General features: G+C 58.2%; 53 protein-coding genes and 1 tRNA gene (2 of these 54 cut by a window edge). 43 read left to right on the top strand and 11 right to left on the bottom strand.

The window, feature by feature from the left end; all coding sequences use genetic code 11:
• The 12 genes from fusA to tsaB form a co-directional block, all read left to right on the top strand.
• A protein-coding gene (fusA, locus tag F8A88_RS08130) for an elongation factor G (RefSeq protein WP_151150621.1) crosses the window boundary here: on the top strand, window positions 1–409 show its 3' portion. The gene continues 1,655 nt to the left of window position 1, outside the view; the window shows 409 of its 2,064 coding nt (coding positions 1,656–2,064); its start codon lies beyond the left edge, outside the window; it ends in the stop codon at window positions 407–409.
• A 197-nt stretch (window positions 410–606) separates the two neighbouring features.
• Window positions 607–1,335: a lysophospholipid acyltransferase family protein gene (locus F8A88_RS08125; protein WP_151150620.1), complete on the top strand. Its 729-nt coding sequence runs from the start codon at window positions 607–609 to the stop codon at window positions 1,333–1,335.
• Window positions 1,328–2,983 (top strand): ribonuclease J, encoded by a 1,656-nt coding sequence (locus tag F8A88_RS08120; RefSeq protein ID WP_151150619.1) that lies wholly within the window; start codon window positions 1,328–1,330, stop codon window positions 2,981–2,983. The genes F8A88_RS08125 and F8A88_RS08120 overlap by 8 nt, the downstream gene beginning before the upstream one ends.
• Window positions 2,984–3,198: 215 nt before the next feature.
• Entirely contained in the window at window positions 3,199–4,020 is an 822-nt protein-coding gene (gene rpsB, locus F8A88_RS08115) for a 30S ribosomal protein S2 (RefSeq protein ID WP_151150618.1), read from the top strand.
• A gap of 31 nt (window positions 4,021–4,051) precedes the next feature.
• Complete coding sequence (tsf, locus tag F8A88_RS08110; protein WP_151150617.1) at window positions 4,052–4,861, top strand: translation elongation factor Ts; 810 nt, start codon at window positions 4,052–4,054, stop codon at window positions 4,859–4,861.
• Between the two features lie 98 nt (window positions 4,862–4,959).
• The gene (pyrH, locus tag F8A88_RS08105; protein WP_151150616.1) at window positions 4,960–5,682 is read left to right on the top strand and encodes a UMP kinase; all 723 of its coding nucleotides are present in this window, start codon (window positions 4,960–4,962) and stop codon (window positions 5,680–5,682) included.
• A 1-nt stretch (window position 5,683) separates the two neighbouring features.
• Window positions 5,684–6,238 (top strand): ribosome recycling factor, encoded by a 555-nt coding sequence (gene frr / locus F8A88_RS08100; protein WP_151150615.1) that lies wholly within the window; start codon window positions 5,684–5,686, stop codon window positions 6,236–6,238.
• Complete coding sequence (locus F8A88_RS08095; protein ID WP_151150614.1) at window positions 6,238–6,966, top strand: isoprenyl transferase; 729 nt, start codon at window positions 6,238–6,240, stop codon at window positions 6,964–6,966. The genes frr and F8A88_RS08095 overlap by 1 nt, the downstream gene beginning before the upstream one ends.
• A gap of 125 nt (window positions 6,967–7,091) precedes the next feature.
• Entirely contained in the window at window positions 7,092–7,871 is a 780-nt protein-coding gene (locus F8A88_RS08090; RefSeq protein ID WP_241667389.1) for a phosphatidate cytidylyltransferase, read from the top strand.
• A 26-nt stretch (window positions 7,872–7,897) separates the two neighbouring features.
• On the top strand, window positions 7,898–9,100 hold the full coding sequence (locus F8A88_RS08085) for a 1-deoxy-D-xylulose-5-phosphate reductoisomerase (protein ID WP_151150612.1): 1,203 nt from the start codon (window positions 7,898–7,900) through the stop codon (window positions 9,098–9,100).
• A gap of 77 nt (window positions 9,101–9,177) precedes the next feature.
• Window positions 9,178–10,239: an RIP metalloprotease RseP gene (gene rseP, locus F8A88_RS08080; RefSeq protein ID WP_151150611.1), complete on the top strand. Its 1,062-nt coding sequence runs from the start codon at window positions 9,178–9,180 to the stop codon at window positions 10,237–10,239.
• Window positions 10,214–10,990 carry a tRNA (adenosine(37)-N6)-threonylcarbamoyltransferase complex dimerization subunit type 1 TsaB gene (tsaB, locus tag F8A88_RS08075; RefSeq protein WP_151150610.1) on the top strand — a complete coding sequence of 259 codons (777 nt, stop codon included), beginning with the start codon at window positions 10,214–10,216 and terminating at the stop codon, window positions 10,988–10,990. The genes rseP and tsaB overlap by 26 nt, the downstream gene beginning before the upstream one ends.
• Before the next feature lie 91 nt (window positions 10,991–11,081).
• Here tsaB and dnaA read toward each other — a convergent pair whose 3' ends face one another.
• From dnaA to F8A88_RS08060, 3 genes are all read right to left on the bottom strand, one after another.
• The gene (gene dnaA / locus F8A88_RS08070) at window positions 11,082–12,437 is read right to left on the bottom strand and encodes a chromosomal replication initiator protein DnaA (RefSeq protein ID WP_151150609.1); all 1,356 of its coding nucleotides are present in this window, start codon (window positions 12,435–12,437) and stop codon (window positions 11,082–11,084) included.
• Window positions 12,438–13,044: 607 nt separating this feature from the next.
• Window positions 13,045–13,776, bottom strand: coding sequence for an FAD-dependent thymidylate synthase (thyX, locus tag F8A88_RS08065; protein WP_151150608.1), 732 nt, complete (start codon window positions 13,774–13,776; stop codon window positions 13,045–13,047).
• A gap of 153 nt (window positions 13,777–13,929) precedes the next feature.
• On the bottom strand, window positions 13,930–14,463 hold the full coding sequence (locus tag F8A88_RS08060) for a shikimate kinase (RefSeq protein ID WP_151150607.1): 534 nt from the start codon (window positions 14,461–14,463) through the stop codon (window positions 13,930–13,932).
• Between the two features lie 188 nt (window positions 14,464–14,651).
• On the opposite strand from F8A88_RS08060, the gene F8A88_RS08055 reads away from it, so the two are divergent.
• The 17 genes from F8A88_RS08055 to F8A88_RS07975 all read left to right on the top strand — a co-directional run bounded on the left by F8A88_RS08055 (window position 14,652) and on the right by F8A88_RS07975 (window position 35,149).
• Window positions 14,652–15,437 carry an AsmA family protein gene (locus F8A88_RS08055; protein WP_151150606.1) on the top strand — a complete coding sequence of 262 codons (786 nt, stop codon included), beginning with the start codon at window positions 14,652–14,654 and terminating at the stop codon, window positions 15,435–15,437.
• A gap of 184 nt (window positions 15,438–15,621) precedes the next feature.
• Window positions 15,622–17,289 (top strand): CgeB family protein, encoded by a 1,668-nt coding sequence (locus tag F8A88_RS08050; RefSeq protein ID WP_151150605.1) that lies wholly within the window; start codon window positions 15,622–15,624, stop codon window positions 17,287–17,289.
• A 373-nt stretch (window positions 17,290–17,662) separates the two neighbouring features.
• Window positions 17,663–18,580 carry a flagellin N-terminal helical domain-containing protein gene (locus F8A88_RS08045; RefSeq protein WP_151150604.1) on the top strand — a complete coding sequence of 306 codons (918 nt, stop codon included), beginning with the start codon at window positions 17,663–17,665 and terminating at the stop codon, window positions 18,578–18,580.
• Between the two features lie 143 nt (window positions 18,581–18,723).
• Window positions 18,724–20,469, top strand: coding sequence for a flagellar filament capping protein FliD (fliD, locus tag F8A88_RS08040; RefSeq protein WP_151150603.1), 1,746 nt, complete (start codon window positions 18,724–18,726; stop codon window positions 20,467–20,469).
• A 24-nt stretch (window positions 20,470–20,493) separates the two neighbouring features.
• Window positions 20,494–21,252 carry a flagellar export chaperone FliS gene (gene fliS / locus F8A88_RS08035; RefSeq protein ID WP_151150602.1) on the top strand — a complete coding sequence of 253 codons (759 nt, stop codon included), beginning with the start codon at window positions 20,494–20,496 and terminating at the stop codon, window positions 21,250–21,252.
• A gap of 179 nt (window positions 21,253–21,431) precedes the next feature.
• A complete protein-coding gene (locus tag F8A88_RS08030) occupies window positions 21,432–22,433 on the top strand; it encodes a glycosyltransferase family 4 protein (RefSeq protein ID WP_338325286.1) in 1,002 nt (333 codons plus the stop codon).
• On the top strand, window positions 22,430–23,599 hold the full coding sequence (locus F8A88_RS08025; protein ID WP_151150600.1) for a glycosyltransferase family protein: 1,170 nt from the start codon (window positions 22,430–22,432) through the stop codon (window positions 23,597–23,599). The genes F8A88_RS08030 and F8A88_RS08025 overlap by 4 nt, the downstream gene beginning before the upstream one ends.
• Window positions 23,600–23,702: 103 nt before the next feature.
• Window positions 23,703–24,725, top strand: a complete 1,023-nt coding sequence (locus F8A88_RS08020; protein WP_151150599.1) for a YIP1 family protein — start codon at window positions 23,703–23,705, stop codon at window positions 24,723–24,725.
• 17 nt (window positions 24,726–24,742) lie between these two features.
• Window positions 24,743–25,078 carry a hypothetical protein gene (locus tag F8A88_RS08015; protein ID WP_151150598.1) on the top strand — a complete coding sequence of 112 codons (336 nt, stop codon included), beginning with the start codon at window positions 24,743–24,745 and terminating at the stop codon, window positions 25,076–25,078.
• A 103-nt stretch (window positions 25,079–25,181) separates the two neighbouring features.
• On the top strand, window positions 25,182–26,342 hold the full coding sequence (locus F8A88_RS16045; protein WP_277752581.1) for an OmpA family protein: 1,161 nt from the start codon (window positions 25,182–25,184) through the stop codon (window positions 26,340–26,342).
• 149 nt (window positions 26,343–26,491) lie between these two features.
• Complete coding sequence (ahbC, locus tag F8A88_RS08005) at window positions 26,492–27,685, top strand: 12,18-didecarboxysiroheme deacetylase (RefSeq protein ID WP_151150597.1); 1,194 nt, start codon at window positions 26,492–26,494, stop codon at window positions 27,683–27,685.
• 23 nt (window positions 27,686–27,708) lie between these two features.
• Window positions 27,709–28,689, top strand: a complete 981-nt coding sequence (gene hemB / locus F8A88_RS08000) for a porphobilinogen synthase (protein WP_151150685.1) — start codon at window positions 27,709–27,711, stop codon at window positions 28,687–28,689.
• A 4-nt stretch (window positions 28,690–28,693) separates the two neighbouring features.
• Window positions 28,694–29,875, top strand: coding sequence for a heme b synthase (ahbD, locus tag F8A88_RS07995; protein WP_151150596.1), 1,182 nt, complete (start codon window positions 28,694–28,696; stop codon window positions 29,873–29,875).
• 10 nt (window positions 29,876–29,885) lie between these two features.
• Window positions 29,886–30,335: a siroheme decarboxylase subunit alpha gene (ahbA, locus tag F8A88_RS07990; RefSeq protein ID WP_151150595.1), complete on the top strand. Its 450-nt coding sequence runs from the start codon at window positions 29,886–29,888 to the stop codon at window positions 30,333–30,335.
• Between the two features lie 16 nt (window positions 30,336–30,351).
• Window positions 30,352–31,008, top strand: coding sequence for a ribulose-phosphate 3-epimerase (gene rpe, locus F8A88_RS07985; RefSeq protein WP_151150594.1), 657 nt, complete (start codon window positions 30,352–30,354; stop codon window positions 31,006–31,008).
• Window positions 31,009–31,133: 125 nt separating this feature from the next.
• Complete coding sequence (locus F8A88_RS15755) at window positions 31,134–33,083, top strand: methyl-accepting chemotaxis protein (RefSeq protein WP_161598358.1); 1,950 nt, start codon at window positions 31,134–31,136, stop codon at window positions 33,081–33,083.
• Window positions 33,084–33,217: 134 nt separating this feature from the next.
• Complete coding sequence (locus F8A88_RS07975; protein WP_151150593.1) at window positions 33,218–35,149, top strand: ATP-binding cassette domain-containing protein; 1,932 nt, start codon at window positions 33,218–33,220, stop codon at window positions 35,147–35,149.
• A gap of 5 nt (window positions 35,150–35,154) precedes the next feature.
• Here F8A88_RS07975 and F8A88_RS07970 read toward each other — a convergent pair whose 3' ends face one another.
• From F8A88_RS07970 to F8A88_RS07955, 4 genes are read right to left on the bottom strand one after another with little or no spacing between them, the layout of a single operon-like run.
• Window positions 35,155–35,769 (bottom strand): ABC-type transport auxiliary lipoprotein family protein, encoded by a 615-nt coding sequence (locus F8A88_RS07970; RefSeq protein ID WP_151150592.1) that lies wholly within the window; start codon window positions 35,767–35,769, stop codon window positions 35,155–35,157.
• 8 nt (window positions 35,770–35,777) lie between these two features.
• Window positions 35,778–36,917 (bottom strand): MlaD family protein, encoded by a 1,140-nt coding sequence (locus tag F8A88_RS07965; protein ID WP_241667388.1) that lies wholly within the window; start codon window positions 36,915–36,917, stop codon window positions 35,778–35,780.
• 2 nt (window positions 36,918–36,919) lie between these two features.
• Window positions 36,920–37,708: an ABC transporter ATP-binding protein gene (locus F8A88_RS07960; RefSeq protein ID WP_151150591.1), complete on the bottom strand. Its 789-nt coding sequence runs from the start codon at window positions 37,706–37,708 to the stop codon at window positions 36,920–36,922.
• A 9-nt stretch (window positions 37,709–37,717) separates the two neighbouring features.
• The gene (locus F8A88_RS07955; RefSeq protein ID WP_151150590.1) at window positions 37,718–38,821 is read right to left on the bottom strand and encodes an ABC transporter permease; all 1,104 of its coding nucleotides are present in this window, start codon (window positions 38,819–38,821) and stop codon (window positions 37,718–37,720) included.
• A 206-nt stretch (window positions 38,822–39,027) separates the two neighbouring features.
• Between F8A88_RS07955 and F8A88_RS07950 the strand changes: the two genes are divergently transcribed.
• From F8A88_RS07950 to F8A88_RS07930, 5 genes are all read left to right on the top strand, one after another.
• Window positions 39,028–39,495: an Lrp/AsnC family transcriptional regulator gene (locus tag F8A88_RS07950; RefSeq protein ID WP_151150589.1), complete on the top strand. Its 468-nt coding sequence runs from the start codon at window positions 39,028–39,030 to the stop codon at window positions 39,493–39,495.
• Between the two features lie 24 nt (window positions 39,496–39,519).
• Window positions 39,520–42,555: a proline dehydrogenase family protein gene (locus tag F8A88_RS07945; RefSeq protein WP_151150588.1), complete on the top strand. Its 3,036-nt coding sequence runs from the start codon at window positions 39,520–39,522 to the stop codon at window positions 42,553–42,555.
• Between the two features lie 455 nt (window positions 42,556–43,010).
• Window positions 43,011–43,718 carry a histidine utilization repressor gene (gene hutC, locus F8A88_RS07940; protein WP_151150587.1) on the top strand — a complete coding sequence of 236 codons (708 nt, stop codon included), beginning with the start codon at window positions 43,011–43,013 and terminating at the stop codon, window positions 43,716–43,718.
• Window positions 43,719–43,733: 15 nt separating this feature from the next.
• Window positions 43,734–45,467, top strand: a complete 1,734-nt coding sequence (locus tag F8A88_RS07935; protein ID WP_151150586.1) for an HAL/PAL/TAL family ammonia-lyase — start codon at window positions 43,734–43,736, stop codon at window positions 45,465–45,467.
• Between the two features lie 82 nt (window positions 45,468–45,549).
• Window positions 45,550–45,636 (top strand) — tRNA-Leu (locus F8A88_RS07930).
• Window positions 45,637–45,752: 116 nt separating this feature from the next.
• On the opposite strand, the gene F8A88_RS07925 is transcribed toward F8A88_RS07930, so the two are convergent.
• Together F8A88_RS07925 and F8A88_RS07920 are read right to left on the bottom strand one after the other, a co-directional pair.
• Window positions 45,753–46,247 (bottom strand): hypothetical protein, encoded by a 495-nt coding sequence (locus tag F8A88_RS07925; RefSeq protein WP_151150585.1) that lies wholly within the window; start codon window positions 46,245–46,247, stop codon window positions 45,753–45,755.
• Window positions 46,244–46,756: a phosphate-starvation-inducible PsiE family protein gene (locus tag F8A88_RS07920; protein WP_241667387.1), complete on the bottom strand. Its 513-nt coding sequence runs from the start codon at window positions 46,754–46,756 to the stop codon at window positions 46,244–46,246. Before F8A88_RS07920 ends, F8A88_RS07925 begins: the two co-directional genes overlap by 4 nt.
• A gap of 219 nt (window positions 46,757–46,975) precedes the next feature.
• On the opposite strand from F8A88_RS07920, the gene F8A88_RS07915 reads away from it, so the two are divergent.
• From F8A88_RS07915 to F8A88_RS07895, 5 genes are all read left to right on the top strand, one after another.
• Complete coding sequence (locus tag F8A88_RS07915; protein ID WP_151150584.1) at window positions 46,976–49,675, top strand: cation-transporting P-type ATPase; 2,700 nt, start codon at window positions 46,976–46,978, stop codon at window positions 49,673–49,675.
• Between the two features lie 119 nt (window positions 49,676–49,794).
• Complete coding sequence (gene yjgA, locus F8A88_RS07910; protein WP_151150583.1) at window positions 49,795–50,325, top strand: ribosome biogenesis factor YjgA; 531 nt, start codon at window positions 49,795–49,797, stop codon at window positions 50,323–50,325.
• 69 nt (window positions 50,326–50,394) lie between these two features.
• Window positions 50,395–50,658 (top strand): hypothetical protein, encoded by a 264-nt coding sequence (locus tag F8A88_RS07905; RefSeq protein WP_151150582.1) that lies wholly within the window; start codon window positions 50,395–50,397, stop codon window positions 50,656–50,658.
• Window positions 50,659–50,799: 141 nt separating this feature from the next.
• The gene (locus F8A88_RS07900; protein ID WP_151150581.1) at window positions 50,800–51,693 is read left to right on the top strand and encodes a DMT family transporter; all 894 of its coding nucleotides are present in this window, start codon (window positions 50,800–50,802) and stop codon (window positions 51,691–51,693) included.
• Between the two features lie 31 nt (window positions 51,694–51,724).
• Entirely contained in the window at window positions 51,725–52,495 is a 771-nt protein-coding gene (locus F8A88_RS07895; protein ID WP_151150580.1) for an FkbM family methyltransferase, read from the top strand.
• A gap of 3 nt (window positions 52,496–52,498) precedes the next feature.
• Here the strand turns inward: F8A88_RS07895 and F8A88_RS07890 are convergent, their stop codons facing one another.
• Window positions 52,499–53,350, bottom strand: coding sequence for a 1,4-dihydroxy-6-naphtoate synthase (locus F8A88_RS07890; RefSeq protein ID WP_151150579.1), 852 nt, complete (start codon window positions 53,348–53,350; stop codon window positions 52,499–52,501).
• Between the two features lie 115 nt (window positions 53,351–53,465).
• On the opposite strand from F8A88_RS07890, the gene F8A88_RS07885 reads away from it, so the two are divergent.
• The 4 genes from F8A88_RS07885 to F8A88_RS07870 are packed head-to-tail and all read left to right on the top strand — an operon-like array spanning window position 53,466 to window position 57,160.
• On the top strand, window positions 53,466–54,125 hold the full coding sequence (locus F8A88_RS07885; protein WP_151150578.1) for a TetR/AcrR family transcriptional regulator: 660 nt from the start codon (window positions 53,466–53,468) through the stop codon (window positions 54,123–54,125).
• Complete coding sequence (gene mqnE, locus F8A88_RS07880) at window positions 54,118–55,221, top strand: aminofutalosine synthase MqnE (RefSeq protein ID WP_151150577.1); 1,104 nt, start codon at window positions 54,118–54,120, stop codon at window positions 55,219–55,221. Before F8A88_RS07885 ends, mqnE begins: the two co-directional genes overlap by 8 nt.
• Before the next feature lie 38 nt (window positions 55,222–55,259).
• Window positions 55,260–56,324, top strand: coding sequence for a cyclic dehypoxanthinyl futalosine synthase (gene mqnC / locus F8A88_RS07875; protein WP_151150576.1), 1,065 nt, complete (start codon window positions 55,260–55,262; stop codon window positions 56,322–56,324).
• Window positions 56,321–57,160 carry a menaquinone biosynthetic enzyme MqnA/MqnD family protein gene (locus tag F8A88_RS07870; protein WP_151150575.1) on the top strand — a complete coding sequence of 280 codons (840 nt, stop codon included), beginning with the start codon at window positions 56,321–56,323 and terminating at the stop codon, window positions 57,158–57,160. Before mqnC ends, F8A88_RS07870 begins: the two co-directional genes overlap by 4 nt.
• Window positions 57,161–57,167: 7 nt before the next feature.
• Here the strand turns inward: F8A88_RS07870 and pyk are convergent, their stop codons facing one another.
• Window positions 57,168–57,671, bottom strand: the 3' end of a protein-coding gene (pyk, locus tag F8A88_RS07865) for a pyruvate kinase (protein WP_151150574.1). It continues 924 nt past the right edge of the window; only the last 504 of its 1,428 coding nucleotides appear in the window; its start codon lies off the right edge, out of view; it ends in the stop codon at window positions 57,168–57,170.

Here is a 57,671-nt window from a genome sequence, read left to right as displayed (position 1 = left end):
CAAGGCCACCTGCTACGACGGCTCCTACCACAACGTGGACTCGTCCGAGATGGCCTTCAAGATCGCCGGTTCGCTGGCATTCAAAAAGGCCGCGGAAAAGGCCCAAATGGCCCTTCTGGAACCGGTCATGCTGGTGGCCGTGGCCGTGCCCGACTCCTTCATGGGTGACATCATCGGCGACCTTTCCTCGCGCAGGGGCAAGGTACTTGGCTCGGATTCACAGGCCGGCGTAACGGAAATCAAGGCCCACGTACCCATGAGCGAAATGCTCAAATATGCACCGGACCTCAACGCCATGACCGGCGGGCAGGGAACCTTCTTCATGGAATTCGCACAATATGAAGAGTGCCCGCCCCAGGTCAGGGACCAGGTCATCGCGGACAACAAAAAAGGCGCGGACGCCGACTAGGCCCCACGCGAACCGCAACCATCAGGGCGGCGAAACCATTCGCCGCCCTTTTTTTTCATGCCGCAATTCTTCAAGTAACATAATCAGGTCGTCAGCAGGAAAGAAAACGGCAGCGCGATGCACCCGTTTCATGGACTTGTTTCACGGCCGAATTTCGGCTAGTCAATGCGAAGTCGATAAATCAACAAGGATAGCCAATGTTTCGCGCCATTCTCTTTTTCTTTTTGCTCATCCCCCTCACAGTCTACTACAGCTGGCTGCAATCCCGGATGGACGAGAATTGCACGTCCGAGGAACAAAACGTCCCGGGCAAAAAATGGGCACGCACCCTGCTCAACATAGCCGGAGTCAAGATAGACGCAGACCTTTCCGGCATTGACCCGCACGGCCACTACGTATTCATCGCCAACCACCAGAGCCTTGTGGACATTCCCGTGCTTTTCAAACTGCTCTGGGACAACAACATCCGCTTTGTGGCCAAAAAAAGCCTGTTCGATGTCCCTGTGTACGGCACGGCGCTGGGCACGGCCGGGCACATCTGCGTTGACCGCAGCAACCGGCGCGCGGCCATGAAAAGTCTCGGTGAAGCCGTGGAACGCATCAAGAATGGCATTTCTCCGCTCATTTTCCCGGAAGGCACACGCAACGAGAACCTCGACAAGCTCATGGAATTCAAGACCGGCGGCATGATCATCGCCCTCAAGAGCGGGCTGCCTGTGGTGCCCATCGTGCTGGCCAACACGGGAAACGTACTGCCCAAGGGCAAGCTCTGGGTCCGCAACAAGAATGTGGTCAGGGTCAAGGCCCTGCCCGCCATCGACCCTTCGGCATATACCCTCAAGGAACGTGACAAGCTCAAGGAAGATTTGTATTCCATGATGAACGAGGAATACCGCAAGATGATGGCCGAGGTGAACAATGGCTGACAAGGCGTCGCTGACCCTTTCCCCGCTGGGGGGACTCGGCGAGATCGGAATGAACTGCATGCTCTACGAGACCGGCAAGGCCCTTGCCATGGTCGACTGCGGCCTCATGTTCCCGGACGATGCCCTGTACGGGGTGGACGTGGTCATCCCCTGCTTTGATTCGGTGTTGGAAAACAAGGAAAAGCTCAAGGGCATTGTGCTCACCCATGGGCACGAGGATCACATCGGCGCGCTGCCATGGCTGCTGCAACATGTGGACGTTCCTGTATACGGCTCGGAATTCACCCTCGGACTGGTTGAAAACAAGCTCAGGGAACACAACCTGGACCGATATGCGGACCTGCGTCCGGTCACGGCCTCGGACGCCGTGGTCATGGACGATCTCAAATTTCATTTTTTCCCGGTCTGCCACTCCATCATCGAAGGATACGGGCTGGGCATCGAAACCCCGGTGGGCCGCGTGGTGCATACCGGCGACTTCAAGATCGATCGCAATCCGCTGGACGGGCACGCAACCGACCTCAAGGCATTTCGCCGCTTTTCCGCTCCGGGCGTAACCCTGATGCTCTCCGACTCCACCAACGTGGAGCGCGACGGGTTCTCCCTGACCGAACGCGAAATCAAATCCAGCCTGCGCGAGGTCTTCAACAAGGCGCGCGGCCGCATTCTGGTCTCCCTGTTTTCCAGCCACATCCAGCGCATTCAGGAGGTCTTCGACATTGCCGAGGCCTGCAACCGCAAGGTGGCTGTCAGCGGCAGAAGCCTGATACGCAACATAGAATTTTCCCGCGAGATGGGTCATTTGCGCGTGCCTGCCAGCACATACATTTCCATCGACGCGGTGGATGACTACCCGGACGAGCGCATCGTCATGCTGGTCACCGGCTCGCAGGGCGAGCCCCTTGCCGCGCTTTCCCGCATGGCCTCGGACGAACACCGCCAACTCAACGTGCACGAAGGCGACCTCGTGCTGCTGTCCTCGCGCTTCATTCCCGGCAACGTCAAGGCCATCACCAAAGTCATCAACAACCTCTACCGCCTCGGCGCGGAAGTGGTCTACGAAAAGGTCAAGGGCATCCACGCCTCGGGCCATGCCCACAGCGAAGAACTGCGCATCATGTTCGAAACGGTCAAACCCAAGTATTTCATCCCGGTGCACGGCGAATACCGGCACTTGGTCAAACACCGGCGGCTCGCATTGGAATGCGGGGTCGCGCCCGAACGTGCGCTGGTGGTGGAAAACGGCCAGCCCGTAACCTTCCTTGAAGACGGCATCCGCATGGAGCATCCCATCGACGCCGAACGTATTCTCGTGGACGGCAAGGGCGTGGGCGACGTGGGCCAGACCGTGCTCAAGGAACGCCAGCTTCTGGCCGGACAGGGCATCATGATCGTTCTGCTGGTGGTGGACGAGGCCAGCGGCGAAATCTCCATCGGCCCGGACATCGTGACCAAAGGCTTCGTATTCGAGCAACAGTACGCCCACTTCATCGAAGACGCCAAATGCATCGTGCTGGACGTGTTCGAAAACATTCCGCCCGGCGAAACAAAACGCCTCAAGGAACGCATCCGTTCTGCCCTGCGCCGCTTTTTCCGCAAGATTCTGGACCGCGATCCCGTGGTCGTGCCGCTGGTCATTACCATATAAGGTGGTGTCTGTTCACAGGACAGCTGAGGCCGCGGCCGAGTCGTGCATGGTGCCATTCAAACAGCGCGTCACACATTTTTTACTTGCCTTGCGCCGGAGCATCCGGTAAAAGACCCCGACTCAAAATTCACACATTCCGTGCGAACTCCGGGTGCCCGAGTTGTTTCGGGTTTGGTTTTCTGGAGACGGAATGGAGGAAAAACCCAGGAGGAATTATGGCTTACGCAACCATGAAGCAGATGCTGGAGACCGGCGTCCACTTTGGTCACCAGACCCGCCGTTGGAACCCCAAAATGCGCCCCTTTATCTTTGGCGCACGCAACGGCATTCACATCATCGACCTGCAGCAGACCGTGAAGATGTTCCGCACGGCGCACGATTTCATCGCCGAAAAGGTCGCTGAAGGCGGCAAGGTGCTGTTCATCGGCACCAAGCGTCAGGCTCAGGAATCCGTTTCCAAGGAAGCCCAACGCTCCGACATGTTCTTCGTCACCCACCGCTGGATGGGCGGCACCCTGACCAACTTCCAGACCATCAAGCGCTCCATCGAACGCCTGAAGAAGCTGGAAGAAATGTTCGAAGACGGCTCCATCAGCAAGTTCCCCAAAAAGGAAATCGTGCACATGAGCCGCGAAGTCAAAAAGCTGAACCTCGCGCTGGGCGGCATCAAGGACATGACCAAGCCCCCGGCGGTCGCCTTTGTGGTTGACCCCAAGCGCGAACACATCGCCATTCAGGAATGCCGCAAGCTGGGCATCCCGGTGGTGGCCGTTACCGATACCAACTGCGACCCCGACGTGATCGACTTCATCATCCCGGGCAATGATGACGCCATCCGCGCCATCAAGCTGTTCGCCACCCATATTGCGGATGCCTGCCTTGAAGGCGCCGCTCGGGCCAAGGACGTTGCCGAAGAAGCCAAGGCCGCCAAAAAGGCCGAGGCCGCTCCCAAGAAGGAAGAAGCCCCCAAGGCTGAAGCTCCGAAGAAAGAGGCTCCCAAGGCCGAAGAAAAGACCGAAGAAGCCGCCAAGGCGTAACACGATTTCAAACGGGTTCTGGAGGAACATAATGGCTATTACCGCTGCTATGGTAAAGGAACTGCGCGAAAAGACCGGCGCAGGAATGATGGACTGCAAGAAAGCCCTGGTGGAAAGCGACGGCGACCATGAAAAGGCCGTTGTCTATCTGCGCGAAAAGGGTCTTGCCAAGGCCGCCAAAAAGGCCGGACGCGCCACGTCCGAAGGCATCGTGGCCAACTTCATCGCCGCGGACGGAAAGTCCGGTGCGCTGGTGGAACTCAAGTGCGAAACCGACTTCGTGGCCAAGAACGAAGACTTCCGCGCCTTTGCCGACAAACTGGCCGAAAAGGTCGCCGGCATGGACGTAACCGCCGGCAATGCCGATGATCTGGGCGACGCCGCAGACGTGACCGACCTCATCGCCAAGCTGGGCGAGAACATGGGCGTCGGCCGTTTTGCCAAGCTGACCACCGACGGCAAGCTGGGCCTGTACATCCACTCCAACAACAAGATCGGTGTGCTCGTGGACATGAAGGGCGGCGACGACGAGTTGAGCAAGGACATCGCCATGCAGGTGGCCGCAGCCAACCCGGTATGCCTCGTCCCCGACGAGCTGCCCCAGGAAAACCTGGAAAAGGAAAAGGCCATCTACCTGAAGCAGGCCATGGACGAAGGCAAGCCCGAAGAGATCGCCCAGAAGATCGTCATGGGCCGCCTGAACAAATACTACAAGGAAGTCTGCCTGACCGAACAGCCGTTCATCAAGGAAGACAAGAAGAGCATCAAACAGTTGCTCAAAGAAAAAGACGCCAGCATCGGCGGCTTCGTCAGGCTGGCGCTTGGCGACGACGCCGAATAAGAATACAACGGGCCGCAAGGCCCGTTTTTTTTGGACTTGAACGATCCGTGGGGCCACCGGCCCAAGCGGTGCAAACCTATTGACAGACAGGTGAAAGTATGGACAAAATGCGGTTTTCGCGGGTATTGATCAAGCTGAGCGGTGAAGCGCTCGCCGGTGAGCAGCAGTTCGGAATCGAACCTCAGGCCATCGGTCAGTTTTGCAAGGAAATCGCCGAGGTGGCGGCATCCGGAGTCCAGATCGCTCTGGTCATCGGCGGCGGCAATATCTTTCGGGGACTTTCTGCAAGCGCCAAGGGCATGGATCGCGCCCAGGCGGACTACATGGGCATGCTCGCCACGGTCATGAACGCACTGGCCGTGCAGGATGCGCTGGAAAACCATGGCTGCCAGACCCGCGTGATGACCGCCTTTGACATGAAGGAAGTCGCAGAGCCGTATATCCGCAGACGGGCCGTCCGCCACCTTGAAAAAGGGCGCGTGGTCATTTGTGCGGCGGGCACGGGCAACCCGTATTTCACCACGGACTCGGCCGCAGCCCTGAGAGCCCTGGAGCTCAAGTGCGAAGCCATTCTCAAGGCCACCAAGGTGGACGGCGTATACGACAAGGACCCCGTGAAGTTCGACGACGCCGTCAAGTACGACAAGGTCACCTTCATCGAGGTTCTGGAAAAACGTCTCGGGGTCATGGACTCCACGGCCATCTCCATGGCCAGGGACAACGACCTGCCGATCATCGTGTTCAACCTGTTCAAGGAAGGCAACATGCTCAAGGTCACCGGCGGCGAGAACATAGGAACGATCGTTCAAGGAGGAGACTAGAATGCAATCTGTTCTGAGTGACGGGAAAAAACGCATGGAAGGCGCGCTGGGCGCACAGGAAAAGGAATTTGCCAAGCTCCGCACCGGCCGGGCCAGCGCCTCGCTCGTGGACGGCATCGAAGTCGATTATTACGGCACGTCGACTCCCCTCAACCAGTTGGCCTCGGTTTCCGTGCCGGACTCCCGCACACTGACCATCCAGCCCTGGGACAAAGGCGCGTTCGGCAGCGTGGAAAAGGCCATTCAGAAATCCGACCTCGGCCTCAACCCGGTCAACGACGGCAAGATCATCCGTATCAGCATCCCGCCCCTGACCGAGGAACGCCGCAAGGAACTGGTCAAGGTGGCCAAAAAGTACACTGAAGACGCCAAGGTCGCGGTACGCAATGTCCGCCGCGACATGAACGAATCCCTCAAGAAAATGGAAAAAGACAAGGACATCACCGAGGACGACCTGCACAAGGGGCAGGACGACGTGCAGAAGCTGACCGACGATTTCGTCAAGCAGGCCGATGCAGCCCTTGAGGCCAAGGAAAAGGAAATCCTCGAAATCTGATGACCGCCACCACCGGAACAATCCCTGCGCACATTGCCGTCATCATGGACGGCAACGGACGCTGGGCCACGAAACGCGGGCTGCCAAGGACCAAAGGCCACAAGGCCGGGACCGAAGCGGCCCGCGCCATTGTCACGCACTGCCGTGAAATCGGCGTGCGCCACCTGACTCTGTACACCTTTTCCAAGGAGAACTGGGCGCGTCCCAAGGAAGAAGTGGGCACGCTCTTCGACCTGCTGACCTCGTTCCTGAAGAACGAACAGAAGCAGCTCCTTGAACAGGATATCCGGCTCAAAGTTCTGGGCGATGTGGACGGCCTGCCGCTTGCCGTGCGCACCGTGCTCAAACGAGTCATGGAAAAAACCGCAGGCTGCGCGGGCATGACCCTGAACCTGGCCCTGAACTACGGCGGACGCGATGAAATAGTCCGTGCCTGCCGACGTCTCGTGCAGCAGGGACTTGCCCCGGAACAGATTGACGAGCAGGCCCTGAGCCGGGAGCTGTTCACCGCAGGCCAGCCCGATCCGGATCTGGTCATCCGCACCAGCGGGGAAATCCGCATTTCCAACTATCTGCTTTTTCAGACCGCATATTCGGAATTTTATTTCACGGACGTGCTCTGGCCGGACTTCACACCGGACCATCTGGACGCGGCCATTGCCGATCTCAACTCTCGCCAGCGCCGATTCGGCAAGACCGGCCAGCAACTGGAACAAGACGATAAATAACCCCGAATGCAGTATGGTTGCCGGGGCCGCCCGAATGTTTTACTAAGAATCAAGTCAAGTAACATGCGGGGTTACCCGGTAAAGCACACAGGAATTATATGGACTTTTCCGCAAATCGGACGCGAGTGACAACCGGATTGCTGCTGGCTGTAGTGCCCCTGCTGGCCATTGCCATGCAGGGATGGACATTGTTCATCATTCTGACCCTGTTCTGTATCCTTGCCCAATGGGAGTTTCACGGTCTGTTCAAAACAGCCGGCCCGGGCCTGTTCCACAAGGTGTTGGCCGCCCTGTGCACGCTGCCCCTGCTGCTTTCCTTCAAGCTGGAAAGCAACACCTGGGTTCTGCTCTGCCTCATGGGCGGATTCTGGGCCGCGGGCATGGCCTTTCTCATCCGCTACAGCAGAAACCCTGAAACCACGGATTTCCGCACACCCATGATTTTCCTGTGCGGGCTGATATACATTCCCTTGAATTTCCATTTCTTCATGAATTTCAATCGGGCCGAACTGTTCCTCGTGCTTCTGGCCGCAGTGTTCACGGACACGGCCGCCTTTTACGTGGGCACAGCGATCGGCAAACGCAAGATATGGCCTTCGGTCAGCCCCAAGAAATCATGGGCAGGCAGTCTTGGCGGGCTCGCGGCCTGCATGCTCGTTACCACCATCATGGGCCTCTCCCTTGGCAACGGACCGGTATGGGCATGGCCTCTGCTGGGCGCGGCCCTGAACATTGCGGCACAAATGGGCGACTTCTTTGAATCCGCGCTCAAGCGCGCCCTTGCCGTCAAGGACTCGGGCAGCATACTGCCCGGCCACGGCGGTCTGCTGGACAGAGTGGACAGCCTGCTGCTGGTGGTGCCCGTTTACGCCCTGCTGCGCACCATCCACCCGTTTTTCGGGTAATCGCCAAAACATACACGGGAACTGTCGTGAAAACATATATTTCCCCCTGGCCCACTCCCGAAAACATGCCTGCGTGGCCCCGCGCGGTAGTCATACTCGGGTCCACCGGTTCCATAGGCACCAACGCGTTGGACGTGATCGGCCAGCATGAGTCCATGTTCCGCGTCACCGCCCTTGCCGGGGCCACCAACGCCACGCTGCTGGCAAAACAGGCCGCTCGTTTCCGTCCGCCCTATCTCGCGGTCATCTCCGACGAGGTGGCCCATGAACTGCAAACCCTGCTGCCTTCGGGCTACGCCCCGGAAATCCTCACCGGACCAACGGCATACGTGACCCTTGCGGAACTGGAACAGGCCGACCTGGTGCTCTCCACCATCGTGGGAGCCGCCGGGTTCCTGCCCACGCTGGCCGCGGCAAAGGCGGGCAAGGCCATAGCACTGGCCAACAAGGAATCTCTTGTGCTTGGCGGCCACCTGATCCGCGAGGCCTGTCAGGCATCCGGTGCCGTGATCCTGCCCGTGGACTCGGAACACAACGCACTCTTTCAGGGGCTCATGGGCCACAACGGCGACAGCGAGCTTAAGAAACTCATCCTCACGGCTTCGGGCGGACCGTTCCGGGGCAGGGACAGAAAATTTCTGGAAACAGTCACCCGTGATCAGGCGCTGGCCCACCCCAACTGGGACATGGGAGCCAAAATCTCCATTGATTCGTCCACGCTCATGAACAAGGGGCTGGAAATCATCGAAGCGTGTCACCTCTATGGTCTGCCCATGCAACAGGTTGACGTGGTGGTCCATCCGCAAAGCATCATCCATTCGCTGGTGGAATACGTGGACGGCTCGCAACTGGCGCATCTTGGCGTGCCGGACATGCGCATCCCCATTGCGCACTGCCTGTGCTTTCCCAGGCGCGTGCCTCTGGACATGCCCGGCCTGAACCTTGCCGACGTGGGCAACCTGACCTTTGAGCAGCCGGACATGCAGGCCTTTCCCTGCCTGCGTCTTGCACGGGAGGCGTTTGAATCCGGCCCTGCACACACCATCGCGCTCAACGCGGCCAACGAAGTGGCCGTGGAACTTTTCCTCAAGGAGCGTATCCGTTACATGGACATTCCGGCCATGATCGAACACGCTCTTGAATCCGTGGGCAACGAAAACGTTGCCTGCGCAGACAGTGTGCTGGCTCTGGACAGGGCCACACGAGAAAAAGCCATGACCCGGGCCTAGCCTTTTTTCGGGCAATGGTTATTATTCCGTAATGCGTGCGCTGCAATGCGCGCCAACGACCAACACGGAGCATACACTTGACGAGTATCATCGCAGTCATCGTCGTCCTTGGCGGCCTCATATTCTTTCATGAACTCGGACATTTCGTGGTTGCCCGGCTTTTGGGCATGGGTGTAAAAGCCTTCTCCCTCGGCTTCGGCCCCAGAATCTTCGGCTTCCGCTCAGGCAACACGGACTACCGTTTGTCGGCCTTTCCGCTGGGCGGATACGTGCAACTGGCCGGGGAATCCGGCGAACCTGAAGAGGATGACCTGTTTCCCGAAAACAAACTCTTCTCAGCACGTCCGCCATGGCAGCGCATGCTGGTGGTGGCGGCCGGTCCGGTATTCAACTTCCTGTTGGCCTTTCTCTGCTTCTGGGGCTTGCTGCTGGCCAACGGCGAAATGGTCATGGCGCCCACTGTGGGCGAAGTTGTTCAGGGTTCCCCGGCACAGACGGCCGGAATCCAGTCCGGCGACACCGTGCTGTCCATCAACGGCCTCAAGGTCACCTACTGGCGCGACATGGTGGAAGAAATCCGCAAGGAAGGCATCCGTCCGCTCCAGCTTGAAGTGGACCGCAACGGCACCACGGAACGATTCACCCTGACCGCGCGGCTGGAAAGCCACAAAAACCTGTTCGGCGAAGATGTGAAAATTCCCATCGTGGGGGTCAAGGCCTCGGGAGAGATGACCTCCATACCTGTGGAGGGTAGCGGGTTCGTTCCGGCCATGGAACAGACGTGGTACTCCATGAAAATGGTGGTCATGGGCTTTGTAAAGCTGGTTGAGCGCATTGTTCCGCTCGATACCATCGGCGGCCCCATCTTCCTGATGCAGGCCGTGCACGAGGGCACCAAGTCCGGCATCAACGAACTCATCTACCTGACCGCCATCATCAGCATCAACCTCGGCATCATCAACCTGCTGCCCATCCCTGTGCTGGACGGCGGGCACATCGTCTATTTCACGCTGGAAATGATCATGCGCCGCCCGGTCAGCGACCGTTGGCGCGCCCTTGCCACGCGCATCGGCATCATGTTCCTGCTCGCACTCATGACACTGGCCATATACAATGACATCCGCAGACTGCTCTCATGACGGCACAGGCCTGACACTGGCCCTCAACGGCTGCGAGGAACGCCTCCAATTCGTTCTCGGCAGCGAGTCCGGAACCCTGCTGGCTTCACGCCAGTGGACCGTACCGGGCCAGTCCGTCAGATTCCTTGTGCCGGGAATTGCCGAGACAATGGAGTCCCTCGGCCTGCCCATGAAGGACATCTCCCGCATTGCAGCGGTACGAGGACCGGGAAGCTTCACAGGGATGCGCCTTGTGCTTGCTGCGGCCATGGGGCTGGCCGCCGGGCACGCCACGCCCGTGGCCGGACTGGACTACCTGCCCCTGCTGGCGGCAGGTCCGGCCCCCCTGCTCGACGGTGTCGTGCACGTGCTGACCTACGCCCGCCGCGGTTTGGTGTACATGCAGAGCTTTGACGCCCCGCAGGCCCTGCCCCAAAGTGCTCCTCGCGCCCTGGGCATTGCCGAGGCCTGCGAAGCCGTGGCCGGCGGCGACCCGCTCGCCTGTTTGCTGGGCAGCGGACTGCGCAAGAACCCCGAACAAATCGCAGCGCTGACCGCCCACATGCCGGGACTGCGCATTCTGGACACACGCTGGGACAACCCCACACCGGAGGCCCTGTTGCGCGCGGCACAGAATGCCGAGGCCGTTCCCGGCGATATCGAGCCTCTCTACCTGCGAGCATCGGATGCCGAGGACAACCTGCCTCAGATAGCCGCCAAACGCGGTATGGACCCGAAACAGGCCCAAAAACGGCTGTACAAGTACTCCTGACCACCGCACGAAAAACGGCGGCCCCGAAAGACCGCCGTTCCAACGCGTTCGCACCCTGCCCGGCGCAACGCGGTTTCATTGTCACTGTTCATCAGGCCGTAAGGCGGTCCACGGTCTGGGATATCTGCCTGCCCAGAGGGGTCTTGCTGGAAATCTCGCGCTCCAGATTGGTGATGCCCTTGAGCACCGTGGAATGTCGGCGTCCCAATTTGTCGCCGATGGCCTTGAGGGAAAGGTCCGTGTGCTTGCGTGCCAGATAGAAGGCGGTATTACGTGCCAGCACAATCTGCCGCTTGCGACTTTTGGATACGAGCTGGTCTTCAGAAAGGTCGTAACTCTTGCAGACAAAATCAATGATATGCCGGAAATCCGGGGAGGCGTTGGCTGCTGCGTAATTCTCCAGCACGTCCCAGGCAAGGTCCATGGTAACAGCCCGATTGAGCAGCCGCGCCTTGAGCACAAGATTGTTCAGGCAGCTTTCCAGCTGGCGGATGTCCGTGGTGATGCGCTCGGCCAGCAGGTCGGAAACCTCCACGGGAACATCAACCTGCAGCTTGCGCGCCTTCTCCTGCACGATGAGCCGGCGGGTCTGCAGATCCGGGCGTTCTATGTTGGCCAGAAAACCGGAACAGAAGCGTGAAACCAACTGGCTGTCAATGCCGTTCAGTTCGCGGGGCAGATACGGGCTGGTCAGCACAACTCGGCAACCGCGTTCGCGAAGGGCGTTGAGCGTGCAAAGCAACTCGTTCTGCATCTTTTCCTTGCCCTGGAAGAAATGAATATCTTCCAGCAGGAGCACATCCACGGTTTCGCGGAACTGGGTCTTGAACTGGTTCATGCTGTTGGCGCGAATGGCCATGACCAGACGGTTGGCAAATTGTTCGGCGGACAGGCAGGCCACATTGATGTTCTTGCGATTGGCTTTTCGGGAAAGATCGCGCCCAATGGATTGCAGCAGATGCGTCTTGCCCAGTCCGGGGGCCGAACTCAGGAAAAGATGGTCTGAATGCATGCAGTCGGCACACAGGCTCTTGCTTGCGGCACACGCCAATTCATTGGAAGGCCCGACCACGAAATCATCAAAGGAAAAACGCCAATTGACCGTGGAGGCCTTGGGAACCTGCACGATGGGAAGCCCAGCCTGCCGGGGAGCGGCAGCCGGGGCGGGTTTTATTTTGGTTTTTCTGCGTACCGCCTGGGCAGGGCGATCACCGAGCACGGCAATATCGATTACGGGCTCCGTGGACAAAACTTGCCTGGCAGCATCGCAGATGGAAGAAAGCAGCCTGTCCCTGACCCAGTTGGCAACGAAATCGTTGGGGGCAGTAATCCGAATGCGGTTCCCGTCGACCACCCCTTTCAGGGGTTTGATCCACACGGTGAACATCGCAGGGTTCAGGCTCTTTTCAAGAGAGTTGAGTATTTGGTTCCAGGCAGTCGTCGTCATGCGTCAGTTTATTATGGAAACAGCATCCGCTCGACAACTTTCAATTTCGAGACCGAGACAAGACAGCCACCAACTTTTATTGACAGCCCAACGCCAATCCAACTACTTGATTTTAATCACTTAAACACGAAACCCTTATCCAGCAAGGCAAAAAAAGGAAAGGCATGAAACAGCCAAGTGACAAGGCTTCCCTGAGTGTCAAGAAAAAAAACAGACAAGATATACACAAACGATGAAATATTTTTCAACAGCCCTTAAATGTCATTATCATGAAATATCTCAAAATTCGGCCATATTTTTTATCACTCAACATCAACTTCTTGACAAAAAAATATTTCCACGAATTGAAAATCAACATCATCGACCGATAAAATACTGAATTTACTACGCTATGCTGAAAAAGACAGAATTCGAGTTCTTTTTTTTGAAAAGCAGCGAATACATATTGACATTCGATACCCCCCTGAATGCAAGGATTTTGCTCCATTGAATTTTGAACATGCTCCAATTCTCGGCATTACCAATGTTTTTGTATCCTTAACAAGAAAAAGGGACCGACTTTTTTCATCGGTCCCTTTTCATCTTTCCAGCAAACAATTCAGATGTGTTAAGCGCCCTGCTCCCTTGTGGGATATTTCCCGCACGCGAATTTCGGAGATTCCGGGCAATACCCCAACTGCTCGCACCGCGCACCGGCTGTTTCGAAAATGGCAGGCAGTTCCTTTTTGGCCAGTTCCAACATCTGCTGAGCCATGGCCCGCACTTCCCATTGAGCGCGCATACAGCAGCGAAGACTGAAAAAATGAAGCAGGCTGCGACAATTCATGGTCACAACGATCTTGGTTTCGGCCGCCTGAGGCAGAACAAAGCGCGCATCCTCATTGGCCTTGGACTTGCGGCCGTTGGCCACGAGAATATCGTGAAGGTCGCCGTAGGCAGCACCAACCTCTTCCATGAACCGTTCAAAACGCTTTTTTGCTTCGGGTATGCGGGCAATGGCCGGCGGAAGCACGTATTCCATGGAATCGGTGACATACCGCTGGCTCTGCTGGGAATAGGAAGCAATGCGATGGCGCACCAGCTGGTGTGAACAGGCCCGGGATATTCCTTCGATGGCATACGTGAAGCTGACGTGTTCGACAGGACTATCGTGTCCGGAATCCAAAACCTTGCGTACAAAATCGGCCTGCACTTCACGTTCGATCTCGCCATTGAGCAGACGCGGCCACATATCGGCCACGAAACCGGCATGGTAACACTGCCGGAACGCGGCATAGATCAGGGAAAGCGCATGTGGGGTCACGCTCAACAGATCCACCCTGAGTTCTTTTTCAGGCATTCCTTGCAACTCCGTATTTTACTGGGAAAACGGCAACCGTAGTCTCCAAAGGGGAGACCGCTGTCGTCGCTTCCGTGGTTACGACAAAAATTCTTGTATACTGTTTCCCGGACAAACCACAATCATGAGCAAACGCTGAGGTCGATCAGCGCCCTACCATGACACCTTTTCCATGACATCTTCAGCCATGTCCTCCACGGAACCCGACGCCTGCACAATGAAATGCAGCGCGGTCATGAATGCGGCCTGCCCGGCCTCGAGCCTTAGGGCACACTCACGCCAGAGCGAATCGGCATCCCCGGAAGGCGACCTGTCCTCCAGGCGTTCTGCCAGTTGGCGGGCATCAGCCATGAGGTAAAAGACTTTGCCCGCACCATGCACGAACGAAACGTTCTCAGGTTGTTCCAGTATGGCCGTGGGGACAACGATCACACGGTTGCCCTCGGCACAATCGCGCTGCAGCGCATCCATGTCCGCCGGCTGACACAGCTGGATGCCCATGCGGGCGGCCAATTCACGCCCAAGGGCGACACGGTTACTCCCGGGAAGTCCAACCAAAAGAATATTTCCGGTGTTGCTCCACATGTCCGCGAAGTCCTCGCGACGTTCTCCCTTGGCAAAGACCTTGGTCTTATCCGCTTCGGAAACTTCCTGTTTTCGTTTGATGAATTGCGTTTTTCCAGCCATTGCAGCCTTCCTTGCAGGTAAACGTGTCAATCGAGTCCCTCTGGTACGATGCCAAGCCGTGTTTCGCAAGCCCTCACAGATTTCGTCATCCGTGGCTGTAAAACAAACATGCGCATGATAATGTTGCAGAAAAACACCACCGTGATATACGTTTTATTAACGAAACAAACAGAACTCAAGGAGTCTTCATGAACAAAAAGTACATTTTCATCGGTGGCGGCGTGCTTGTGGTGGCAATCATCGGTTTCATCATCATGGCCATCCTGAATCTTGGATCGCTCATCAAGCTGGCCGTGGAGGAAGTCGGCCCCAAACTCACGCAGTCCGAAGTAAAACTTGACTCCGCTGACATATCATTCCTTTCCGGCTCCGGCGAACTGGACGGTCTGCTCGTGGGCAACCCCAAAGGTTACTCCGCGCCCAATGCCATCAAGGTGGGCAACATCCGCATGACCGTGGACAAGGGATCCCTGACCACGGACCGCATCATTATTCGTGAAATCGTGATACTCGCCCCGGAAATCACCTATGAAAAGAAAGGCAAGACCGACAACTTCAAGGCACTGATCGCCAACGTAAACAAAGCCATTGCCAGCGAAAAGAAACAGGAAAAAAGCAACGACTCCGGTTCCAAGGAAGAAGCAGGCTCCCAGAAAAAAGTACAGATCGACAACCTGATCATCAAGAACGGCAAGGTCAACCTTGCCGGTGGACTGCTCAAGACCTTCGGCGACAAAGGCATGGGCATCAACCTGCCCGACATCCACCTCAAGGACATCGGCAAGAAAAAGGATACCACCCCGGCTCAGGCGTTCGCTCTGGTGCTCAACGAAATGACCAAGGGCATCGGCTCTTCGGTCGGCAACGTTGCCAAGACCCTGCAGGACACCCTCAAGAAGGGGCTCGAATCCGGCGGCGGCGCAGTGGACAACGTCACCAAGGGCATCAAGAGCCTGTTCGGCGGCGACGAATAACAAACAACCTTCACAGTGCACTCATGAGGACCGTTCCCACCGGAGCGGTCCTCGTTTTTCCTGCAAGCCTTCCCCGACACGGGGCCCCGCTCCAGCCCAAACGGCAGGCTGTGGGAATCGGCTTTTTTGCAGCAGTCTGCCGGGAGCTTGCCCGCAGCGGTCTGATAACGTAACAATCCTCTGCATGAGTACCAGCGGAAAAAGCAGTGATTACCGGGCGGAAAAGGTCCTGTCCGGACCAAACCTCGCGGATATCCGTATTCATATTGACGGCAAAACACGTCACATGTGGGGCAGGCAAGGCATCCAACGCGAGCTGGACCTTGCCGGGACCGTACCGCGGAACGCCTTGCCCGTACTGCTCGGAGCAGGGCTGGGCGTATGCGCCAGACGCCTTGTGGAACAGGGATATGCCGTCATCGTGACCGACCACGATCCCAAAATACGGGAACTGGCCGACCTGCCCCAGACCGTGCAGCTGCTGGACGACCATGTGGACACGGTACGACATCAATTGCACGCGCTGGCGGAAAAGCTGGGAAAGCCTCTGTACCCCGTACGAATTCCCTTTTACCTGCGCCTGAATCCCGACTGGTATGGACGGCTGGCAAAGGAACTCGAATCCTGCGGACACGCCGACTTCTGGCAACGCATGGCCTATCCCCGCTTCCAATCGGCCAAACCGCGCATTCTGTTCATGGATGCGGACTATTTCCTGTCCGGTGAAATACTCACGGCCATGAAGGCCATGGATATCCCCCACGCGGTACTTCCGGTTCCCAGGCAGGGACAACCCGGCCCCAAGTACATGGAAACACTGTTGCATGCGGTCCTCGACTTCAAACCGGACTTCCTGCTCACGGTCAACCATTTCGGGCTGGACCGCCAAGGCAAAATCACGGACCTTCTCCAACGCATGAACCTGCCTCTGGCATCATGGTTCGTGGATAACCCGCACCTCATTCTCTACCGCTATGCGGGGCTGGACTCCCCCAACGTCGTACTCTTTACCTACGATTCCGGAAATATACAGGAGATGAAGAAACGCGGATTCCTTCATGTCCACCATCTTCCGCTTGCCACGGACCCGAAACGGTTCAGACCCGGTGCCGGAAAAGGCAAGGACAGCTGGCAGGCCGATATTTCCTTTGTGGGCAACTCCATGCTCTCGGCCGTGCAAAACGCTCTGTTGCAAACGGGGCTGCATGCAGACCTTGAGCAGCACTATCGAAAACTGGCCGAACAATTCGGACAATCCGACCAGACCTCTGTGGCCGCCTTTCTGGAAAAGACACGCCCGGACATGGCCCGGCAGCTGGAAACCAGCTGCTCCATGGAACAGCACTTGGCTGTGGAAAGCCTGATAACGTGGGAATCCACGCGCCAATACCGCCTTGCATGCGTAGAAAAGACCCTGCCGTTCGCACCGCTCATTGTGGGCGACGCAGGATGGAAAGAACAACTGGGAAACCCCAATGCGTGGCGGCATCTGGAACGGCTGGACTACTACAGGGATCTGCCGCGCTTCTACCCCCGCTCCACTGTCAACTTCAACTGCACCAGCCTGCAAATGAAGGGAGCCGTCAACCAACGCGTGTTTGACGTCCCGGCCTGCGGCGGATTCCTGATTACCGACCACAGGGAACAGCTGGAAGCCTTGTTCGAGCCCGGCACGGAATGCATCACGTACGACGATCAGGCGGCAATCCCGGAACTGATTCGGCAATACCTTTCGGACACGCCTGGACGCACCGCGGTGGTCCAGGCCGCCCGCGCCCGAATACTGGCCCGGCACACCTATGAACACCGCATGCAATCCCTGTGTGCGACCATGCGGCAAACCTTCGCCTGACCGCCCCCCTCCTGCCACGCGTCCACCCATAGCAGACCGCCCCCATATCTATATAATGATATGTCCGGCCCCGGAAGACCGCACACAGGATGATGGCATCAATTTCCGCTCCCCCTGTTCAGCCCGGCCCGCTACTATCGACCCTAACCATCCACAATCTATGGCTATTTTTCAGAAAAGCCGACCCAAAAGGCCCAGTGGTTCGCCAACCCACGTCCGACTTATCCAGCCCAAAAATAAAGATTTATCATTCACCCTAAAGTTTTCTGCACTCGTACCGATAAATTGAGCACAAGTAAGAGGAAAGTCGGTCATTGGATTTGACCGACAAAAGGCAAGGAAGCCGCAGAACACTTTCAAGGAGGAAAACCCCATGTCCATGGTTATTAACCACAACATGATGGCAATGAACGCCTCTCGTAACCTGGCCAACTCGTACAGCGCCCTTGGCGTTTCCACCAGGCGCCTGTCGTCGGGTCTTCGCGTCGGCACCGCTGCTGATGACGCCGCAGGCCTGGCCATTCGCGAACTCATGCGTTCCGACATCACGTCCCTGAACCAGGGTATCCGTAACGCGAACGACGGTATCTCGCTCATCCAGACTGCGGACGGCGCTCTCAGCGTCATCGATGAAAAGCTCATCCGCATGAAGGAACTGGCGACCCAGGCCGCGTCCGGTACCTACAACTCTGACCAGCGCCTGATCATCGACTCCGAATATCAGGCCATGGCTTCGGAAGTCACCCGAATCGCCAACTCCACGGACTTCAACGGCATTTACCTGCTCAACGGTAACCTGTCCGGTGAAAACTCTGCCCACAACGGTCACGGGCTGAACTCCACTGGTCCGCTGAAGGTCCACTTCGGTACCGGCAACGACTGCGCAGAAGACTACTACTACGTGGCCATCGGCACTTCCACCGCTTCCGCACTGGGCCTCGGCCATGACGCTGGCGCCAAGACCGGTTCCGGTGAAGAAGTGAACGCAGGTAAGACGATCTCCACCCAGGCTCTGGCTCAGGCCTCTCTGGATGCGATCAACAACGCCATCATTTCCAAGGACAAGATTCGTGCAAACCTCGGTTCCCTGCAGAACAGGCTCGAGAACACCGTGAGCGTGCTGCAGATTCAGGCCGAAAACATTCAGGCTGCGGAATCGCAGATTTCCGACGTCGACGTGGCAACCGAAATGACCGAATTCGTGCGCCAGCAGATTCTGACTCAGTCCGCAGTGAGCATGCTCTCCCAGGCGAACAGCCTGCCCAGGATGGCCATGTCTCTCATGGGCTAACATTGACGGAATCAAATCGATTCGTCGCAATGGCAGGCCGGGCAGCTATCAGGGCTGCCCGGCCCTTTGCTTAACTGGCATTTGACTTGCAACAAAACTGACGGAGAACAAAGGACGGCAAATATTTCCCAGAAGGATTCATCATGGCGACAGATTTAGTTTCCGGACAAATATCATTCGCAGGCCTCGGCAGCGGCACAGACTTCAACGCCCTCATTGAGGGGTTGATGAGTATTGAGCAGCGCCGCGTAACCTCGCTGGAAACATGGAAGGCCACATGGGAAGAAAAGGTTGAGGAGTTCAAGGACCTGAACAGCAAGATGCTCAGTCTGCGCTCAACCCTGAAAAACTACGATACCGTCAACGAATTTCTCGCAAAAAGCGTGAGCACGACCGACTCAAGCGTGCTCACGGCCTCCGCCGACGGCGATGCCGAGTCCGGCAACTATCAGGTAGAAATCGGCAGCCTGGCCTCAAACGATGTCTTCATCACCAGCTCCGGCGTCAGCGACTTGAACACCTCCGTGGTCACGGGCAACTCGAACTTCACGTTCTCTTATGGTGGCGAAAGCTATACAGTAAGCAACATTGCCGCCGGAACCACCCTTGCCGGGCTGGTCAACACCATCAACACAAATCCGGAATCGAGCAAACACATCAGGGCATCCACGATCTTTGACGGCACCAACTACCACCTGCAGCTCGCGGGGCGGGATCTTGGCGCCGACAACCAACTGGTCATTTCCAACACGGGATCCATACTGTTCGGGCCTTCGGACTTTCAGGAAACCCAGGATGCCAGCAACTCCCAGATGCGCATCAATGGATTTCCCTCCGCCGCGGGAGGGTGGCTGGAACGTGATACCAACACGATTACGGACGTGATTGACGGGTTGACTCTCAATCTCAAGGAAGCCTCGCCGGGTTCCACCGTCAAGGTGACCGTTGCCACGGACACGGAACAAATCAAGGAAAACATCCGCACCATCGTGGATGAAATCAACGAGGTTCGCCAAAAGATATTCGACATAACAGCCGTGGACGATTCCCAGGAAGAAGTCAAAGGCTCAATCCTCACCGGCAACTACGGAATACAGATCATCTCGCAAAAGCTGAACGACATCACCGCGCAAAAAGGCGTGGCTTTCGATTTCTATAACGACGAAACCGGTGAAGGCGATCTTTTCTCGGCTCTTTCGCAAGTTGGCATAACCACGGACGCAGAAAAAGGTTCTCCCACATACGGCCTGCTGATCATCAAGGAGGATTCCGACGATCCGTCCAAGAAGTTCATGACGCTGAACCATGCCCTGGACGAAGACCCGGATGCCGTGGCCCGGCTGTTTTCCGACAACCTGAGGGGCGAAAGCAAAAGTGCAGACCTTTCCTACATCGCGTCTGTGGACGGCATGACCTCGGCGGGTGTGCACGAAGTGGAAATCATCACCAGCGGAGCGGGAATATCCAGCGCCACCATTAATGGTGAAGCCGTGAGCATTTCCGCCGACGGGCTGACAATCACGGGGCAACAGGGCACCGAGGCCGCCGGTTTGCAGGTCCGGCTGACCAACTTCCAGCCCAACACGACCATCACCGGCGACATCAACCTCAAGGACGGCAAGGTCAACGAACTCATCGACGAATTGAGTGTCCTGACCAAGGAATACAATGAATTTACCGACGATGGCGGCCCGCTGAATGTGCTCATTCACAACTATGGCGACATCATGGATAGCATCGACAAAAAAATCCTCTTTGAGGAGAACCGTATCGCCAAGATGGAGTACAACTACAAGTTAAAATTCTCCAGACTTGACGCTACACTCAACAAATACAGCAACATACAAACACAACTGTCGAGCCAGATATCGCAGTTGCCGACATCATAGAGTCCGCAGGGAAGGAGCTGAACCATGTCCAATCCGGCAAAAGCCTATCTCACCACCCAGGTTGAAACCACAACCAAGGGCGAACTGCTGCTCATGCTTTACGAGGCGGCCATCAAATTCCTGAAACGAGCCAAGATCGAAATGGAAAAAAAGGATTACGCCCAAAAAGGCATCTACATTTCCAAAGCCATGGACGTCATCAGCGAACTGGCCAACAGCCTGAACAAGGAAAAAGGCGGCGAGATCACGACCAATCTCCACAGCCTGTACATGTTCTGCAACATTCATCTGGCCAAGGCCAACATAAAGATGAACCCCGACATGCTCGACGAGGTCATCAGGATTCTCGACGGTATTCGCTCGGCCTACGCGCAAGTTGTCCCGGCCATGGAAAAAGGCGTTGTCTCCCCGGGGGTCAAGGGCACCGAACAGCCTGCAACTCCGGCAGCTCAGGCAGCCCCCAAACCGGATATACAACCCAAGGCGTCCCCTCCGGTGCCGGAAATCCCAGACCCCGCACAAACGGCTGCGCCGGAAACAGAGACTGCCCACGAGCAAAAGGTCGAACCGGCAAAGGCCGCACCGACCAAAGGAGAGGCACCGGCAAGTGCCAAAGCTGTTGAGGACTCGGCCCCACAACAGCAGCCTGCGGCCGAACCAGCTTCGGCCCCGAAAGCCAAGCCGGCCGCCAAACCCGCACCGCCAAACCAGCCCATGGCACCCAAGCCCATGGTCAATCCCATGCGCCTGCGCGCAAACAACGCCTACGCCAACAATCGTTAATTCGGACGGCCGCTCTTCGGAGCGGCCGTTTTCCTTCATAGCAAACCGTTATATCAAGCAATTTACGTAGTGCCATTTACTTTGGCAACGGCATGTGTCACGTTTCGTTCATGTCCGCAAAACCAGTGCGCGTTCTGCATGCCGCCAAATCTCTGGGTTTGGGCGGTACGGAAAAGGTGATGCAGCAATTTGTCACCGGGCTGGACACTGCCCGGTTCGAAACCGCGGCGTTCGCCTTTGCCGACGGTCCTCGCGGCCCGCAAATCCGTGAACAGCATATCCAGACCTTCGTGAGTCAGGACTTTCTGGCCGTGCTCCAGCGATTTGAGCCGCACATCGTGCATGTCCACCGTGCAGGTTGGCCGGAAACCGACCTGCTCGGCCCGATCAAACGTGCCCGTATTCCCGTGGTGGTGGAAACCAACGTATTCGGCAGGCACGACCCCTCGCCCCTTGGCAGGATCATCGATCACCATCTTTTCGTTTCCCGTTTCTGCCTGGAACGATTTCACAAGACCACCGGAGTGGAACCGGACCCGACACGCTATTCATATCTGTACAATCCAGTGGATACGGACCTGTTCGCAGCCACGGCAAAACCACACGATTTTTCCGTACCGGCAGCAGGACGTATCTCAAGACCCGATCCCGGAAAATGGTCGCCGCTGGCCCTGGAATTCCTCCCATCGGTAATCAGGGAAATCCCGGATTTTCATTACCACGTCATCGGCGGCATCCCCGAGGCACAGGACTACGTGGAAAAAAACAGGCTGCAAAAGTACGTCACATTCCATGGCCCCGTGCATACGGACCCGGAACTGGCCGAATTTCTGGACAACGTGTCCCTGTTGACCCACGCCAACGACACCGGGGAATCATTCGGACTGGTCATCGCCGAGGCAATGGCCTGCGGCCTGCCCGTTGTCACGCACCCGTGTCAGGGCCTGCGAGACAACGCCCAACTCGAACTGGTGGACCATGGCGCTACCGGTCTGGTGGCGCGCAATGTCGAGGAATACGCCGCAGCCGTGCTCTGGCTGTTGCGACATCCGGAACAGGCCAGAGCCATGGGCAGGGCCGGACAGGAAAAAGCCGTCCGACTGTTCCGCATGCAGGACACGGCAGACAGGCTGGGCACGCTGTACCGGACGTTGCTTGAACGCAAGGGAATGATGCCATGAACCTGCTGAGTACCTACGCCAAGGAAGTGCTTTCCTTTCGCATGGACGGCGAACCCGAGCCTGCAGTTTCGACACCGTTGCCGCCCGAACGCCGGGAACAATGGATCACCCGCTGTCTGCAAACCCTGCAACAACGCCAATTGAACACGGTGCTCCTCTTCGGCATGGGGACGGGAGAGTTGGCCCAGAATCTGGCCCGCAAGGCCCCGCAACCAACCCGGTTGGTGGTCGTGGAACAGGTTCCTGCCACGGCGAGGGCGCTGGCTCCGGTCCTTTCACAGCATTGGGAAATCATGGCGGACTGTTCCATGTGGGCCTGCCTGTGCCTTGCCTCGCTCAGCGGCATAACCGCAGCAACGACCCATCTGTGCCTGAATCCGGAACTGCCGGCAGGCCCGCAGCGCACTGCCAACCAGACCCTGCAGCGGCTCATGACCCGCATCGGCCCTGAAACCATTTCCCGAACAGATATTCAATGTGATCTTTCAGCCGCAGCCATTCTGAGCCCGGATGAGCCGGAACTTGAAATCTTCTTTGGCCAATTCCCGAAATGGATTCGGGAACTCTGCGTGGTCTGGGATGCGCCGGAAGTGCCCGACATATCCATATCCTGCCCGGCCCGGCTCCGACAGGTGGCCCAGCCACTCACCGACTTTTCCTCACAGCGCAACCGCATGCTGTCCATGTGCTCGGGCAGCCATGTACTCTATCTGGACGGCGACGAAATGCTGCATCCCGGCCATTGGGACATGATTCCGGCCCTGTGCGCCCATGACAAGATCAACAGCGTATTCTTCCCGCGCCAGACCCTCTATCCGGACGAGGCCCACACCAAGATCGGCCTGGGCTTGTGGCCGGATCTGCAGTTGCGGCTCTTCCGGAATACCGGATCGGCACATTTCGAACGTCCCATTCATGAACGGCTGACGGGCGTGGACCGGGCCGTGGCCATTGCGCTGGACATGCCCATCCAACATCACAGCAGGCTGCGCAAAACCCAGCAGCAGCTGGAAGCCAAGCTGGCCCGGTTCGATGCGGCGGCCAACCGGGAAAACATGCACCTGCTCAACAGGGAATACCCGCAAATGCCCACGGCCCTGCTCAACGGCTTCGCGCAACCAAAGCAATGCCGCCTGCTTGTCCTGCCTGACGACGTGCACATCTGAAAGCCGTGAACGCACTTGCGGCAATTGCGCCATGCTTGATTCTCACGTACAAAGTGGGTAGGACCATTACTCCTTACAAACCGACTAGAAACAAGGACCCACGATGCGGATCACCTGCCCGGAATGCCAGTTTTCGCGCACCATAGACGAAACCAAGATACCTCCTCGCTCCGTTGTTGCCACCTGTCCGAAATGCAAAACAAAATTTCGCTTTCGCGCTGACCCGGAAGAAGATAATTTCGAACTGCACGAGTCCGGTGAAAACGAAACGGCCACAACGACGCCGGACACTCGGACAACGCAGGAATCGTCCACGGCTGAACAGAAACCGGCCATGCCGGAACTGCACGACCCTGCAGAAAAACCCGGGGATGAACTCTGGCGGAAAATCGGCGACATGCCTCCGCCGCCGGACTCGCAGGAACCGGAACGGCAATGGGCACAATCCGAAGAACAGCCCGAAGCGATGAACGGGGCTGCAGGCGACCACGACATGCCCATGATCGAGGTCCCCTTTGAACGCCTGGACAAATACGGTTTCTTCCCGGGCCTGTTCACCACCATCAAACGGGTGCTTTTTTCGCCGCGGCTGTTTTTTTCGGTTATGCCGCTGGGCCGAGGCTTTGCCCGTCCACTCCTCTTTGCCCTGATGATTCTGGTGCTGCACGACATTTTGCAGGCCGCATACCTCAAAACCGGCATCCTGCCGCCCGTGGGATTCGGCGGCGAACCGATCTCCGCGGCCGAGGCCAGTGAATTCAACCCATTTTCCCTGATCATGTTCTCCCCGTTCATGTGGATCACGGTCCTGTTTTTTTCCGCGGGGGTACACCACCTGCTGCTCACGGCCCTCAAGGCGGCGGGCGGCAAATTTGAAGCCACCTTCCGTGCTGCGGCTTATGCGACCGCACCCATCATGCTCGGCTACATTCCCGTTGCCAACGAGACTGTTTTCAAGGCCCAGATGATGATCATTTTCGCATGGAACATGGTCATCACGGTTGTGGGCTGGAAATGCCTGCACAAGACTTCGTATATGCGCGCCGGACTGGCCGCGGCCATTCCCATGGCCGTACTCATTCTGGCCATGCTCTCGTCCATGGTGACGAATTCGCCCACGGTCTGAGGTACCAAGGAGCTGCGATGCTCGGATGGATCGCTGAAAAATGGAAGTCGTGGCGGGCCTACCGCAAACTGATACATGAGGTTGACCCGCGCAACTTCCGGAAAATGGCTGCGGAAATCCATGAACTCGCGCAGCTGGCCGCACGGGTCTGCCCGCCCGGACAGGACCTGACCGAGCAGATAACCAACATCGACCGGGAAATGAAACGCCTTGAAAAAATGGCCATGCGGCCGGAATTCAAACGATTGTCCACGGGCAAACGGCTGTTGCTGCGCCAGGGCCTGGAGGAATCGCGCGAACAACTCCTGCACGCCATCGGCACAGCCCCCAGCGTCACCACCACACTGCAGTAATTCAACGCGGTACGTATTTTGCTTATGTTCATGGCATAGGCCCGATACCGTCGGAAGTCCGTCGGCACGAACGGGTGCGGAGCAACCCTAATCCCACAACGCCATGAAAAAACTTCTGTCTTTCATCTTCTTTGTATTCCTGGGTGCCTGCGCCCATGTGGACCCGTCCATCACGCAGAAAACCAAGGTCTACACGGACGCCCCCCTGCACAAGTCCAAAGTGGTCATGAGCGCCCAGCCGCGCGGCCGCCAGCTACAACCGCTCACAGCCCTGTTCCTGCCCTTCTACATGCAGGAGCCCACGCCCGACTATCAGTTGCTGGGCGACCAGATCGGCGGTCTTTTCTATGAAAACTGGCGAGCCAGGCAGATGTTCCCCATCTTCGAATTCGCCGCAGGTCAAACCTTCCGGGGCCGCAACAACGCCATCGCCATGGCGCGCAGCCGTGGCGCGGATCTCGTTGTGGTGGGCTTCGTACCCCACATGATCAGCGGCTCCAATCTCGGGGACACCGACATCTCCCTGCAAGTGAAAATCTACGAGACCCGAACCGGGGCACTCCTGTTCGACATGGCACAGGCCGGCCGCATCGAGTTCCGCGGATCGCGGGACTGGATCGTGGTATCCCATGAGCAACGCATGCCAAGCAGCCCGCTGTTCAAGCTGGTTCGATCAATGGCCGACGACATGGCTGTTCCCGTGCAATCATGGTTGCCCACGCCGGGTACGCCGCTTCCCTATGCCAACAACACCGAAGAAATCGTCAAAGGCATGACAAAAACCCAGCCGGGCACGCCTCCTCCGGGAAACACACAGGCAACAGGGCAAAGCAGGCAGACCGGAACGAATGCCGATGAAAAACCCCTGACCGACAGTTCCACCCTTGAGCGCGACCTCAAGGATGAAGCCACGGCCCAGCAGGGCGTGAGCCTGAACATCCTCTTCGACGTGGACAAAGATGTGATCCGTCCGACGTCCTACCCCCTGCTGGATTCGCTGGGACAGGCCCTGCTTTCTCCCGAACTCAAGGGAAAATCCGTCATGGTTGCGGGACACACCGACTCCGATGCCGATGCCCAGTACAACCTCAAACTTTCCAAACGTCGGGCCGAGGCCGTGAAGCGATATCTGGTGGCCAAATTCCAAATCGCTCCCGAACGCATCACAACGGTGGGCTATGGCAAATCCAACCCGGTGGCCCCCAACGACACTCCAAAAAACAAGCAGCGTAACCGCCGCGTGGAGGTCCGGGTGCTCAAATAGGAATCATTCTTGACAAATAACGACAAGGCCTTACCATCTGAACAGGCCTGAAAGGGAACGGAACCTCGGGTGCCGTTCCCTTTTTCGGCTTTCGAGTCACCGCCTTTTATGATACCCCATCATCACACTTTATAGCGAGGAACTACCCAATGATAGGCATTTCAAAATTGTATTGCGGTTCGGTCGAGCCGTCCGACGCCCTGCGGTATGGCCGCGAGTCCGGGCAGCTCCCTTCTCATCTTTTGCAATTCTCCAAAGACAAAAAGCCCGTTGTAGTCTGGAACATGACCCAGCGGTGCAACCTCAAGTGCGTGCACTGCTACGCGCAGGCCGTGGACCCCAGCGATCACAAGGATCCCATTTCCACGGACAAGGCCAAGGAAATCATCGACGACCTTGCCCAGTTCGGCGCTCCGGTCATGCTCTTTTCCGGCGGAGAACCGCTGGTTCGTGAAGACCTGACCGATCTGGCAAAATATGCCACCAGCAAAGGCATGCGCGCGGTCATTTCCACCAACGGCACGCTCATCACCAAGAAAAAGGCTGCAGAACTCAAGGAAGTGGGCCTTTCCTACGTGGGCATCTCTCTTGACGGCTCCGAAAAAGTCCATGACGACTTCCGTGGCGTAACCGGAGCCTACAAGCAGGCTCTCAAGGGCGTTGAAAACTGTATGGCCGAAGGCCTCAAGGTTGGCCTCCGCTTCACCATCAACAAACGCAACGCCGTGGAAATCCCGCACCTGTTCAAGGTGTTGGAAGACATGGAAGTGCCCCGCATCTGTTTCTACCATCTGGTCTATTCCGGACGCGGTTCCGAACTCATCAAGGAAGACCTTTCCCATCAGGAAACCCGCGACGTTGTCGACCTGATCATGGACAAGACCCGTGAGCTGTTCGACAAGGGCAAGCCCAAGGAAGTGCTCACGGTGGACAACCATGCGGATGGTCCCTACGTATACTACCGCATGCTCAAGGAAGATCCGGCACGCGCCGAACAGGTCAAGGAGCTGTTGCAATGGAACGAGGGCAACTCCTCGGGACGAGGCATTGGCTGTATTTCCTGGGACGGCAAAGTGCACGCAGACCAATTCATGCGCCACCACACCTTCGGCAACGTGCTGGAACGCCCGTTCTCCGAAATCTGGACCGACGAAAACATCGAGCTGCTGCACAAGATGAAGGATAAGCGTCCCCATGTGGGCGGCCGCTGTGCCAAGTGCCGCTTCCTGAATATCTGCGGCGGCAACTTCCGCGCCCGGGCCGAAGCCTACCACGGCGATTTCTGGGCCGAAGACCCGGCCTGCTACCTGACGGACGAAGAAATCACCGGCGAACCGCTGTAAACCGCACGGAGCGCATCATGTCCATGCTCGAATTCCATAGAGGCCGCCGACTGCGCATGTCCGCGACCCTGCGCGAAATGGTCCGGGAAACCGAAATCCGGCCTCAGGACCTGATCATGCCCTACTTCGTGGCCGAAACCGACGATGCGGATTTCCGCAAACCCATCGGTTCCATGCCCGGGCAATACCAGCTCTCGCTGGCACAACTGGAAAAACAGGTGGCCGAGGCCGTGAAAACCGGCCTGCGCAGCCTGATCCTGTTCGGCATCCCCGCGCAAAAGGACGAGGCGGGGTCGCAGGCCTACGATAAACAGGGCATCGTTCAGCAGGCAATCCGCATGCTCAAGGACAAATGGCCCGATCTGGTGGTCATCGCCGACACCTGCCTGTGCGAATACACCTCGCACGGGCATTGCGGCATGGTCAGCAAGGACGGCGAGGTCCTCAACGATCCGACCTTGAACCTGCTGTCCCAGACTGCCGTGGCCCAGGCCGAGGCCGGAGCCGACATCGTTGCTCCCTCGGACATGATGGACGGCCGCGTGGCCGCCATCCGCGAGGGACTGGACAACGCAGGCTACCAGAACACGCCCATCATGTCCTATGCGGTCAAGTACGCGTCCGCGTTCTACGGTCCGTTTCGCGAGGCCGCAGAAAGCGCGCCCCAGTTCGGCGACCGCAAAACCTACCAGATGGACCCGGCCAACGCGTTGGAAGGCATGCGCGAAGCAGCGGCCGATGTGGAAGAAGGCGCGGACATCCTCATGGTCAAGCCCGGCCTGCCCTATCTGGACATCATCCGCATGGTACGCGACAGCTTCGATACGCCCGTTGCCGCCTATCAGGTCAGCGGCGAATACAGCATGATCAAGGCCGCCGCGCAAAACGGCTGGATCGACGAACACAATGTGGTCATGGAATCCCTCATCGCCATCAAGCGGGCCGGGGCCGACATGATCCTGACATACTTTACCGAAGACGTCCTCAAGACGCTCAATGGATAGTCACATGACACATCAAGGACATCCCAAGGGCTGCCCCCCGGAAGGGCATCCCGGCAACCACCCCGGCGGCCATCCCCACGGCAAGACGCATCCCGGAGCCGAGGGGCCGCCCAGGAAGACTCTGGAAGACGGCAGCCCGATCTGCCGGCTCATCGCCTGGGAAGTGACGCGCTCCTGCAACCTGGCCTGCAAACACTGCCGGGCCGAGGCGCATCCGGAGCCGTACGAAGGAGAGCTGGACACGGCCCAGGCCAAGGCCCTCATCGACACGTTCCCGGACGTGGGCAGCCCGATCATCATTTTCACGGGCGGCGAGCCCATGCTGCGCGATGACGTGTACGAACTGATCGCCTACGCCAAGACCCGCGGTCTGCGCTGCGTGATGGCCCCCAACGGCACGCTCATCACCCCTGAAACAGCAAAAATGATGAAGGACGCGGGCGTTGAACGCTGCTCCATCTCCATCGACGCGCCCGAGGCCGAACAGCATGACGAATTCCGTGGGGAAAAGGGCGCCTTCGACGCTTCCATGCGCGGCATCCAGTACCTCAAGGACGCGGGCATCGAGTTCCAGATCAACACAACGGTGACCCGGAACAACCTGCACCTGTTCAAGGACATCTTCGACCTCTGCGAAAAAATCGGTGCTTCCGCATGGCACATCTTCCTGCTCGTGCCCACGGGCCGCGCAGAAGAACTGGGCGCGGAAATCATTTCCGCCGATGAATACGAAGACGTGCTCAACTGGTTCTACGACTTCCGCAAGACCACGGACATGCAGCTCAAGGCCACATGTGCCCCGCATTACCACCGCATCCTCAGGCAACGCGCCAAGGAAGACGGAATTACCGTCAATTTCGAGAACTTCGGACTGGACGCGGTCAGCCGCGGCTGCCTCGGCGGCGTGGGCTTCTGTTTCATTTCCCACCGCGGACAGGTGCAGCCCTGCGGCTACCTCGACCTGAATTGCGGCAACGTGCTGGAAACGCCGTTCCCGCAGATCTGGCGCAAATCCGAACAATTCCTGAACCTGCGCAATCCCGAAGCCTACGACGGCAAATGCGGACATTGCGAATACGAACGCGTTTGCGGCGGTTGCCGGGCCCGCGCCCATACCATGAACGGCAACTACCTGGGCGAAGAGCCCCTCTGCTCCTATACGCCCAAAAAGAAACCGCGCTCCTAGGGAACGTTTCATGGACAATTACGACAAGCAGATACTCGACATCATTCAGTCCGGCTTCCCGCTGGTTCCGCAGCCGTATGAAGCCGTAGGCAAGCAGGTGGGCCTGACCGGGGCCGAGGTGCTGGCCCGGGTGCGCAAACTCCGCCAAAAGGGAGTGATCCGACGCATGGGCGCCAACTTCCAGTCCAAGAAGCTGGGCTGGCAGTCCACCCTGTGCGCGGCCAGCGTGCCCGAAGACCGCATCGACGAATTCGTTGCCGAGGTCAACCGCCACGACGGCGTTACCCACAACTACCTGCGGGAAAACGACTTCAACATCTGGTTCACGCTCATCGCGCCGGACATGGACGCGGTGGAAGCACTACTGAACGGCATAACGGAAAAGACCGGCATCCGAATCCTGAACCTTCCGGCCTCTCGGATGTTCAAGATCAAGGTCGATTTCAAGATGGACAAATAACCTTCGGGAGAAAGCCATGATCCTTTCACCGTCAATGCTCTCCTCGGATTTCGCCAACATGGAGTCCGAGCTCAAGGCACTGCAAGAAGCCGGACTCGAATGGGTCCATCTTGACGTCATGGATGGACAGTTCGTACCGAACATCACCTTCGGCCCCCCCATCATCAAGGCCATGCGCAAAAAGTCGAACCTGTTTTTCGACTGCCACCTGATGATCGAAGATCCGGGCCGCTACATTCAGGACTTTGCCGACGCCGGGGCCGATCTCATCTGCGTCCATGCGGAAGCCTGCACGCATCTGGAGCGCGTGTGCTCGCAGATAGCCGATGCCGGGTGCAAACCTGCCGTGGCCCTGAATCCGCACACGACAGTGGATTCCATCCGGTACCTTCTGCCGCAACTGCACATGGTCCTGCTCATGTCCGTGAACCCGGGTTTCGGCGGCCAGAAGTTCATCCCCTTCACCATGGACAAGCTGCGCGAACTCAAGGCCATGATCACGGATTGCGGATCACAGGCGCTGATTCAGGTGGATGGCGGCGTCACCCCGGAGAACACCCCCGACCTGGTGCGCGCCGGAGCCGATGTGCTGGTTTCCGGCTCCGCCTTTTTCGGGTTTCCACCGTATTCGCAACGACACAAAACATTCATGGAGGCGGCAGCAAAAGCCTGATCGCCTCGCCCCCCCAGATCAATATTCGAAACAAGACAAAAGGAGCCGCAATGCGGCTCCTTTTATTATAATGGGGCAATCCCTCCAATTCATGCTAAATTAACAACAAAATAAATGGGGGGCTTATGAAATTGAAACTTGGATTGGGACAACGACTGGTGCTGGTTTCCAGCATTATTATTATCGTCCTTGTTGCCGCAACATTGTTTTCGGTCAACCAGGGCACACAAAAACTCACGCTTTCGCTTTCGCAAAGCACTCTCAACGAAAACACGAAATCCGTGGCCATGGCGTTGGAAAACTGGCTTGAAGGCCGTGTCCGGTTCCTGCAACTGCTTGCCCACGATCCGCTTGTGATCATGGCCGCAGATGGCGGGGACTACCAGCAGGCAACAGATCTGCTGCTCAAGGCAAAAGCGGACGATCCCTCCATCGAGTCTTTTTTCGTGCACAATGCCGATGGAATTTCGGTGGTCACCACCAACAAGGGCGGGCGCGGCAAGAACTATAGCTCGCGCGGCTATTACAAAACCATCATCTCCAATGGCCAATCCCAATACATTTCGGATATTACCCTTTCGCCCGTTTCGAAAAAACCGCGTCTTGCCATTGCCGTTCCCATCAAGGCAAACGGGCGCACGCTGGGCTATGTGGGGATGTCCGTCCTTGCCAGCGCGTTTACCGAGACCTTCATCGACCCCATCAAGGTCGGCGACAGCGGATATTGCTACATCGTTGACAAGACAGGGAAAGTACTGGCCCACCCAGACAGGAACCTCATCTTCCAGGACCTGTCCAAATACGATTTCATCATGGAATCCGTGAATCGCAAACAGGGCTTTCTGGAATACGAATGGAAAGGCGACAACAAATACATCTCGTTTGCCGACGTGCCGGCCACCGGATGGATCGTCTCGCTCTCGGTTCTGGAAAATGATCTCATGGGTGAAGCGCATGCCCTTCAACGTCTGCTGCTCATCATCGGCGTGGTGGGCATTCTGGTAACCGTGCTCATCATATATATCGCCATTCGCAGAATGGTCACTACCCCGCTCCAGATCATTCAGGGCAAATTCAAGGAACTGGCCAACGGGCGACTCGACCCGCGCATCACCGGAAACTTCACCGCGGAACTGGCAACACTCCGTGATGCCTTCGTGACCATGGCCGAACGTTTTCTGGACATTGTGCTCAAAGTCAAGGGTGCGGGAGAAAACGTCTCCGCAGGCGGTGAAGAACTCAATGCCGCAGCACAGACGCTTTCACAAGGCTCCACCGAACAGGCCGCAGCCATCGAAGAAGTATCCTCATCCATTGAACAGATGGCGGCCAACATAACCCAGAACGCGGAAAACGCGACCAAGACGGAAAGACTCGCGATCAAGGCCGCCGAAGATGCTCGCGCCGGAGGATCCGCAGTTTCCCAGGCTGTCAGCGCAATGAAAAACATCGCTGAAAAGATCACCATCATCGAAGAGATAGCCCGCCAGACCAACCTGCTGGCACTGAATGCGGCCATTGAAGCGGCCCGGGCAGGCGAACACGGCAAGGGCTTTGCCGTCGTGGCTGCGGAAGTCCGCAAGCTGGCAGAACGCAGCGGAGGCGCGGCAGCGGAAATCAGCGAGATATCCACCCAGAGTGTGGAAGTGGCAGAACAGGCCGGGACCATGCTCGAGCAGTTGGTACCGGACATCACGGAAACTGCTGAACTGGTTCAGGAAATCTCTGTGGCAACCAACGAGCAACACTCCGGGGCCGAACAGATCAACAAGGCCGTTCAGGAACTGGACAAGGTCATCCAGTCCAATGCGTCCATGTCCGAGGAAGTGGCCTCCAGTGCCGAGGAACTGTCCGGACAGTCCATTCAGTTGCAGCAGACCATGGCCTTCTTCAAAACCCGTAGTGAAGATGAGCGGTCCTACGCCACCAAGACGCCGACCGCCACGGCCCGCACGGTTCAGGCCAAGCCTGCGCCCAAGCCCATTGCCGCGGCGCAGACGAAAAATGCTACCAACAAAAGCGGAGTGGCACTGGAGATGGATGACATGGACGAGGAAGACTTCGAGCGCTTCTAAATCCATTGCGGCAGGTTTAAACTTGCGACTCCTGCCCGCAAAGCGTATGTCAGGGGGCCGGAACCGGCCCCCTTTTCATTTTGCCGGAGCCATAACACGAAACACTGCCCCGCACGGCAAAGCACGCAAACAACATGGCGCTCGTCAGTCTTCAGAACATATCCATCAACTTTACAGGAACCCCGCTGCTCAAGGGGGTGAACCTCCAGATCGAACCCGGGGAACGCGTCTGCCTTGTGGGTCGCAACGGCGAAGGCAAGTCCACGCTACTCTCCATCATCAACGGCGATACACCGCCGGATTCCGGGGAAATGGCTGTCAGTCAGGGCGTGCGCATAGCCATGCTGCCCCAGAGTGTGCCCAATGAACTGGGCGGCACCGTATACGACGTGGCCTGCTCGGCACTGGGAACCCTGGGTGAACACCTTGCGGCCTATCAGCGTGCCGCACGTGCGCTGGAGCAGGCCCAAGGCGAACACGATGCGTTGGTCGCCCAACTGGAAAAGGCCCAGCAAATCATTGAAAATGATGACGCATGGGGGGTGCACCGGACTGTAGAAACCGTGCTTTCCCACCTGAACATTCAGGCCGCAGATCAATTCGACACGCTTTCCGGCGGCGTAAAACGCCGTGTGCTGCTGGCCCGGGCACTGGCCTGCGAACCGGACCTGCTGGTACTGGACGAACCCACCAACCATCTGGACATAGCCTCAATCACCTGGCTGGAAGATTTCCTCAAACGCCAGAACCGCAGCCTGCTGTTCGTGACCCACGACCGCACATTCCTGCGCGCACTGGCAACACGAATCGTGGAAATCGACCGCGGCGCCATTACCAGCTGGGACTGCGATTACGACACCTACGTGGATCGCAAGGAAGCCGCGCTGGAGGCCGAGGAATCCCAGAACGCCAAATTCGACAAGAAACTGGCGGAAGAGGAAAAATGGATTCGTAGCGGGATCAAGGCCCGGCGCACCCGCAACATGGGGCGCGTTCGCCAGTTGCAGGAACTGCGCAAACAACGCGGCCAGCGCCGGGAGCGCACCGGACAGGCGGACATGGTCATTCAGGAATCCGAACGAACGGGCAAAATGGTGGCCGAGGTCAAGGGGCTCGGGTTCGCCTATGACGGGAAGCCCATCGTCGACGACTTCGACGCACTGATCATGCGCGGTGATAAAATCGGACTGGTGGGGCCCAACGGCGTTGGCAAGACCACCCTGCTCAAGCTGCTGCTCAAGACATTGGAACCGTTGCAGGGAAATGTGCGCCATGGCGTGAATCTGGAAATCAGCTATTTCGATCAGCATCGCGAACACCTCGACGAAGACAAAAGCGCACGCGAAAACGTGGCCGAGGGTTCAGACTTCGTGGACATCAACGGCAACCGCCGCCATGTACTGGGATACCTCAAGGATTTCCTGTTCACCCCGGACAGGGCGCAGCTGCCGGTCAGCGTACTATCGGGCGGGGAGCGCAACAGGCTGCTGCTAGCCAAGCTCTTCACCCGACCTTCCAATGTTCTGGTCATGGACGAACCCACCAACGACCTGGACATGGAAACCCTGGATCTGCTGGAAGAAATCCTGCTGGATTACTCGGGCACGGTACTGTTGGTAAGCCATGACCGGGCTTTCCTGAACAACGTGGTCACCTCGACCATTGCCTTCGAGGGCAACGGCGTCGTGCGCGAATATGTCGGGGGATACGACGACTGGCTCCGGCAACGGCCCCAGGAGGAAAAGACCAAGGCCAAACCGGCTCAAAAAAAGACGGCCCCGGGCACAAAGACAACGGCCTCCAAAAAACTCAGCTACAAGGATAAATTCCGACTCCAGCAGTACCGGGAAGAACTGAAAAGGCTTCCGGAGCGTATTGAACAGCTTGAAGCGGACATTGCCGCGCGTCACGAACGCCTGGCGGATCCGGAACTCTATCAGCAGGGGGGTGACGTGTTCAACAGCCTGCGCTACGAACTGGAAGAACTGGAGCGCAGCCTCGAAGAAACATTTAGCCGCTGGGAATATCTGGAACAGGCCCTGGAAAACGCGCCCGAAGACCTGTAACCGTCCTACAGGGTTGCCAGACGATCACGCAGATCGTTTTCCAGCTTTTCAAAAATCGCATGCACGGCCTTGCGCTGGCCCTCGACGATGGCGTCCGGCGATCTGCCGGACAGGGGCACGCGCTCCTCGTAACGACCCGAAAACAGGATCGCATCGTCGCTTTCTGCATCCAGCAGGAAGAACTGCATTGCAGCTACGCCTTCCGGCCTATTCCCCGAAAAATCCGCATACAGGGCGTTGACCATGCCTTCCAGAATGTAATCCGACTGCACAAGGCTGGCATCGGCCACAACCTCGCCCACCAGCCCTGCCGAACCGATCCATTGGCGCAAATTCTGGGAGACCATTTCCGCTGGCGGCACAAAAAAGAGATTGTAGAAATCCGACTCCATGCGACCACCGTCCATGCGATAGACCAGCTCCCTGCCATCATAAAGCGGCGATACCTGCATGCGCCGCACCAGCATGACCGCGTCCGGACGCGTCACGGTTTCAGCCGTGCCCCGCTGCACCTCCAGATAATAATGGTGCTTTTCCACGGCCTTCTTGGACAACCCGGCACACCCGCACAACATGAGCAGGCACAACATGGAACCGATCGTCAACGCACTGTTTCGCATGGTTTTCCTCACTTGCTTTCTCCCGGTTCAACCTTATGCGGCGGCTGCCCGAAAATCACGCCCGAGGGGTAGCGTTTGGCCTCTTCGGTCAGTTCCTTGAGATTCTGCAACAACAACCGCGCGTCGCTCATGATGGATTCGATATTGGACTGCTGCCCGGCCACAAGACCGTTGGCCCGGGAAAGCACGGCGTGCAGCTTGCGCACGGCAGACCGCAGGTCCTCGGAGGCCTTGTTCACATTTTCGAATGTGGAAGCAATCTTGTGCAGCTGCTTGTCCAGCGCAGGATCGGCCACGACCTGTTCCACCCTGCCGGTGGCGTTGCGCAGGCTCTTCATGGCCGTGCGCGCATCATGCACCGAGCTCACCAAATCGTCTTCGGACGCCTCGACAATGCGGCGCACCCCGGCCACGGTCCGGGCGGCATCCGGTATCAACTCATCCACGGCCGGGTCCTGAAGCAGCACATTGACCCGGGCCAGAAGCTTTCTGGTTTCCTGCAGGTTGGCAATGATGACCTTGCCCAGTTTCCTGACATCCGCCTTGCGCAAAAAATTGCTCAGAGCCGCGGAGATGTCCTTCACGTCCGCAATGATGGTTTCAATATCTTCCTTTTTGAGGCCGCTCAAGAATCCGCTGATGCTGCTCAAGGCCGCCTCAAGCCGGTTCAAGGTGCTGGGAGCGGACGGCACGTAGGCAAACTCCGGCTGCCACGAAATCTTGGGGGGCTTGTTGGTTTCCGGGTCCAGATAATCAAGATTCAGGTACAGCTGGCCCGTGAGTCCCAACGTGGTGGGCCGCACGCGCAATCCGCGCTTCACGTCCTCATCCAGCGTTCGCAGAAATTCATCATGATCCTTGCTGCCAAGCTTGCGCGGCTCCAATGCGCACTCCACCAGCACATAGCGGTAGCTGTCGTCATACTTGTTGGCAACAAAACCGATATGGGAAACCGAACCGACCTGCACGCCCTTGAGCTTGACCGGCGACCCCACCTCAAGCCCGTTGACGGACTCGGCGATGTAGGTCTCCATTGTGTAGGTTTCCTTGAAATATTCCCCGGCGCCAAGCACCATGACCACCACGACCAGCATGGCCGAACCGATGATGACGAAAACGCCGAGCTTGAAGTAATCCGATTGCCGCATGATCAATCCTTTGTGGCAGTTCGTGCGGTCGTGTCCGCTTCTGCCTGCCTGTGAAAAAATCGCCTGACCAAATCATTTTCCGAGCTGTCGCGCAACTCGCGCGGATCGCCCTGCGCCACGATCTTGCGGACCTTCTTGTCCAGCATGATCACCGTATCCGCCACCGAGTATATGCTGGCGAGTTCGTGGGAGACTATTACAAATGTAATACCGAGGTTGCGTGCAAGCGAGCTGATGAGTTCGTCCAGCTCGGCCGAGGTGATGGGGTCCAACCCTGCGGACGGTTCGTCCAGAAACAGAATATCCGGGTCCAGCGCCATGGCGCGGGCAATGGCTGCCCTTTTCTGCATGCCGCCGGAAAGCGTGGCCGGCATGTTGGAGGCAAAATCCTCCAGCCCGACCATGGCCAGCTTGCTGCGGGCGATCATTTCGCGGGCTTCGCGCGGCAGGTTCGTAAATTCTTCCAGCGGCAGCATGACGTTGGAAATCAAGGACATGGACCCGAACAAGGCACCCATCTGGTACATGACCCCGAACCGACGCAAAATGTCATCCCGGGCGCGGCCGGTTGCGGTAACGATATCGTCGCCCTGTATCTCGATGCTGCCGGAAACCGGCTTGTACAGGCCAATCATGTGCTTGAGCACCGTGCTCTTGCCGCACCCCGAACCGCCCAGCACAACGAATATCTCGCCGCTGCGCACGTCAAAGGAGATGTCGTCCACAACCTTGTAGTCCCCGTAGGCACAGGTCAGGTTGCGAACCCGTATGGCGATGTCGTCACTGCTCATGAGCCGTTCCTAAATACCCAAATAGTAAAAAATCAAGGCGAAAAGGCCGTCCGCAACCGCAATGAGAATAATCCCGCTGACCACGGCACTGGTGGTGGAATCACCCACAGCGCTGGCCCCGGAACGCGTTTCCAGCCCGCGCAGGCACCCCACTCCGGCCACCAGCAGACTGAACACGCAGGCCTTGAACAGCCCGCCCGCAAAATCCGTGTATGAAAGATTGTGGAACACCCGTGAAGTAAACGTCACCAGCGGGTACCCCATGGAAAGCATGACCAGCGCCCCGCCCACAAGGCTGGCGAAATTGAAGAACAGGGTCATGAGCGGCACGGCCACCAGCGAGGAAAGGACCTTGGGCACCACCAGAAAACGCATGGGCGAAAGCCCCATGGTCACCAGAGCGTCCACTTCTTCATTGACCTTCATGGTCCCGATCTCCGCGGCAAAGGCCGAACCGGACCGCGCGGCCAGCAGAATGCTGGTAACCAGCGGCCCCATTTCCCGGAACATGACCAGCCCGAGCATGTTGGGAACAAAAATTTCCGCGCCAAAACGTTGCAGGCTCACTGCGGACTGAAACGACATGATCAGGCCCATGAGAAACCCGATGAGCATGACGATGGAAAGACTGTCCACCCCCACTGAAATAAGCGAAAGCCAGAAGTCCCGCCAGCGAATGGCTCCGGGTTTGTGCAAACACTGGCCGATCATGGCCACGGCCTCGCCCACGAATGCAATCATGGCCCGCATGTTGAGCCAGGCGTCTTCGGCATAATGACCAAGCGTTACGGCCAGTCCCCGGCGTTCACCACGGTGGCCCCTCAACACAGCCGGGTCCGTGTCCCAGACCATGTCCACAACCTGCTGCAAACGATCGCGCAACCCTTCCAGCTCCAGGTCTCCCCGAGCTTCGGAACGGGCCAGTGTTCGCAGCTTCAACAGCAGTGCCACCCCCGCACCGTCCAGATAGTCAAGACCCGAGCAATCCGCCACCACGGAACTTCCGGGCGCAACACCGGCCACAGCGTCATCCCACAATTCGGAAACGGACGCGGCGTCCAGCCTGCCGGAAAGGACAATGCGAATCCGCCCGCGCTCGGGGCGAATCTGCATGGAAGCTCCCCTTCCGGGAGATGCTGTCCTTCTCGCTGCGACCATTTCATATACCTCACGATCAAACAATGACTTGGAACAATGATATAGCCGAGTGAACCGGGAAAGGCAAAGCACATGAACACAACGGCTCGGCATATAAACAGAACTACCGGCGACATCATTGCGGTTGACAAATACCAATACGAATAATATTCTTTTTTATTATGAGCAAAAGAACTTTTGACTATCTTGACATCCAAATCCTGAATATACTTCAGGAAAACGGCAGGATTTCCAACGCAGACATCGCCAGAAAGGTGGGCAAGGCCCCTTCCGCCGTTCTGGAGCGGGTTCGCAAGCTGGAACGCAAGGACCTCATCCAGGGTTATGAGGCCATCGTCAACCACAAGGCCATGGGGCTGGCGTTGACCGCGTTTACGCAGGTGTACACCGATGAACCTGCGGGGTCCTTCAACACCGGCAGGGAACTGGCCAAGATCCCCGAGGTGCTCGAAGTGCACTACACCGCAGGGCAGGCCCCCTATCTGGTCAAGGTGCGCGCCGAGGACACCGAAGCCCTGCAAAAGACGCTGGCCAAGTTCGGGGCCATTGCATCCGTTCGTGACACAAACACCACCATCGTGCTGACAACCGTCAAGGAAACCAGAGGGTTCCCCTTGCAAAACGACTGATACGCCAGTCAGGGAGCAAGAGCAATGAGCATCGATATCCGGCAGATCGACCCTGCCATCATCGCACGCGGCAAGGAATTCTTCCAGTCCATTTCGGGCGAGGCGCCCTCCATATTCAACAAGGGCTGGTGGACCGGCAAGGTCATGGACTGGTCCATGAAAAACGAGGACTTCAAGGTGCAGATGTTCCGCTTTGTGGACGTTCTGCCCTACCTGAACACCTCGGAATCCCTTTCGCGCCACATCGAGGAATATTTCGCGGGCGAAGACTCCAACATACCGGACGTGCTCAAGTGGGGTGCCACCAAGACCAAGTTCGGCGGCGGACTGGTGGCCAAGGTGCTCAACAAGACCATCCGCTCCAACATCGAAGGCATGGCCCGCCAGTTCATCATCGGGCAGGAAGGAAAGGAAGCGGTCAAAGGCATCCGCAAGCTCAGAAAGGACGGGTTCGCCTTTGTGCTGGACCTTCTGGGCGAGGCCACGGTTTCCGAAGAGGAGTCAACGGCCTACATGGAAGGCTACCTCGACGTCCTCGGCGCCATCCACAAGGAGTGCGACAAGTGGCAGGGGCTGGACGGCAAGGACCTCGACTGGGGCCACGCGCCCAAGGTCAACGTGGCGGTCAAGCCCTCGGCCTTTTATTCCCAGTCCAAACCCGTGGACGTGGAAGGCACGGCCAAAGGCATGATGGAACGCATCGAGCCGGTGTATCGCAAGGTCATGGACATGAACGGGTTCATGTGCATCGACATGGAACAGCTCAAGTACAAGGAAGCCACCATCGAGCTTTACAAGATGCTGCGCACCAAGTACCGCGACTACCCGCATCTGGGCATCGTGTTCCAGGCATACCTCAAGGAAACCGAGAAGGACGTGCGCGACTTCATTGAATGGGCGCGCGAGGAAAACCTGCCGGTATCCATACGGCTGGTCAAGGGTGCCTACTGGGACTACGAGACCGTGCTGGCCAAACAGAACGCGTGGCCCGTTCCGGTCTGGACACGCAAGCCCGAGTCCGACATCTGCTATGAGAAAGTCTCCAAAATCATTCTGGAAAACCACGACATCTGCCATTTTGCCTGCGCCTCGCACAACATCCGCTCCATTGCCGCGGTCATGGAGATGGCCAAGGCGCTGAACGTGCCCGAAGAGCAATACGAATTCCAGGTGCTCTACGGCATGGCCGAACCCGTGCGCAAGGGCCTCAAGAACGTGGCCAAGCGCGTGCGGCTCTACTGCCCGTACGGCGAACTGATACCCGGCATGGCCTACCTCGTGCGCCGTCTGCTGGAAAACACCGCCAACGAATCGTTCCTCAAGCAGACATTTGCGGACGAGGCGGACATGGACCGCCTGCTGGAAAATCCCGAAGAAACCCTGCAACGCCAATTGGCGGAAAAGCCCTGCCGTACCCATGCGGGCCGTCCGCCCGTGCAGGCGCTCAACGGCGAAATCCCTGCGTTCAGCAACTTCCCGCCCGCAGACTTCACCATACAGGCCGAACGCGAGGCCTATCCCGAGGCCATTGCCCAGTGGCGCACCAAACTCAACGCGCAGTACCCCCTGTTCATCAACGGGCAGGAGGTGACCACGGACGACACGCTGGATTCATACAACCCGGCTGACCCGTCCGAAATCATCGGCACCATCTGTCAGGCCGGCAAGCCGGAAATCGACGACGCCCTGACCGGCGCAAAGGCCGCCTATCTGGATTGGCGCGACGTATCACCCAAAAAGCGCGCCCAGTACCTGCTGGATGCTGCCGACTGGTGCAAGAAAAACATCCACAAGATCTCCGCCCTGCAAGTGCTGGAAGTGGGCAAGCAATGGGATCAGGCCCAGGCCGATGTGGCCGAGGCCATCGATTTCCTTGAATACTACGCCCGCGAAATGATCCGGCTGGGCGAGCCGAAACGCATGGGCGTGGCTCCGGGCGAAGATTCCCGGTATTTTTACCAGGGCAAGGGCATTGCCGCTGTCATTGCGCCGTGGAACTTCCCGTTCGCCATTTCCGTGGGCATGGTATCCGCCGCCATCGTGGCAGGCTGCCCGGTGATCTACAAGCCCTCGGGCCTGTCCTCGGTGGTGGGCTGGATGCTCACCGAAATGTTCCGCGCGGCCGACCTGCCCGCCGGTGTATTCAACTACACGCCGGGACGAGGCTCGGTCATCGGCGACTACATCGTGGAACACCCGGACGTATCGCTCATCGCCTTCACAGGGTCCATGGAGGTGGGCTTGCGCATCCAGCAAAAGGCCGCGGTCGTGCAACCCGGACAGGAACAGTGCAAGAAGGTCATCGCGGAAATGGGCGGCAAAAACGCGGTCATCATCGACGACGACGCGGACCTGGACGAGGCCGTGCTGGGCGTGCTCTACTCGGCCTTCGGCTTTCAGGGCCAGAAATGCTCGGCCTGTTCCCGGGCCATCGTGCTGGATTCCATCTACGACCGCTTCATTCATCGGCTCAGAGAGGCCGCTCAGTCCATCAAACTCGGACCGTCCGAGGACCCGTCCAACTACATGGGACCGGTGGTGGACAAGGCCGCGGCCAAGAACGTGCTGCGTTACGCCAAGATCGCTGCCGAAGAAGGCAACATCGTGGTGCAGCGCGAGGCCGACGACAAATACAAGATCAACGACGCCTGCTACGTGCCCCTGACAATCGTGGACGGCATCACGCCCGAACACCGCATTGCGCAGGAAGAGGTATTCGGCCCGGTACTGGCCGTCATGAAGGCCAAGGACATGGATGAGGCCCTTGCGTGGGCCAACTCCACGCGCTTTGCCCTGACCGGGGCCATCTATTCACGCAGCCCCAAGCATCTGGAACGCGCCTCGCGCGAGTTCCGGGTGGGCAACCTGTACCTGAACAAACCGTCCGTGGGCGCGTTGGTGGAACGCCATGCATTCGGCGGATTCAAGATGTCCGGCGTGGGCTCCAAGTCCGGCGGCCCGGACTACCTGCTCCAGTTCATGGACCCGCGCCTTGTGTGTGAAAACACCATGCGCCGGGGATTTGCGCCCATCAGCGAGGACGATGACTGGGTGGAATAAGGGATTGAACGACAGAAAAACGAAGCGGTGGCATCAGGTGGTGCCGCCGCTTTTTTTTATCGTCCAACACATCAATCTCGCTTCGATCATGCATTGCACGGATAGCCGTTGCGCTGGCGCGCGGTAGGGTAAGGGTTGGCATGAAGCGTTTATTGTGTGGTTGCGCTGACGCGCAGTCAAACACCGTAAAATCACCTTCATTTAAGATTTCGCCCTTCAGGGTGACCTTCTTTTTCTGCCGTCGCACGGAGTAAAAGCTCATACTCACAACGACGGGCAACGTTGGGCTGGTCCCGGCCGTATGTTTAAAGCACGAGCCACCAATCCCGCCAATCAACTGGGGGATCACCGAAACAACCGCATGCGGCCCACCTCCATACCCTCCTCTTGCATTTTCCCCCAACTCAACCATATATACAGACCGCCAACACACATACACCAGACACGGAGCAGCCATGCCCAGAAAACCAAGCCTCTCTTCCCGAATACGGGAACATATTCTCAGCCATATCGAAAATGGCGACTGGCCGCCCGAGCATCAGATTCCGGCCGAATCCGAACTCATGGCCCTGTTCGACGCCAGCCGCATGACCGTGCACCGCGCGCTCAAGGAACTGGCCGCCGAGGGCGTGATCTACCGCCAGCGGGGCCTCGGCTCATTCGTTTCCCGGCGCACGCCGCGCAGCCAGCTGCTGGTCATCAAGAACATTGCGGATGAAATAAAAAACCGTGGCGGGCACTACAGTTGCGAACTCATGTATCTGGCGGCCGAACCGGAATCCTCACTGACCACCCATGTTTTCGGCAAGGGCAAAAACATTGCCCGCTCCAAGGTGGTACACTGCGAAAACAGCGTCCCCATCCAGCTGGAAGACCGCTACGTGGACCTGCGTACCGCCCCGAAATATCTGGAAGTGGACTTTTCCACCACAACGGCCCACACCTATCTCATGCAGGATGCGCCGCTCCAGAAGGCCGAGCACGAATTGACCGCAGTGCTGCCCAGCCGGGAACAACAACGGTTCCTGAACATCGGACCGGACGAACCATGCCTGATGCTGCGGCGCAAGACATGGTCCCGCGACCGCCTTGTATCCTATGCCGAGTTGCTCTACCCGGGGTCGCGCTTCAGCTTCGGGGGCACCTTTGAACCCGCATCCTAACAATTCAGGAAAAGCATGACCGTCATCATCGACCATACACGGCAACTCACGCTCACCCATGTCATGAGCGCGGCAAACGGCAGCCGCGTGGAGCTGGCGCGGGACACGCGCCAAATGCTGACAGAACGACGCGAACAGATAGTACGCCACGTCAGGGAACAGGAAATTCCGGCCTACGGCTTCAACCGGGGATTCGGCCACAACGTGGACCTTTCCGTGCCGGACGAACACCTGTGCGACCTGCAGCGCAACCTGATCCTTTCCCATGCCGTGGGCGTGGGCGAGCCCATGGACCGAACTGTTGTGCGCATGACCATGCTGCTGCGGGCCAATTCGCTGGCCCGCGGATTCAGCGGCGTGCGCCCCGAACTGGTGCAGGGCCTGCTGGACCTGCTCAATGCGGGCATAACCCCGGTTGTGCCGGAACTCGGATCGGTGGGTGCCAGCGGCGACCTCGCCCCGCTCTCGCACATTGCCATGGCCCTCATGGGCGAGGGGGAAGTCTTTTTCGGACAGGAACGCATGCCCGCAAAAGCGGCGCTGGAAAAAACGAACCTGCGTCCGCTGCGATTCGAGATGAAGGAAGGGCTGGCCCTGAACAACGGCGTGCAATTCATGAACGCGCTGGGCCTTGCCGCCTGCGCCAAGCTCAAAGACCTGCTGCGCACCGCGGCCGTGAACTCCGCGCTCGTGGCGCAGGTCATGCTTGCGCCGGATACGTATTTCCGCCCGGACTTCCATGCGCTGCGGCCCCATGCCGGAGCGCGGCGCGTTGCCGACTGGATATGGCGGCTCATGAAGAATTCACCCATCCGCGCGGCACACAGGGATTTCAAGACCGACGGACAGGTGCAGGACCCCTACAACATCCGCTGCGCCGCACAGGTGCTGGGGACCTGCCACGATCTCATCGCCACTGCGGAAAAGGCCCTGCTCACCGAGGCCAACAGCGCCACGGACAACCCCATACTGTTACCGGACGCACACGGGAAATTCACGGACATCGTCTCCGGCGGCCATTTCCACGGCATGCCCGTCGCCGTGCAGATTTACAACCTCATGCAGGCCCTTTCCATCATGGCCAATCTCGCGCATATGCGCTCCGTGCGCTTTGTGGACCCGGTACGCAACAAGGGTCTCGGGCGCGACCTCAAATGGCCGGACATGGCCGGAGAGGACCAAGCGTTATCCAGCGGAATGATGATGCTGGAATACGCGTCAGCTTCGCTGACCAACGATATCTGGGGTCAATGCATGCCCAGTCACCTGTTCAACATTTCCACCAACTCGGGGCAGGAAGACCACGTAAGCATGGGAACAGGCCTTGCCGTGCGCCTGCTCAAGACCCTGCCCAGGACCGCCCATGTGCTGGCCATCGAATTGGCCTACATCCGTCAGGCCATTGCCGTTCGCAAACGGCTGGGGACCATTCCCACGGAAGCCACCCCCCCGGACTGGGTCAATGAGGAATTGAACACGCTCAAGGACCGCATGAACGGGCACGGCAACGGCATGGTCTTCAATGCCGAAGTCAGCCGAGAGCATCCGCTTTCCGACCACGAAAAACAATTCAGCCCGGCTTCGGAAGCACTCTTGGCAGCACTGGATGAGCACGGCCTGTTTCCGGTGGTGCGCACAGACAGATACTTGGCCGACGATGTTGCCCGGCTGGCCTCTTTCGTGGAATCCGGCCGAGTGCCGGACGTGGTCTCCCCCCTTGTTCCCCTGCCGTGGGAAGACATGGAATAACTTATCATTTCGGGCAAATGCAAAAAATCTGAAAAAAAAGCTTGCAAAGCAGAACCGGCATATATATAAACCCATCTGCCGAGCCGAAGTGGTGGAATTGGTAGACACGCATGGTTCAGGACCATGTGCCTTCACGGGCGTGGAAGTTCGAGTCTTCTCTTCGGCACCAGAAATCAAAAGGGCTGCAACACAGGTTGCAGCCCTTTTTTCGTGACTTTTTTCGCACGACAAAAAAACCCCGGCCTGATGGCCGGGGTTTTTGGTTTGCAACTCATCCATGTCAATTTACAGGCCGCACATGCTCTCCAGCGAAGGCGCATCACTCACCACGCGGACGTCGAAGGTCATGCTTGTGGAATATTCGGAACCGTCCACAACCACCTCGAGACTTTCACCGCCGGGCAGGATGTGGTCGAAGGCGATGCCGGTTCTTTCCGGATTTTCCACCAGCAGCACTTTTTTGGAATCAATGTACAGTTCCACCATGAGATCGGTCTGGCTGGTGCGGGTATAGATGTCGCGCCATACATAGGAATAGGATGATGCACTTTGGCGCACCGCCGCAGCAACGACCTTGACCGAAACGTCATTTCCTCGGCAATTCTTGAATGTGTCACCCCATTTTGCCGTGTAAAACGAGGTTTTCTTGTCCTTGTCGGCGGTCAGGAAGGTCTTGACCTTCTGCTTGTCGGCCAGAACATTGCTCGTATCCGCAAGTGCGGCAGAGGCCAGGCAGCACATGATCACAAACGTGACGAGTACGATTCTTCCAGTCTTCATTGTTCACTCCTTTGGAAAGGCTGTTCCGCCTTTTGGTTTACGGTGTCGTCTTGGTCCTGATGCCGGGCAGAAAGTACTATCAGCCAATAACACACGGCCAGTGCAAGGATGACACAGCCCACGGCCAGAACTTCCTGATAATTGTTCACGGAATAATCAAGCACGATGACCTTTCGTGCCGCAGCCATCAGTGCCGTGGAAATCACGAGCCGGAGATGAATCATCTCCGACTGGAGATAGATAACGATGTTGGCAAAAATTTCGATGGCTATGAGCACGGCCATGAAGGCACCGAACGTGGCCAATATGTCGTTGATGTCCAGCAAAAAATACGGCGGCGTGGTCATGCGCTGATACAACACGTAAACCACATCGAAAATGCCCCAGACAATAACCAGCGTCATGAGCGCGGCCAGAACGCGGACACAGAGTCGTATGGTCTTCCAAAGAAAACGGATGAATCCGTCTTCGTTTTCATGCGAATATTTCTTGTGATCGCAAAAGAACACTATTCCCCCCTGCGGCCCGGTCCGAGCCCGAACTATCGGAAAATTGCAGTTTACATTTCATAGCACTATTTCGTGAACAGGAAGGATTGTCAATGTGCATGCAGACTTCCATATAACGAGAATTCGATCGCCCTTGACCTTTCCGGAAAATATGTTTCAATCTCAAAATGGATGAACCATGCGCCCTGCCCGGTGCACCCCGATAAACAGGAGACCGACATGCAGACACTTCTGGATAAATGCTGGCATCACATTACAGCGGAAAAAGCAGCGGAGCTGCTTGATGTGGATACGGAAAAAGGGCTGGACGTATTTGAAACAGAAAGCCGTCTCAAGGATTTTGGCGAGAACGTCATTGCGAGTAAAAAAACGCAACCTGCCTGGAAACGGTTTTTGCTGCAATTCCATCAACCGCTCATATACATTCTCATCATATCAGGAATCATCACCGCAGCCCTTGGCGAGTGGGTCGATTCCATCGTCATTCTCGGCGTGGTTCTGGTCAATGCAGTGACCGGTTTTTTCCAGGAACTCAAGGCGGTGCGGGCACTCAGCGCCCTTGCCTCGTCCATGCGGGTTCAAGCCACGGTGATTCGCGGCGGCACCAAACAGACCATGGACGCATCCCAACTCGTGCCGGGAGACGTGGTGCTGCTCGGCTCCGGTGACAAAATCCCTGCAGATATGCGTATCGTGCAAAGCTGGGAACTTCGCGTGGATGAATCCACACTCACGGGAGAATCCATTCCCACCAACAAGAACAGCAACGAATCGCCCAAGGACGCAGTGCTCGCAGACCGGCACGGCATGGCCTACGCCGGGACCATTGTCAGCTACGGACAGGGGCGCGGCGTCGTGGTGGCAACAGGCGGCAACACCGAACTGGGCCGCATTTCCGGCCTGGTGGAATCCGCGCAGGACATCATGACTCCCCTGACACGGAAGATTGCTCACTTCAGCCACATCCTGCTGGTGGCCATCCTCTTCCTTGCAGGATTCGCCTTTGTTTTCGGCGTACTTCGCGACGAACCGGCAACGGAAATGCTCATGGCCGCCGTAGCCCTTGCGGTCGGGGCCATCCCCGAAGGCCTGCCCGCTGCCATCACGGTCATCCTCGCGCTCGGCGTTTCGCGCATGGCCGAAAAGCGGGCCATCATCCGCAAGCTGCCCGCCGTGGAAACCCTTGGCGGCACCACGGTGATCTGCTCGGATAAAACCGGAACCCTGACCCGCAACGAAATGACCGTGCAGGCAATATACTGCGGTCAGGCATCGTATGCGGTTTCCGGCTCGGGGTACGACACAGAAGGCGTCATCACCCCACAGAACGGCGCAACCCGTGAATCGGAAACAGTCTTGCAGGAATGCCTGCGGGCGGGCATGCTCTGTAACGATGCGGACCTGAAGGAATCCGAAGGCAAAACCACCATTCAGGGAGATCCCACAGAGGCCGCCCTGCTGGTTGCCGCTGCCAAGGGCGGGCTGGACCAGGCAACCGAATCCCGCTCCCACCCCCGTGTAAGCGCAATCCCCTTTGAATCGGACCTTCAATACATGGCCACCCTGCACAAGGGGCCGGACGGCCATATCGCCTATATGAAGGGGGCCGTGGAAGTAATCCTCGCCCGCTGCAACGCGGCCCTTGGTCCTGACGGCACCTCGGCCACTCCAGACAAGAACGAAATCAACGACACGCAGATAACCCTTGCGTCCAAAGGATTGCGTGTTCTGGCTCTGGCGCGCAAGCGCATTGCCGACCCCGACTCCTTCGACAAGCACAGCCTGGAATCAAACATGGAATTCCTGGGGCTTCAGGGCATGATCGACCCTCCACGCACGGAAGTCAAAGAAGCCATCAACAACTGCCACAGGGCGGGCGTGGACGTGAAAATGATCACAGGCGACCACGCGGTAACGGCGCAGGCCATCGGCAACATGTTGGGACTGGAACGGTCCGAATGCGTCAAATCGAATAGTTGCAGGGTGCTGACCGGCAGGGAAATCGCAGACATGTCCGACACCGAGCTCATGGAGGACGTGCGTGAGGTTTCGGTCTTTGCGCGTGTTTCGCCGGAGCAGAAACTCAGACTGGTCATGGCTCTGCAGTCACAGGGTGAAATCTGCGCCATGACCGGCGATGGGGTCAACGACTCCCCGGCCCTCAGGCAGGCGAACATCGGCATAGCCATGGGCCAAAGCGGCACCGAGGCCGCAAAGGAAGCGGCGGACATGGTGCTCACGGACGACAATTTCGCCACCATCGAGGCCGCCGTGGAAGAAGGCAGGGGTGTTTTCGCAAACCTGACCAAGTTCATTGCCTGGACCCTGCCCACCAACGCGGGTGAAGGGCTCGTCATCCTCGCGGCCATACTGTTCGGCGCCACCCTGCCCATCCTGCCGGTACAGATATTGTGGATCAACATGACCACGGCAGGCAGTCTGGGCATGATGCTGGCATTCGAACCAAAGGAAAAGGGCATCATGAACCGCCCGCCCCGCCGGCCGGACAAACCCCTCTGGGACAAGGTCATCATCCGGCGGGTGGCCATGGTCAGCCTGTTGCTGCTGGCCTCGGCCTTTGGTCTTTTCAAGCTGGAAGTCCTCACCGGAGCGACCATCGAAGAAGCCCGGACCATGGCGGTCAACGTTTTCGTGGCTGTGGAGGCGTTCTACCTCTTCAACTCACGCTCGTTCGAGCGCTCCCCCTTTGATCTCGGCATAATGAGCAATCCGTGGGTCATAGGCGGGTTCCTGTTCTCGTTTTTGCTGCAACTCGCATACACATATGTCCCGTTCATGAACACGGTGTTCGGCAGCGCGCCCATATCCCTGTTCGGCTGGTTCAAGGTGCTGGCCTGCGGCGTGATTGTCTTTCTGCTTGTGGAAATGGACAAGCGGCGCGACGCACGAAGGCAGTGATTCTCGGCTCTCGGACACGGACACGGGCCGAAAAAAGGTGAACCTGTGTTGCGCACAGGCCCGGGCGTACCGACTTGCCAGTCCGGTCCCGAGCATGTAACAGAGCGCGCGGAGGAAGCATGCCGCATCAAAACGACCAGCATGAGGACCGGCCCAGCCGGACCCAGATGAAAAAACACATGGCCGCCCTGCAGAAGATGGGCGACGAACTGGCCGCGCTCAGCACGGACCAGATTCGCAAGGCCGGCCTGCCACCGTTGCTCGAAAAGGAAATCCTCTTTGCCAAGAGCCTGAAAAAGCATGAGGCCAAACGCCGCCACTCCCAATATGTGGGAAAAATCATGCGCGACGTGGATACCGGACCGATTCGGGCCTATCTGGACGACATCCGCAGCGGACGCGATGCCACCACCAGAGAATTCCATCAGGTGGAGCAATGGCGGGACGCGCTCGTGGGCGGTGACGATGCATTGGTGGAGGAACTGTTCGAGCGGTTCCCCGACATGGATGGCCAGCGGTTCCGCCAGATCGTGCGCAACGCGCGCAAGGAGCGGGACACCGGGGCAAAACCCAAGGCCTTCCGGGAACTGTTCCGACTGTTGCGCGACCAAAACGAAGCACAGCAGGCCGAAACCGAATCCCGGGCTTGACGCGGCCGATCCAGGTCTTACATTGATGCGGTAAACAAACGACGTTCATCAACCGCAGGAGGAACTTCCGTGAAACATACATACGCCGGTGTGACCACCGAACTCGAAGACCGCGTGTGCCCGCACTGCAACACGCCTCTGGAACCGTGGGTGGCTCCGCCCCAGTCAGGATGGGGAGTCATTCTCGTGTGCAACAACAACGACTGTCCGCACTACGACGGATCCGATGATGACATCACCAACAAGCGTGACGATTCCAACCTCGGCTGCCGTTATGCGGAAAACCCGGACAACGGCTACAAGCCCTTCAACCTGCTGGCTGTCTGCCGCTGACCATCACCTTTCTTCAAAAAGAAAAGGCATCCGGAACACTCCGGGTGCCTTTTTTATTTACCGGTTCGAAATCACTGTCCTTTGACGGGACGCAATGGTATTGCTGCCGCGTCAAACAGTCTACCGTACAAGGAATGCCTCATGACCCTTTTGCACGGCAGGCCAGCCGCATACGCTGCCCTGCTTCTCGCAGCACTTTTCTGGGCCAGCTCGTTTCCTGCGCTCAAGATCGCCTTCAGCATCTACGACCCCATGGTCGTGCTTTTTTTCCGCATGCTGTTGGGATGCCTGTGCCTGATCGCTTTCAGCCGCAATTTCAGCAACGTGAACTACAGGCCCGGCGACTGGAAACTGCTGCTGTTCATGAGCATATGCGAACCCGGCCTCTATTTCATATTCGAGTCTTCGGCCCTGCAGTACACGGAAGCCTCACAGGCTGGCATGATCTGCGCCATGGCCCCGCTCATGGTCGCGATCGCCGCACGATTCATCCTCAAGGAACCGTTCACGCGCCGCACGGCCACCGGGTTCATCATGGCCATTGCCGGGGCTGCACTGCTCTCCCTGTTGTCGGAAAAGACAGACAACGCCCCCAACCCGGTTCTGGGCAACTTTCTGGAATTCATGGCCATGGTCTGCACCACAGGATACATGATCACGCTCAAATTCCTCAGTGACCGCTACAACCCGTGGTTCCTGACAATGGTTCAGGCCGCCGTGGGTACGGTCTTCTTTTTCCCACTGCTGTTCCTGCCGACCACCGTACCTCCGGTGGTCTTCGACCCTGTAGGCATCGGCACCATCGTCTTTCTGGGCATTGTGGTCACTGTCGGCGGCTACGGGCTCTACAACGTGGGCATGAGCCGCCTTCCGGCCGGGCAGGCATCCGCATTCATCAACCTCATTCCGGTTTTCACCCTGCTGCTGAGCTGGTTGCTGCTGGGCGAACGCCTGAGCCTACTGCAATACGCATGCTGCGGATTGGTGCTTGCCGGGGTCTGGCACAGCCAGGGGAAAAACAAAAACCAAAGCTGACAACCGTCGTTTTTCATGCCATATCCACGGCATGCAAAAGACATTCACCGTGTCGGGGCGTTCCTTTGCCGCCCATGTGGAACCAAAGCTGGAAAAATTCTGGAACCTGCTGGCCGCAAACCGTTGGGAACCCGCTACTTTTCAAGTCTTTGAAAAACACATCCGGCCTGGATCAACCGTGGCCGACGTGGGGGCATGGATCGGTCCCACCGCGCTTTTTGCCGCCCACATCGCGGGCACGGTGCACGCCTTTGAACCGGACCATACGGCATTCGAGGCACTGGAAGCCAACCTGGCCCTGAATCCGGAACTGGCACGAAACATCGAGCTGCACAGGGCCGCGCTCACCGATTTTGACGGGACCGTTTCCATGACCTCGCCCGGACAGGCCGGAATGAGCGAATCCTCCACCTTGCTGGACCACGGCGATACCACGTTCGAGGTTCCGGCCGTGGATGCGGCCCGGCTCTTCGCCGATGAACTGAACGCTGTGGAATTCGTGAAAATGGACATTGAGGGCGGCGAATACGAAACCATCCCGGCCATGGGCGACTTCATCACCGACCGAAAGCCCACCGTGCTGCTTTCGCTGCATCCGCACAACCTCGGGCTGGATATGAACGACGAACAGCGGAACGACTATGTTCGCGCCAAGACCGCCACGATATTGCACGCGTTCCGAGGATACGACGCCGCGTTCCGGGTCACTGCCCGGGAAATCATCCCGGCACCGGACGTACGGCGATTCCTGCACGGCGGGGGCTATGCGGACCCGGGCGACTGTCTGTTGCTGCTGCCCTGAACCCTATTTGCCGGGAACGAAAATCGGAAGGTCCGGCAAGGAATTGCCGTCCATGCGGCAGGCCTCTTCAAGAAGTGCCATGATGGCTCCCTCTCCCTCGGCTCCCACGTCAAGGCTGTAATCGGTCACAAAGGTCCTGATATGGCGGTCGATGACCTCGTCCTGCATTTCCTGCGCATGCTCGCGCACATACTCTCGCGAGGCATCGGGATTGGCCCACGCGTATTCAAGGCTGGCCCGAATGGCCCGGTCTACTGCGCGCGCCACGCCCATGCCCAGCGAACGACGGACCATGATGCATCCCAGCGGCAGGGGCAATCCGGTATACTGCTCCCACCACTGGCCGAGGTCCATAAGCTTTTGCAGGCCGTGGGCCGCAAAGGTAAAACGACCCTCATGAATAACCACCCCGGCCCGGACCCGGCCGTTGCTCACGCCGGGCATGACCTGATCGTAAACCAACTCCGTGAGTTCGGGAGCAATGCCCTGCTGCTTGCAAAACAGGCCGAACAGCAGATTCGCCGTGGTATGGAAACCCGGGATTGCCACGGGCTGACCATCAAGATCCGGCACGGTGCAGCCGGAACCGGAGACCAACACAGGCCCAACGCCGCGCCCCAACGCCCCGCCCGCAGTCAGAACCACATACCTGTCCAGCAATCCTGCCACCGCCGCCACCGAGACCTTGACCACGTCGGCCAGTTCGTGCGCGGCAATGGAGTTCAACTCCTCAATGTCCGCCAAACGCACGTCCATATCAAGGCACGGACCGGGAACCAGCCCCGCATTCAAGGCGTGAAAAATGAACGTGTCGTTGGGACAGGGAGAATGGGCAAAACTGAGCGTATCGATCATGCACACACCGCAAGGGCTGAGGTTGAAAGGCATTGACACCATGGACCGGCGGCTATACACACTGTGGTGACCACCCGGTCACCGACCATGATGCCACCATCGGACAGGAAAGACAATGCCTACCAAAAACACCACTTTCGAGAACATCGACCCGGAAAAACGCCAGCGCATAATGACCGAGGCCACGCGGGAATTCGCGGACCACGGATTCCATCAGGCCAGCGTCAACCGCATGGTGAACCGGCTGGGCATTGCCAAGGGGTCCCTGTTCAAATATTTCGGCAACAAGCAGGGACTGCTCGAATACGTTTTCGGCCATGCGGTGTCCATGCTCAAGGCGCCGCTCAAGCAGATCCGCATGGAAACCCAGGGGGACGAGCTGTTTACCCGGATTCGGCGCATCACCCTTGCCGGGGCCGACTTCATCGAGGCACACCCCCACATCTACCGCATCTACCTGAAAATGCTTTTTCAGGAAAATTTTCCCATGCGCGAACAGTTCCTGAAGAAAATACGCGCAACATCCGCCAAATTCCTGCATTCCATCGTGCGGGAGGCCATGGAAGCCGGGCAACTGCGCACGGACGTGGACCCGGACATGGCCGTATATCTTCTGGACACCACCGTGGACCGTTTTCTCCAGTCGGTTGCCGTGCCTTTTCTGGACGGCGATCTGAACCTCCACGGCGCGGACCGCACAACCATCGAAACCAGACTCGACAGCATGCTGGACCTTTTGCGGGGCGGCTTGTCGGGCACAGTGAGCCATGATTGAATTCTTCATCAAAAACAACTTTTACGCCAACCTCGGACTCGGGGATGTGCAGGAAAAAGTCATGGAAGGGAAACGCCTGAGCCGTGAAGACGGCTTACGCCTGTTTGAATGCGACGAGCCTTTGGCCGTGGGCACGCTTGCCCACCATGTGCGCACGCGCATGCACGGCCGCAAGACCTACCACGTGGTCAACCAGCACATCAACTACACCAACGTGTGCGTGAACGGCTGCGTGTTCTGCGCCTACCAGCGTGAGGACGAATCCCGCACCGGGGCCTTTACCCTGAGCATGGCAGACGTGGCCGCAAAGCTGGACGCCAACGCCGCAGAACCCAACGAAATCCACATCGTGGGTGGTTGTCATCCGACCCTGCCCCTTTCCTACTACGAGGAACTGCTTGCGCTGGTCAGGGAGCGCCTGCCCCACACCGTGATCAAGAGCTTCACGGTCACCGAGATCGCCCACTTCGCGTCCCTTGCCAAGCTGAGCACCGCCGAGGTGTTGACCCGGCTGCGGACCGCGGGGCTGGACATGCTCACAGGCGGGGGCGCGGAAATCTTCGATCCGGAAATCCGCCAACAGATATGCCCACGGAAAATCGACGCCGACGAATGGCTGCGCATCCACGGCGAGGCGCACGCCATGGGCATCCGAACCAACTGCACCATGCTTTACGGACATCTGGAGTCTCGCGAACACAGGGTGGACCATTTGATCCGGCTGCGCGAGCAGCAGGACGCCTCCGGCGGCTTCACCTGCTTCATCCCCCTGCCCTTCCTGACCGAAAACAGCAAGCTCAAGGTGCCCAGCCCGCTGACCGGGCTGGAACAGCTGCGCACCATCGCGATCAGCCGCCTTATGCTGGACAACATCAGCCACATCAAATCCTACTGGATCATGCTGGGAGTCAAGGTGGCGCAGGCCGCGCTCAAGTTCGGGGCGGACGATTTCGACGGCACCGTGGTGGAGGAAAAAATCGGCCACGAGGCCGGAGCGGACTCGGCCCAGTCCATGAGCGTGCAGGAACTGGAAGGCATGATCCGCGGCTGCGGCATGGAACCGGTCCGGCGCGACGCGCAATTCAACGAAGTATAGCCGCAACCATCACGCGAATCATTTTCCGGGAACAGACAATGAACACCATATACGACAAGGTTCTCCACGGAGAACGCATCGACTTTGACGAGGCGCGCACGCTATACCTCGAAGCGGACTTTCACGAGCTCGGATTTCTGGCCCATGCCGTGCGCATGGCCAAGCACCCCGAGCCGATGGTCACCTATGTGTCCGACCGCAACATCAACTATTCCAACATCTGCGTGTGCGGCTGCAAGTTCTGCGCGTTCTACCGCGCGCCCGAACAGGACGGCGGCTACGTGCTCGGCCATGAGCAAATCGGGCAAAAGATCGAGGAAACCCTTGAACTGGGCGGCACCCAGATTCTCATGCAGGGCGGGCACCACCCGGACCTGCCCCTGTCCTGGTACGAGGACATGCTGCGCTACATCAAGGACAACCACACGGTGCACGTGCACGCCTTTTCCCCGCCGGAGATCGTCTATTTCAGCGAACTGAACAACATCAGCGTGGCCGAAGTCATCCGCAGGCTGCATGCGGCCGGGCTGGATTCCATTCCGGGCGGGGGCGCGGAAATCCTCGTGGACGCTGTCCGTTCAGAGGTGGCGCCCAACAAATGCCCGGCCGGGCAATGGCTCGGGGTCATGGAAGAAGCGCACAAACAGGGCCTGCGCACCACGGCCACCATGATGTTCGGCCATGTGGAAACCCCGGAACAGCGGCTGGAGCATCTTTTTGCGGTGCGCGAAAGCCAGGACAGGACCGGCGGGTACACCGCGTTCATTCCATGGACCTTCCAGCCCGACCACACGGCTCTGCCCCACTGCCGCAAGCTCACCAGCGTGGAATATCTGCGCACGCTTGCGATCTCGCGCATCGTGCTGGACAACGTGGACAACATCCAGGTGTCGTGGGTGACCATGGGACCGGGTATCGCGCAGATGGCCCTGCATTTCGGGGGCAACGACTTCGGCTCCACCATGATCGAGGAAAACGTGGTCAAGGCCGCAGGCGTGTCCTTCCGGCTTTCCGCCGCGGAAATTCATCGGCTGGTCAAGGACGCGGGCTATACCCCCAAGCAGCGGACCATGGACTATACCTTGCTGGAAAAACAGTCATGATCGCACTTGGAAAAATCGGCTACCTGAACGTGCTGCCCATCTACCATCCGCTGGAAACCGGGATACTGCCCAACGATTTCCACATCGTTTCCGGACCGCCCGCCCGACTGAACGTGCTCATGGACAAAGGCGAGCTGGACATTTCCGCGGCATCGAGCGTGGAATACGCACGCCACCCGGAAAAATACCACCTGCTGCCAAACATCGCCATCGGCAGCCGCGGCCCGGTGCAGAGCGTACTGTTGCTGAGCCGCGTCCCGGTGCGCGAACTGGCCGGCCAGACCATTCTGGTCAGCGCCCAGACCCATACGTCTGCGGCCCTGCTGCGCGTGCTCATGAAGCAGTGGAACATTTCCGTGGAATACCGGACCGGCGATGCCACCCGGACGCTTGCCGACGGCCAGCGCCCCGCCGCCATCCTGTGCATCGGGGACGAGGCCCTGAACCTGCGCCACCATGCCGACTATCCGGTGCGTGTGGACCTTGGCGAGGCATGGCGCGACCAGACCGGCCTGCCCTTCATCTTCGGTGTCTGGATTGTGCAGCGCACGGCCGTGGCCACGAATCCGCACAAGGCCATCGAGGGCTGCGCCACCATGCTGCGGGCAAAACAATGGGGGCAGGACCACATTGATGAACTCTGCGTGCTGGCCGCACAATCAAGCATGCTGGACAACGCGCAGATGTGCTCCTACTTCGACGGGCTGGTCTACGACCTCGGCCCCGAGCAGCAGGAAGGCCTGAAGCTCTTCTACCGCTACCTGTACGAATGCGACGAAATCCCGGCCGTGCCCGAACTGGATTTTTTGCAAATCCAGGACCGCGTCCCGGCGTGAGCCCGGCCTAGCCCTTGTAGTAGACCTTGACCTCGTTGGTGTGCAGGTCCATGCGACCGGGCGTTTTTTGTCCGGCGGTGATGACCACGCTCTGCCCCGGCGCAAAATCCGCGCACGCCTGCACGAACGCCTCGCAGCGCCGCAAATGGCTGGTATGCTTCCTGTCCACAAGACGGGGAATCACGCCCCAGCTCAGATTCAGCATGTGCAGCGAGCCGGTGTTTGGAGAAAGCGCGTAAATGGGTTGCACGGGCCGCCGCCCGCTGACTCGCAAGGCCGTGGTTCCCGAGCGGGTGTGGCAAACCAGTGCGGTCGAATCGGTCTGGTCCGCCAACAGGCAGGCGCAATAGGCCAGGGTCCGTTCCGGATCTTCCCGGCCCTCGGGCGAAAGCGGGCCGCCGTTCTTCTTCAACCCATATGCCTCGGCCTGCTGGGCGATGCTGGCCATGTATTCCACCACTTCCACCGGATGCTTGCCGATGGCCGTTTCCTCGGAAAGCATGACCGCGTC

The sequence above is a fragment of the Pseudodesulfovibrio senegalensis genome (assembly GCF_008830225.1).
Taxonomy (GTDB): Bacteria; Desulfobacterota; Desulfovibrionia; order Desulfovibrionales; family Desulfovibrionaceae; genus Pseudodesulfovibrio; species Pseudodesulfovibrio senegalensis.
This window is presented reverse-complemented; position numbering and strand designations above follow the sequence as displayed.

Bases quoted from the DNA above. Each gene is read 5' to 3' on its own strand.
- F8A88_RS07955 (WP_151150590.1), bottom strand. From the start codon at position 38,821: ATGCAGATTCGCCCCGAGCGCGGGCGGATTCGCATTGTCCTTTCCGGC.
- rpsB (WP_151150618.1), top strand. From the start codon at position 3,199: ATGGCTTACGCAACCATGAAGCAGATGCTGGAGACCGGCGTCCACTTT.
- F8A88_RS07915 (WP_151150584.1), top strand. From the start codon at position 46,976: ATGCAGACACTTCTGGATAAATGCTGGCATCACATTACAGCGGAAAAA.
- ahbA (WP_151150595.1), top strand. From the start codon at position 29,886: ATGGACAATTACGACAAGCAGATACTCGACATCATTCAGTCCGGCTTC.
- F8A88_RS07900 (WP_151150581.1), top strand. From the start codon at position 50,800: ATGACCCTTTTGCACGGCAGGCCAGCCGCATACGCTGCCCTGCTTCTC.
- F8A88_RS08120 (WP_151150619.1), top strand. From the start codon at position 1,328: ATGGCTGACAAGGCGTCGCTGACCCTTTCCCCGCTGGGGGGACTCGGC.
- F8A88_RS07960 (WP_151150591.1), bottom strand. From the start codon at position 37,708: ATGAGCAGTGACGACATCGCCATACGGGTTCGCAACCTGACCTGTGCC.
- ahbD (WP_151150596.1), top strand. From the start codon at position 28,694: ATGACACATCAAGGACATCCCAAGGGCTGCCCCCCGGAAGGGCATCCC.
- F8A88_RS08050 (WP_151150605.1), top strand. From the start codon at position 15,622: ATGAGTACCAGCGGAAAAAGCAGTGATTACCGGGCGGAAAAGGTCCTG.
- fliD (WP_151150603.1), top strand. From the start codon at position 18,724: ATGGCGACAGATTTAGTTTCCGGACAAATATCATTCGCAGGCCTCGGC.
- F8A88_RS08020 (WP_151150599.1), top strand. From the start codon at position 23,703: ATGCGGATCACCTGCCCGGAATGCCAGTTTTCGCGCACCATAGACGAA.
- frr (WP_151150615.1), top strand. From the start codon at position 5,684: ATGCAATCTGTTCTGAGTGACGGGAAAAAACGCATGGAAGGCGCGCTG.
- F8A88_RS16045 (WP_277752581.1), top strand. From the start codon at position 25,182: ATGAAAAAACTTCTGTCTTTCATCTTCTTTGTATTCCTGGGTGCCTGC.
- mqnE (WP_151150577.1), top strand. From the start codon at position 54,118: ATGATTGAATTCTTCATCAAAAACAACTTTTACGCCAACCTCGGACTC.
- F8A88_RS08055 (WP_151150606.1), top strand. From the start codon at position 14,652: ATGAACAAAAAGTACATTTTCATCGGTGGCGGCGTGCTTGTGGTGGCA.
- F8A88_RS07970 (WP_151150592.1), bottom strand. From the start codon at position 35,769: ATGCGAAACAGTGCGTTGACGATCGGTTCCATGTTGTGCCTGCTCATG.
- F8A88_RS08045 (WP_151150604.1), top strand. From the start codon at position 17,663: ATGTCCATGGTTATTAACCACAACATGATGGCAATGAACGCCTCTCGT.
- F8A88_RS07950 (WP_151150589.1), top strand. From the start codon at position 39,028: ATGAGCAAAAGAACTTTTGACTATCTTGACATCCAAATCCTGAATATA.
- F8A88_RS07935 (WP_151150586.1), top strand. From the start codon at position 43,734: ATGACCGTCATCATCGACCATACACGGCAACTCACGCTCACCCATGTC.
- F8A88_RS07870 (WP_151150575.1), top strand. From the start codon at position 56,321: ATGATCGCACTTGGAAAAATCGGCTACCTGAACGTGCTGCCCATCTAC.
- mqnC (WP_151150576.1), top strand. From the start codon at position 55,260: ATGAACACCATATACGACAAGGTTCTCCACGGAGAACGCATCGACTTT.
- yjgA (WP_151150583.1), top strand. From the start codon at position 49,795: ATGCCGCATCAAAACGACCAGCATGAGGACCGGCCCAGCCGGACCCAG.
- F8A88_RS15755 (WP_161598358.1), top strand. From the start codon at position 31,134: ATGAAATTGAAACTTGGATTGGGACAACGACTGGTGCTGGTTTCCAGC.
- F8A88_RS07885 (WP_151150578.1), top strand. From the start codon at position 53,466: ATGCCTACCAAAAACACCACTTTCGAGAACATCGACCCGGAAAAACGC.
- F8A88_RS07890 (WP_151150579.1), bottom strand. From the start codon at position 53,350: ATGATCGATACGCTCAGTTTTGCCCATTCTCCCTGTCCCAACGACACG.
- hemB (WP_151150685.1), top strand. From the start codon at position 27,709: ATGCTCGAATTCCATAGAGGCCGCCGACTGCGCATGTCCGCGACCCTG.
- dnaA (WP_151150609.1), bottom strand. From the start codon at position 12,437: ATGACGACGACTGCCTGGAACCAAATACTCAACTCTCTTGAAAAGAGC.
- ahbC (WP_151150597.1), top strand. From the start codon at position 26,492: ATGATAGGCATTTCAAAATTGTATTGCGGTTCGGTCGAGCCGTCCGAC.
- F8A88_RS08060 (WP_151150607.1), bottom strand. From the start codon at position 14,463: ATGGCTGGAAAAACGCAATTCATCAAACGAAAACAGGAAGTTTCCGAA.
- pyrH (WP_151150616.1), top strand. From the start codon at position 4,960: ATGGACAAAATGCGGTTTTCGCGGGTATTGATCAAGCTGAGCGGTGAA.
- fliS (WP_151150602.1), top strand. From the start codon at position 20,494: ATGTCCAATCCGGCAAAAGCCTATCTCACCACCCAGGTTGAAACCACA.
- F8A88_RS07925 (WP_151150585.1), bottom strand. From the start codon at position 46,247: ATGAAGACTGGAAGAATCGTACTCGTCACGTTTGTGATCATGTGCTGC.
- F8A88_RS08030 (WP_338325286.1), top strand. From the start codon at position 21,432: ATGCAGCAATTTGTCACCGGGCTGGACACTGCCCGGTTCGAAACCGCG.
- F8A88_RS07895 (WP_151150580.1), top strand. From the start codon at position 51,725: ATGCAAAAGACATTCACCGTGTCGGGGCGTTCCTTTGCCGCCCATGTG.
- tsf (WP_151150617.1), top strand. From the start codon at position 4,052: ATGGCTATTACCGCTGCTATGGTAAAGGAACTGCGCGAAAAGACCGGC.
- F8A88_RS07945 (WP_151150588.1), top strand. From the start codon at position 39,520: ATGAGCATCGATATCCGGCAGATCGACCCTGCCATCATCGCACGCGGC.
- rpe (WP_151150594.1), top strand. From the start codon at position 30,352: ATGATCCTTTCACCGTCAATGCTCTCCTCGGATTTCGCCAACATGGAG.
- tsaB (WP_151150610.1), top strand. From the start codon at position 10,214: ATGACATCCGCAGACTGCTCTCATGACGGCACAGGCCTGACACTGGCC.
- F8A88_RS08025 (WP_151150600.1), top strand. From the start codon at position 22,430: ATGAACCTGCTGAGTACCTACGCCAAGGAAGTGCTTTCCTTTCGCATG.
- hutC (WP_151150587.1), top strand. From the start codon at position 43,011: ATGCCCAGAAAACCAAGCCTCTCTTCCCGAATACGGGAACATATTCTC.
- F8A88_RS08015 (WP_151150598.1), top strand. From the start codon at position 24,743: ATGCTCGGATGGATCGCTGAAAAATGGAAGTCGTGGCGGGCCTACCGC.
- F8A88_RS07965 (WP_241667388.1), bottom strand. From the start codon at position 36,917: ATGCGGCAATCGGATTACTTCAAGCTCGGCGTTTTCGTCATCATCGGT.
- F8A88_RS07975 (WP_151150593.1), top strand. From the start codon at position 33,218: ATGGCGCTCGTCAGTCTTCAGAACATATCCATCAACTTTACAGGAACC.
- thyX (WP_151150608.1), bottom strand. From the start codon at position 13,776: ATGCCTGAAAAAGAACTCAGGGTGGATCTGTTGAGCGTGACCCCACAT.
- F8A88_RS08095 (WP_151150614.1), top strand. From the start codon at position 6,238: ATGACCGCCACCACCGGAACAATCCCTGCGCACATTGCCGTCATCATG.
- F8A88_RS08125 (WP_151150620.1), top strand. From the start codon at position 607: ATGTTTCGCGCCATTCTCTTTTTCTTTTTGCTCATCCCCCTCACAGTC.